Origin of the sequence: Providencia sp. PROV209, from assembly GCF_028479485.1 — a bacterium.
Lineage (GTDB): Bacteria > Pseudomonadota > Gammaproteobacteria > Enterobacterales > Enterobacteriaceae > Providencia > Providencia alcalifaciens.
In genome coordinates, this window is sequence record NZ_JAMPNR010000023.1 from 1 (window position 1) to 57,671 (window position 57,671).

A 57,671-nucleotide genomic window follows, 5' to 3' on the forward strand; every position below is an offset into this window, starting at 1 on the left:
CGAACCTGCGACCAATTGATTAAAAGTCAACTGCTCTACCAACTGAGCTAACGACCCATCTGATTTTTGATTTTCTGAACTAATATAACATCGAGAACGTACAGGATTCTTCGACCTTCGGTCTCACCCTACGGGTTGAACCTGCAACCATCTTATTAACAGTTAACAATTCTAGCAACTGAGCTAACAACCCATCTGAAATACTTGAATTATTTACTATTTTTAGATGGTGGGTCGTGCAGGATTCGAACCTGCGACCAATTGATTAAAAGTCAACTGCTCTACCAACTGAGCTAACGACCCATCTGATTTTTGATTTTCTGTACTAACATAATGTCGAGAACATACAGGATTCTTCGACCTTCGGTCTCACCCTACGGGTTGAACCTGCAACCATCTTATTAACAGTTAACAATTCTACCAACTGAGCTAACGCCCTATCTGAACTACTTGAACTGTTTACTATTTTTAGATGGTGGGTCGTGCAGGATTCGAACCTGCGACCAATTGATTAAAAGTCAACTGCTCTACCAACTGAGCTAACGACCCATCTTAAAGCATTATTTTTGGTTCTTTACCCTTCGGGTCGAACCTGCAACCATCTTATTAACAGTTAACGATTCTACCTACTGAGCTAACGATCCATCTAAATGTTTTTAGAATCAATGTGTAATTGATTCTTGCTGATATAACTAGGATTTTTCAATCCGCGCTTTCTCGTATCAACGGCGGCTTATATTACTGATTTCTGACGAGGGTGCAACGATTTTTTTTAAAAAAAAGATTAAGTGCACACTAAACATACGGATAACCCCGAAATATTCGGCTACATCGCTTCGGGGTTATCAATTACAGTGTACTGAGCTTCTTCTCTGCAAGTTTCGCACCAGCACTATTTGGGTATTGTTGTAATACCTGTTGGTAAACAGCTTTCGCTTTATCTTTCTGTCCCTTATCTTGCATGATCAGACCCACTTTAAATAGGGCTTCACTGCTTTTTTGAGACTTAGGATATTGCTTAACTACAGTCGCAAAGTAGAATGCGGCGTCATCCTTGCTACCTTTGTTGTAGTTTAACTGCCCCAACCAATAGTTGGCGTTAGATTGATATCCTGACTTCGGATATGTTTTGATAAACCCTTGCAATGCACCGATCGCTTCGTCAATCTGTGCTTTGGATTTACTTTCCATCGCCAGCTTAACCGCTGCGTTATAATCATCTTTTTCATTACCGCCAGAACTTGCTGCGGGTGTATCTGAAGAAGATGATTGCGCATTTGATGCACTGGTATCAGTTGCATCTGAAGAGTTTGAAGAATCACCACCACTCGCTTTGTCTAACTGCATATACAAATCTTTTTGGCGCTCAACAACTTGATTCAATTTGTATTCACTTTCTTGAATCTGCCCGCGTAACATATCGATATCACGCTGGTTATCGGCTAATTGCTGCTGGATTTGATAAATAATTTGACCTTGAGAGCTAACAGCGGTCTCAAGTTGAGTGAGGCGGTCTGCGGAAGAACCCGATCCGACATTGTTGATTGGCGCTTGGGCAATAGCGGCCCAAGGGACCGCTACGCCAACCAATAACGACAGACCAACTAGTAATTGTCTGAAGTTACTGTTCATAATAGATAATTTCGCTTATCTATTAGTATGCAATGACTGCACGACGGTTTTTCGCGTAGTCTGCTTCAGTGTGACCTAACACAGCTGGTTTTTCTTTACCGTAAGAAACCAGTGAAACTTGGTCACCTGAAACACCTTTGCTTTGCAGATACATTTTAACTGCATTAGCACGACGCTCGCCCAGTGCGATGTTGTATTCTGGAGTACCACGCTCATCCGCATGACCTTCAACAACAACACGTACAGATGGGTTGCTACGCAGGAATGCTGCGTGTGCATCTAACATTTCAGCGTACTCTGGGGATACATTGTATTTATCGAAACCAAAGTAAACTGTGTTGTTTTGTTGCAGTTGTTCCATTTGCTGACGTGCCAGCTCTTCCGCAGACAGACCAGTGTTAGTTTGATTCATAGAAGAATCGTCACCAGTTTGGTCGTTGTTTTTGTTAGAGCTACAAGCTGCGACTGCCATGATTGGTAATGCGATCATCAGCCCTTTAAGCACTTTGTTCAGTTGCATCGTTTTGATCCTTAATATTTTTTTGCCACACATTATTATTATGCATCACAGATACGGCGACCAGGCAGGGAATTTTACCTGTCCATCGGTTGCCGGAAGACGCGCTTTGAAACGCCCGTCGGTCGAAACTAGCTGCAATATAGTCCCCAAGCCTTGAGAGGAGCTATAAATTACCATAGTGCCGTTAGGTGCGATACTCGGCGTTTCATCTAGAAACGTTGACGTTAAATATTCAACGTTACCCGTTGCCAGATCCTGTTTGGCGATATGTTGCTGACCGCCCCCGGAGCTGACCATCGCTAAGAAAGTTCCATCCGGGCTTACATCAGCATCCTGATTTTGTGATCCTTCATAGGACACTCGAACAGGACTACCACCATTAATATTCATTTTATAAATTTGCGGACGTCCTGCCTGATCCGAGGTATAAACTAAAGTTTGGCTATCCGGCATCCAGCTTGGCTCAGTATTATTACTGCGACCATCTGTTACTTGACGAATCTGACCACTACCTAAGTCCATCACATATAAATTCAGGCTGCCTGTCTTCGACAGAGCAAATGCCAGTTTAGTCCCATCTGGTGAGAAAGCAGGTGCCCCATTATGACGTGGGAAAGATGCCACCTGACGAACCGCTCCACTAGATAAAGTCTGAATAACTAGCGCAGAACTACCACTTTCAAACGTTACGTACGCAATCTTTTGGCCATCTGGTGACCAAGCTGGCGACATCAAAGGTTCTGGCGAACGGTGAACCGTAAATTGGTTAAAACCGTCATAGTCAGAAACTCGTAATTCATATGGATATTGACCACCGTTGGTTTTCACAACGTAAGCTATACGCGTACGGAAAGCGCCGCGGATACCTGTCAATTTCTCAAAAACTTCATCACTTGCAGTATGTGCTGCATAGCGTAACCAATCTTTAGTTACTTTAAATTGGTTTTGAGCTAAAACCGCACCAGGGTTAGCGGCAACATCCACTAACTGATAGCTAACAACATAGCTACCATCTGCTGCTGGCTGAACTTGTCCAACAACCACTGCGTTAATACCTAGCGCAGTCCAAGCATCAGGAGTAACTTCTGAAGCCGTACCCGGTTGCTGAGGCATGCGGTTTGGATCAATAGGGTTAAATTTACCACTATTGCGTAAATCAGCACCAACAATTCCCCCCACTTCTTGTGGAGGAGCACCTGCGCCAGCCCATTTAAATGGGACAACACCGATTGGCTGAGCTGAGTTAACACCTTCAGTAATCTCAATACGGATCTCTGCCTGAGCAACAGTAGCCCATAGCATTAAGAACCCGAGAACTATTTTAAACGCCTGCTTCATCCTGATCTCCCTTACTGCGATATTCACCACCGCAATAATTCGCTGAATTTTAACAAAGGTATACTAACAAAACTAGATAGCACACAAACTATTTATTACATTGCCTAAAGATTTACAATACAGACTGCTCTGAGTTATTGAAAATCAAGGCTTAAATACCAATGTGCTACCCGATTTATTAAACGTATCATAGACCTCTCTGCTAGGTGGTTTCGGCATAGTTGCAAGCTTCGCTGCTCTTATTGCCGCTTCACATAGCGCGGGATCATTTGCTGAACCACTTTTCGGTGTAATGCTAACCAATAATCCATCTGGTGCCAGTTTCAATTGCAGCTCACAAGTGCGTCCACGATAACTTTCTGAATCATAGAACTTACTTTGGATTGCAGCTTTAATTTTCCCCGCATAGCTATCAACATCAGCATTTGATGCGCCTGACTTTTTACCGCCACCGCTACCCGCTGCTGTTTGTCCACCCTGCTTACTCGGACCCGAAGCAGTCAAATCACCCAGTAAATCATCAACGGATGATGCACTCTTCGCAGCCTCAGCTTTAGCTTTAGCCGCTTTTGCTTTTGCTTCTTTATCTGCTTTTTCTTTGGCTTCTTTATCAGCCTTAGCTTTAGCTTCTTTTTCAGCTTTAGCTTTAGCATCTGCATCCGCTTTGGCTTTCGCTTTCGCTTCTTTATCTGCTTTAGCTTTAGCGTCAGCTTCTGCTTTTTCTTTAGCTTCTTTTTCAGCTTTAGCTTTAGCAGCCTCAGCTTCTTTTTTAGCTTGAGCCTCAGCTTCTTTTTTAGCTTGAGCCTCTGCTTTCTCTTTCGCTACAGCTTGCTCTTTGATTAATTTCTCTTTCTCAGCTTTGGCTTGTGCCGCGGCTTCTTCCGCTATTTTTTGCTCTTCCTTCGCTTTTTTCGCGGCGTCTAAGGCTTGTTTCTGCTGTTCCTCAGCCTGTTTTTTCTGCTGTTCAGTTTCTCTCTGAGTCTGAATACGCTCTTCTTCAAGCTTTTGTAGGCGCTTTTGTTCCTGCTCTTGCTTTTCTCTTAGCTCAGCATCTTGTTTTTGTTGCTGTTCTTTACGCTCTTTAGCCACCTGCTGGGAACTTTTTTGCTGCTGTTGAGCTTGATTATATTGCTCCACGACTGCACCAGGATCGACCATTACTGCATCAATGACCGTTCCCTCTTCCCCGCCGCCGCCAAGTTGGACGACAGTCACTAAAGAACCTATAACAATTAAAGCGACCAATAAGATGTGCAATCCAATCGACATCATTAATGAGCGCTTTAAGTCATCTTGTTTCTCTTTTGTCTTTCCCACTCTGGTTTCCAAAAAAAGAATCGATTCTTTTCAACTATACCTGCGCCACTTTCAACATGGCGTCAGCACATTAAATTGGTTGAGTCATCAAACCAACAGATTTGATTCCTGCACTATGCAACATGTTCAGCGCCTTAATGACTTCATCATAAGGAACTTCTTTCGCACCACCAATTAGGAAAATGGTTTTAGGATTTTTCTCTAACTGTTCTTTTGCGACGGCTGAAATTTGTTCAGGAGGCAGTAACTCCATACGCTCACCATCGACCAATAAATTATACTGATCAACACCTGCCACTTCTAAAATGACGGGTGGATTATCATTGGATGAGACCGTTTGAGTATCTGTTGCATCCGGTAAGTCAACTTCCACACTTTGAGAAATAATGGGAGCCGTTGCCATAAAGATCAGCAAAAGCACCAACAGTACGTCCAGTAATGGAACAATATTGATTTCGGATTTTAGCTCACGTTTGCGACTATTGCGCGCCATTCGCTGTTCTCCCCGTCTTATTTCTTATCAGCAGAGAATGCTTGGCGATGCAAGATAGCTAGGAATTCTTCCATAAAGTTATCATAGCTTTGCTCAAGTTTATTCACACGCAAGTTTAAGCGGTTGTACGCCATAACAGCTGGAATTGCAGCAAATAGACCGATTGCCGTTGCAATCAGCGCCTCTGCGATACCCGGAGCAACCATCTGCAATGTTGCTTGTTTTACCGCACCTAACGCGATAAAGGCATGCATAATCCCCCAAACGGTACCAAATAAACCAATATAAGGGCTAATTGACCCTACTGTACCTAAAAATGGGATATGTGATTCAACCGATTCCAACTCACGGTTCATGGAAATACGCATAGCACGTGATGCGCCTGTAACCACGGCATCAGGTGCATGAATATTAGCTTGATGTAAGCGGACAAATTCTTTGAAGCCAGAGTAAAAAATTTGCTCTGCGCCACCTAATGCATCACGGCGAGCTTGGCTCTCTTTATATAAGCGGGACAGCTCGATACCTGACCAGAATTTATCTTCAAATGCTTCAGCTTCACGCGTTGCGGCATTTAAAATTTTGGTTCTCTGAATAATAATCGCCCAAGATGCAATAGAAAAACCGATCAAAACGAACATAATGATCTGAACCAATAGGCTCGCTTTTAGGAATAAATCCAAGATATTCATGTCAGTCACTGTTTAAACTCCGCGACAATAGACTTAGGAAGCGCTTTCGGCTTCATTTTAGATGTGTCCACACAAGCAATTAGGGCCGTTGCCCCACAAAGCAAGTTACCTTGCGAATCAACTAACCTTTGCTGAAAGAGTAAAGAAGCACGTTTTATTTCAACGATTTCTGTTTCAACTTCCAGCAGGTCGTCTAACCGAGCCCCTTTAACAAAATCGATTGTCATATTACGGACAACAAATCCAAGGTTCTCAGCGAGTAAACTTTGTTGGTTGATACCTTTATTCCGCAACATTTCCGTTCTTGCGCGCTCAAAAAAAGCCAGATAACGTGCATGATATACAACTCCGCCCGCATCAGTATCTTCATAATACACACGAACGGGCCAGCGAAATAACATAAAAAACCACTCCGTCTTAGGTTAAATTAATTAACGGTGCCACTATACGCAAGACAGTGCCGCTTTGGAATCACTTTGCAGGTAAAGATATCAAAAATAATTGCGGGTCGCATGACCCACAATCTGAATTTAGATTAACTAAAGACTTTTACAAGTCCCCAGATAAGAATGATGGCTGCAGGTAATGGGTGGAACAGGAGTCGCCACGTCAATTTATTTGGGAGGAAACCCACCCCAAAAATGATGGCGCTGCAAGTTGCCCATATCATGAGAAGACCTTGCCAGATTGGAAATGTACTGGTATTTGCTGCAAACAGGGAAGGATCCCACATCACTGCGCCAGCGGTTACTAAAGCTAATATAAGGATAAGGGCCCTTATCGGGCCCTTTCCTAATAGCTGATAGGATTTATCCATCAGCATGTTATTTACTCACCATCTTTAGCTGTTTTAGCTTCTTTTGCGCTCTCAGAGTGCTCAAGTGCTAATGCTGCAATCACTGCAAAACTACAAGCTAACAGAGTGCCGAGGATCCAGGCGAAATACCACATATGTTATGCTCCTTAATACAGTGAATGCTTGTTGCTTTCGATGAAATTTTTGTCCAAACGACCAAACATTTTGTAGTAACACCAGATGGTGTAAGCCAGAACGATTGGAACAAAAATGATAGCAACAACAGTCATAACTTGCAGAGTGAACAGGCTAGATGTTGCATCCCACATGGTCAAGCTTGCATTTGGCATAATGCTTGATGGCATGATGAATGGGAACATCGCAACCCCACATGTCAGAATGATACATGCGATAGTCAATGATGAGAACAAGAATGCCCAACCATTTTTATCCGCTTTTGTTGCAATCATCGTTAACAGTGGTAACCCAACACCCAGAGCAGGAAGAGCCCACAGGATTGGATACGTGTTAAAGTTAGTTAACCATGCACCTGAAACAACTTCGACAGTTTTGTTCAGTGGGTTAGACGGGCTTAATGTATCAATAGTTGAAGTCACTACATAACCATCAATACCCATCACTAACCATACACCAGCGCCAGCAAAAGCAGCTAGAGTGAGGAATGCACAGATATACGTTGCTTTACGAACACGTAAGTGCAGTTCACCCGTTGTACGCATTTGCAGATAAGTTGCACCTTGGGTAACAATCATCATCAAACCGACAACACCCGCTAACAAACCATATGGGTTCAGCAGACCAAACAGATTACCTGTGTAAGTCAGATACTGTTGGTTATCAATTTGCAGAGGGACACCCAGTAACAGGTTACCAAACGCAACACCGATTACTAATGGTGGAACGAAACCACCAATGAACAGACCCCAATCCCACATGCTACGCCATTTTGGGTTCTCCAGTTTAGAACGGTAGTCGAAACCAACCGGACGGAAGAACAATGCAGCTAATACCAAAATCATAGCAACATAGAAACCAGAGAATGCAGCAGCATAAACTTGTGGCCATGCAGCGAACATTGCACCACCCGCAGTGATTAACCAAACTTGGTTACCATCCCAGTGCGGTGCAACAGCATTAATCATAACTCGGCGTTCAGTATCCGTTTTACCTAAGATAGGTAATAAGAAGCCTACGCCCATGTCAAAGCCATCCGTGACGGCAAACCCGATCAGCAGTACGCCGATAAGGATCCACCACACAAATCGAAGAACTTCATAATCAAACATAAGTGGACTCCTGTTTACTGAACGTCGTGTGCTGAACTGTTTTTCTGTTCAAAATGGTAACGACCGGTTTTCAGGCTGCTAGGCCCTTTACGAGCGAATTTGAACATTAAGAACATTTCGGCAATCAAGAACAGTGTGTACAGACCACAGATCAGAGCCATAGAGAAGATCAAGTCTTGTGGGGTTAAGTTAGAGTGTGCAACCGAAACCGGTAACACTTCACCAATTGCCCACGGTTGACGACCATACTCAGCCACAAACCAGCCTGATTCAATTGCAATCCACGGTAATGGAATACCAAACAGTGCCAGACGAAGCAGCAGTTTGTTTTTACCAATACGGTTACGAACGACTGACAGGAATGACCAACCGATGATTAACAGTAACGCAAAGCCAACTGCAACCATGATACGGAATGCCCAGAACAGAGGCGCAACATTAGGAATGCTGTCTTTAACCGCTTTCTGAATCTGTTCTTCTGTCGCATCAACAACATTTGGTGTGTATTGTTTTAGCAGAAGACCATAACCGAGGTCTTTTTTACTTGCTTCGAATGCAGCACGTAATTCTGGACTCTTATCACCAGCTAACAGCTGTTGTAATTGACCATATGAAACCATACCGTTACGGATACGGACTTCGTGTTGCTTCATCAGATCTTTCAGACCTAACACTGGAGTGTCGATCGAACGTGTTGCAATGATACCCATCGCCCATGGAATAGAGATTGAGAACGTGTTCTCTTGTTTCTCATTACTTGGGAATGCGATTAGGTTAAATGCAGCTGGAGGCGCATGGGTTTCCCACTCTGCTTCAACTGCGGCCAGCTTCGTTTTCTGTACGTCGCCCATTTCGTAGCCTGATTCATCACCAAGAACGATAACAGATAGAACAGAAGCCATACCAAAGCTTGCAGCAATTGCAAAAGAACGCTTAGCAAATGCCAAGTCACGACCTTTAAGCATATAGTAAGCGCTGATACCCAGAACGAACATGGCACCAGTACAATAGCCAGCAGCAACTGTATGAACGAATTTAACTTGCGCAACAGGGTTCAGGACTAGCTCAGAGAAGCTAACCATTTCCATACGCATTGTTTCGTAGTTGAAGTCAGCAGCGATAGGGTTTTGCATCCAACCGTTCGCAACCAGAATCCACAGTGCAGAGAAGTTTGAACCTAAAGCAACTAACCAAGTCACCGCAAGGTGCTGAGTTTTGCTTAAACGATCCCAACCGAAGAAGAATAAACCAACAAAGGTAGATTCTAAGAAGAATGCCATCAAACCTTCGATTGCCAGAGGCGCACCGAAGATATCTCCAACATAGTGGGCGTAGTATGACCAGTTAGTCCCGAATTGGAACTCCATAGTCAAACCAGTCGCAACACCTAGGGCGAAGTTAATACCAAATAACTTACCCCAGAACTTAGTCATATCTTTATAAATTTGTTTACCAGACAGCACATATACCGTCTCCATAATCGCAAGCAAAAACGCCATACCAAGCGTTAATGGAACGAATAGGAAGTGATACATCGCAGTTAAGGCAAACTGTAATCGTGACAGTTCGACAATATCAAACATCTTGACTCCTTGCTCCTAGCAGGAAGACACCGACTTGCGGCAACCCGGCTTCCAGTATTAAATGAAAAAGCCTCTTAACTACCAGCAAAAAATGCCTCAAAACAACAAATAATTAACAAAAGTAAAAGAAAAAACCTACCATAATAATAGTACGCCTATCTTCACATACAATAAACTTCTTTTACGTGATTCAGATTTGAATTCTGAAGTTATATCAATAATTATACCCTTTAATAGAAAAATGAGTATTTGATCGAGAACCAATTTAAGCAATTTGAACAAATAAAGCTAGTGGTAATAAATTGATTTATGTCAATTTTTTCCGGTTTGTTAATTGATTGAGTCCCTATTCCAATAATAGTTACCCAGTTGTTAACTACCTGTTATTTTCATTGATAAAGACTTTTTTACTTTTTTAATAAGATTAAAACAATATGGTAACTTTTGTTTTTTCAATCTAAAAAAGAATATACATTTATAATAGTAGACTATTTCTAAATTATTCCTTCATTTATTAATAAAGATAATTACCGTAGAAAATCCCTTATATTCCATTAATCAAAATAATTTAAAAATAAAAAAATTGATCTAATATCAAATTATCGAAATGTTCATTTTGTGCTATTTCTTTCACAATAGGACACTTATCTAAAACTTACTATTTATGCTAATTTATTCCTCTTTTACTTACCAAAAACCCTAGGTCATACGTTTTTTCCAGTATTAAATTAAGTACAGGTATCAATAAGCATAAAAAAACCCGTGCTTCCTAGAAAGCACGGGCTTCGTCTCTTACGTTATACGAGCTATAAACTCATATTGCGCTTACTTGTTTAGCAGGGACTTCACGGCATCGCCGATATCAGCCAAGCTACGAACCGTCTTCACGCCTGCCGCTTCTAAAGCAGCGAATTTCTCGTCAGCAGTCCCTTTACCGCCAGCGATAATGGCACCAGCATGACCCATACGCTTACCTTTAGGTGCAGTTACACCCGCGATATAGCCAACAACAGGCTTAGTAACGTGCTCTTTGATGTATGCAGCCGCTTCTTCTTCCGCGTTACCACCGATTTCACCGATCATCACGATCGCTTCAGTTTGTGGGTCTTCTTGGAATAATTTCAGGATATCGATAAAGTTTGAACCAGGGATTGGGTCCCCACCGATACCAACGCAAGTTGACTGACCTAAACCTGCATCCGTGGTTTGTTTTACCGCTTCATAAGTCAGTGTACCTGAACGTGAAACGATACCAACTTTACCTGGCATATGAATGTGACCAGGTTGGATACCGATTTTGCATTCACCCGGTGTGATAACACCCGGGCAGTTAGGACCAATCATACGAACGCCAGCTTCGTCTAATTTCACTTTAACAGTCAGCATATCCAGCGTTGGAATACCTTCTGTGATAGTGATGATCAGTTTGATACCTGCATCAATTGCTTCAAGGATTGAATCCTTACAAAATGGTGCTGGAACATAAATAACAGAGGCAGTCGCACCGGTTGCTTCAACCGCTTCACGCACAGTGTTAAATACTGGCAAACCAAGGTGGATTGTTCCCCCTTTACCTGGCGTTACACCGCCAACCATTTTTGTACCGTAAGCAATAGCTTGTTCGGAGTGGAAAGTACCTTGACCGCCAGTGAATCCTTGGCAAATTACTTTGGTGTTTTTATCGATTAAAATAGACATTATTTAGCCTCCGCCGCTGCTACTGCTTTCTTAGCTGCATCTGTCAGGCTGTTTGCAGCGATAATATTCAAGCCGCTGTCTGCCAGTTTTTTCGCACCTAACTCTGCATTGTTACCTTCTAAACGTACAACTACTGGTACATTCACACCAACTTCTTCTACTGCACCAATGATGCCGTCTGCAATCAGGTCACAGCGAACGATACCACCAAAAATGTTTACAAATACGGCTTTAACGCTCTTATCAGAAAGAATGATTTTAAACGCTTCAGTCACGCGCTCTTTGGTCGCACCACCACCAACATCGAGGAAGTTAGCTGGAGCACCGCCGTGCAGTTTAACGATATCCATGGTGCCCATTGCAAGACCCGCACCATTAACCATACAGCCGATGTTACCATCCAGAGCAACGTAGTTAAGTTCCCACTTAGCCGCTTGAGCTTCACGCGCATCTTCTTGAGATGGGTCGTGCATTTCACGCATTTCAGCTTGGCGATACAGAGCGTTGCTATCAACGCCTAATTTACCGTCTAAGCAAACTAAATCACCTTCAGTATTGATAACTAATGGGTTAACTTCGATCAGCGCTAAATCGCGCTCTAAGAACATGGTCGCTAATCCCATGAAGATTTTAGCGAATTGGCTAACTTGTTTGCCAGTTAAGCCTAATTTGAATGCCAATTCACGACCTTGATATGGCATTGGACCAGTCAGTGGATCGATAACAGCTTTGTGGATCAGTTCTGGTGTTTCTTCAGCAACTTTTTCAATTTCAACGCCGCCTTCAGTTGAAGCCATGAATACAACACGACGTGTACCACGGTCAACGACTGCACCTAAATACAGTTCTTTAGCGATGTCTGTCGCGCTTTCAACTAAAATTTGGTTAACCGGCTGACCATTTGCATCAGTTTGGTAAGTAACCAGATTCTTACCTAACCATTTTTCAGCAAATTCACGGATATCATTGATATCTTTTGTAACTTTTACGCCGCCAGCTTTACCACGTCCACCTGCGTGAACTTGGCATTTGATAACCCATGGACCATTACCGATTTTTTTCGCCGCAGCTACTGCTTCTTCTACTGATGAACAGGCATAACCAGTTGGTGCTGGTAAACCATAGCGTGTAAAAAGCTGTTTTGCCTGATACTCGTGTAAATTCATGATGTTCTATCCATAATTGAGTCTGGAGGAGCGTTTATCGCCCCTTGCAATTGTTACAGATTTAGCAGCCAGCGAACTGGCTGCATCGGTTACCTCAGACCGGACAGGTTGTCCCCCTGCCCTGTTATGTTTCTATACGTCTAGCAGTAAACGAGTTGGATCTTCCAACATATCTTTGATAGCCACTAAGAAGCCAACTGATTCACGACCATCGATTAAACGGTGGTCATAAGACAGCGCTAAATACATCATTGGAAGAATTTCTACCTTACCATTAACTGCCATTGGGCGGTCTTTGATGGCATGCATACCTAAGATTGCGCTTTGTGGTGGGTTAATGATTGGAGTAGACATCAGAGAACCGAATACACCACCGTTAGTGATAGTGAAGTTACCGCCACTTAAATCTTCAACAGTTAATTTACCGTCGCGACCTTTGACAGCCAGCTCTTTAATATTTTTCTCAATATCAGCCATGCTCATTGCATCCACATCACGCAGAACTGGCGTTACCAGACCACGCGGTGTTGATACCGCAATACTGATGTCAAAATAGTTATGGTAAACCACATCAGAACCATCGATAGAAGCGTTCACTTCTGGATAGCGTTTCAGTGCCTCAACCGCCGCCTTGATGTAGAAAGACATAAAGCCTAAACGTACACCATGACGTTTTTCGAATGCTTCACCGTACTGTGCACGCAGATCTTTGATAGGCTGCATGTTAATTTCGTTGAAGGTCGTTAACATCGCAGTACTGTTTTTCGCTTCCAACAGACGCTCTGCGATACGTTTACGCAAACGAGTCATAGGAACACGTTTTTCACTACGGTGAGCTAATGGTGCTGGAGCTGCTGCAGGAGCTTGAGCTGCTGGCGCTGCTGCTGGTTTAGCTGCTAAGTGTTTTTCAACATCTTCACGAGTCAGACGACCACCAACACCTGTGCCTTTGATGTCTGCTGGATTCAAGTTGTGTTCAGCAACCAGACGACGAATCGCTGGGCTCAGCGCATCGTTGCTTTCATCTTCTAAACTTGCGGTTTGGCGTGCTGCTGGCGCTGGCTCTGCTTCTTTAACTTCAGCAGGGATGCCTGTGCTATCGCCTAAACGAATGCGACCCAGTAACTGTTTAGATAAAACAGTTGCGCCTTCTTCTTCAATAATGGCTTCCAGAACACCTGCTTCACTTGCAGGAACTTCAAGAACAACTTTGTCTGTTTCGATCTCAACCAGAACTTCGTCACGCTGAACACTGTCACCTGGTTTTTTATGCCATGTGGCAACCGCTGCGTCAGCGACGGATTCAGGAAGATCGGGAACAAGAATTTCTACGCTACTCATTTTCTATCCTTTAATTATGCAATGTTCAAAGCGTCATTAACCAGGGCCGCTTGTTGTTCCTGGTGAACGGAGGTATAACCAACTGCTGGAGAAGAAGAAGCTGCTCGACCCGCATAGCGTAAAGTTGCGCCTGCTGGGATGGCTTCATGGAAATTGTGCTGGCTGCAATACCAAGCACCTTGGTTCAGTGGCTCTTCTTGGCACCAAACAAAATCTTTCACATGAGCGTACTGAGCCAATACTTTTTGGATATCTTCGCGTGGGAACGGATACAACTGTTCAATACGTACGATAGCCACATCTTTTTGTTCTTTCTTACGACGTTGTTCTAATAAATCGTAATAAACTTTACCGGAACACATAACGACGCGTTTCACATCTTTCGGATTAATTTCGTCAATTTCACCGATAACTGGTTGGAATGAACCATTCGCCAGCTCATCCATGCTAGAAACTGCTAATGGATGACGTAACAGTGACTTAGGTGACATCACAATCAGAGGACGACGCATATCGCGCAGTGCTTGGCGGCGTAACATGTGATAAACCTGAGCGGGTGTTGATGGCACACACACTTGCATGTTTTGATCAGCACACAGTTGCAGGTAACGTTCTAAACGTGCAGATGAGTGTTCTGGACCCTGACCTTCATAACCATGAGGCAGTAACATCACCAAACCACACATACGACCCCATTTTTGCTCACCAGAGCTAATGAATTGGTCGATAACAACTTGCGCACAGTTAGCAAAGTCACCGAACTGCGCTTCCCAAATTGTTAATGCGCGAGGTTCTGTTGTGGCATAGCCATATTCAAATGCCAATACTGCGTTTTCAGTCAGAACAGAGTCCCAAACGTTGAACACGCCTTGACCGCTATGAACATTTTGTAATGGGACATAAACTGAACCATTCGTTTGGTTATGTACCACTGCGTGACGGTGGAAGAACGTACCACGACCCGCATCTTCACCAGATAAACGGATAGGGACACCTTCATCAACTAACGTACCGTAAGCCAGAGTCTCTGCCGCACCCCAGTCGAGTAATTTTGTCCCTTTCGCCATTTCTGCGCGGTCAGCATAAATTTTCTCAACACGAGACTGTGCAACGATACCTTCAGGGATCGTGCTCAGCTTGGTTGCCAGCTCAGTTAAACGCTTAATATCGTAGCCAGATTTGTATTGCTCATTCCATTCATGGTTTAAGTACGGTTCCCATGTATAAGAATGCAGACCCATTTCACGATATTCTTCAACAACACAGTCACCACGGTCTAACGCGTCACGATACAGGTTAACCATTTCAGTAACTTCATTCGCAGAAACCACGCCAGCTTCGATTAAACGATCTGCGTAGATTTTACGTGGCGTTGGGTGCTGTTTAATTTTTTGGTACATGATTGGCTGAGTTGCACTTGGCTCATCAGCTTCGTTATGACCATGACGGCGGTAACACACTAAGTCGATCATAACATCGCGCTTAAAGGTGTTACGGAAATCTAAGGCTAAGCGAGTCACAAATGCGACAGCTTCAGGATCATCTGCGTTAACGTGGAAAATTGGTGCCTGAACCATTTTCACGATATCAGTACAGTATTCTGTTGAACGCGTGTCTTTCGGGTTGGAGGTTGTGAAACCAACTTGGTTGTTGATAACGATACGCATGGTACCGCCGACTTCATAACCACGAGCCTGAGACATGTTCAGGGTTTCTTGTACCACACCTTGACCGGTTACTGCTGAATCACCGTGAATGGTGATTGGCAGAACCATGTTGCTACGACCTTCGTCCAAACGGTCACGGCGAGCACGTACAGAACCAATAACTACTGGGCTTACAATTTCTAAGTGTGATGGGTTAAATGCCAGCGCTAAGTGAACACGAGAACCCGCAGTTTCAAAATCAGAAGAGAAACCTTGGTGATATTTAACGTCACCTGCACTTGAATGGTCTTTATGCTTGCCCGCAAATTCATCAAATAGTTCAGCAGGTTTTTTACCCAGAATGTTGATCAGAACGTTTAAGCGCCCACGGTGCGCCATACCAAGAACCACTTCACGGGTATCTTGTTTGCCTGCATGATGGATAAGATCCTTCAGCATTGGGATCAGTGCATCACCACCTTCCAAAGAGAAACGTTTTGCACCTGGGAATTTAGCACCAAGATAACGCTCAAGACCTTCCGCAGCCGTTAATTCGGCTAAGAAGCGACGTTTTTCTTCTTTAGAAAATTGTTCAGCAACATTGACTGATTCAAGACGTTGTTGAATCCAGCGTTTTTCTTCAGTGTTAGTGATATGCATATATTCTGCACCAATTGAACCGCAATAAATACGCTTCAGATGCTCATATAACTCACTGAGTTTCATGGTCTCTTTGCCGATTGCAAAAGAACCCACATTGAAAGTTTCGTCGAAATCTTCTTTCGTTAGATTATGGAATGTAGGGTCCAGATCTGGAACGGCTTCGCGTTTCCAAAGTCCTAACGGGTCGAGATTTGCATTTTGGTGTCCGCGGAAGCGGAAGGCATTGATGAGCTGCAAAACTTTGACTTGTTTTGCGTCGATCGTAGGATCGCTAACAGAGGTGTGGTAACGGGTGGACTCCTTTGCTAAGCGACGGAAGTAGTCTCGTGCTTGCGAATGTAATTGTTCACCGTTATTACCTGCTCCAGGTAGTTGCTGGAAGATTTCTCTCCACTCGGCATCTACGGAATTAGGGTCAGTCAGATAATCTTCATAGAGCTGTTCTATATAAGACTGGTTCGCGCCTGCCAGAAAGCTTGAATCCAGCCAGTCCTTCATTACGCCGTTCTGCATTGTGATCCCTTAAGCTTTATAAGCTTTAGTTTTCGCCGTGGTTAACTAATCGCCGCATTTAAGCGACCTCGATAAAGGTTCTCTTGGACGTGCTTTTTGCATGTTCTCACTTTGGGAGTCCCTCTTATCAATTAAGGGTTTCCCTTTTAAGGAACCTTTAAAAACTGTCTGCGGTTTTTAAAGGTTCCTTGCTTTCGCAAGTGTCTTCATCTTGTTTTGCAGTTGGCTTTTTACTTTCACTTTTATACTTTTTACTTTACGTTTCGGTGATTCAATTTAAGACTTTATACTTACTTTACGCTTATTTTTTACTTTAAGTACGTATTTTGTGCTATCCAAATTTAGCCTACGGCACCTAAGCACCGCAGGCTGTATCGATTTAGGCGCTATGTTTCAACAACATAGACTTAATGTGACCGATAGCTTTCGTTGGATTTAGTCCTTTAGGGCATACATTGACACAATTCATGATGCTATGACAGCGGAAAACACTAAAAGCGTCGTTCAGATCATCTAATCGTGAATCCGTTTCAGTATCGCGACTGTCAATTAAGAATCTGTACGCAGCTAACAGACCTGCTGGACCGATAAACTTGTCCGGATTCCACCAGAATGACGGACATGAAGTTGAACAGCACGCACACAGGATACACTCATAAAGACCATCGAGTTTTTCACGTTGTACCGGTGACTGTAAGTTTTCACGCGCAGGTGGATTCTTATTATCATTAATAAGATACGGACGAATTTTTTCATATTGGGTATAAAATTGTGTCATATCGATAATCAGGTCACGAATAACTGGCAGACCTGGTAATGGGCGGATCACAATTTTTTTACCACTACGGGTTAAAGCGGACAGTGGAGTAATACAAGCCAGCCCGTTTTTACCGTTCATGTTCAGACCATCAGAACCACACACACCTTCACGGCAAGAACGACGGAATGAGAGTGTTGGATCTTGTTCTTTTAACTGAATTAATGCATCCAGCAACATCATGTCACGCCCTTCTTTTACTTCAAGGGTGTAATCTTGCATGCGTGGCGCATTGTCTACATCAGGATTGTAGCGATAAATCGAAAATTCTAGTTTCATAGTTTATTTCTCCGCAACTGGATTAACACCACGCATTAATAAGTACGAATCTTCGGTGGGAAGGCTTCACGCAACTTAGGCTGCATGTTCACTTCACGACGAGTCATCGTTTCAGATTGCGGTAGATATAATGAGTGACATAACCAATTTGCATCATCACGATCTGGGAAGTCAAAGCGGCTGTGAGCACCACGGCTCTCTGTACGGAAGTTTGCAGCTTGTGCTGTTGCATAAGCGGTTTCCATCAGGTTATCCAGCTCTAAACATTCAATACGTTGGGTGTTGAACTCAGTTGAAGTGTCATCCAGACGTGCATTTTTCAGACGCTCACGGATTTCCTTCAGCTCTTCTAAGCCCTTAGCCATCGCATCCCCTTCACGGAATACGGAGAAGTTATTCTGCATGCAAGATTGCAGTGCTTTGCGAATTTCAGTTGGATCTTCGCCTGTACGCGCATTTTCCCAACGATTGAAACGCGCCATTGCCGCATCGATGTCCGATTCAGACGCATCGCGCATTGGACCCTGTTCCATGATGGATTCATTCAGGTGTAAACCAGCCGAACGACCAAATACCACAAGGTCAAGTAGGGAGTTACCGCCTAAACGGTTAGCGCCATGTACAGATACACAAGCAATCTCACCCACAGCAAACAGACCCGGAATGACTTCGTCTTCGCCTTTTTCGTTATAGCGAATCGCTTGACCCGTCACTTTAGTTGGAATACCCCCCATCATATAGTGACAAGTTGGGATAACTGGGATTGGCTCTTTAACTGGGTCAACGTGGGCAAAAGTACGAGATAATTCAAGGATACCCGGTAAGCGAGATTCCAGAACATCTTTTCCTAAGTGGTCCAGTTTCAGTTTCGCGTGTGGACCCCATGGGCCATCACAACCACGACCTTCACGGATCTCAATCATGATAGAGCGTGCAACAACGTCACGACCCGCAAGGTCTTTCGCGTTTGGTGCATAACGTTCCATGAAACGCTCGCCGTCTTTGTTCAGCAGATAACCACCTTCACCACGGCAACCTTCTGTAACCAGAACACCGGCACCCGCAATACCCGTTGGGTGGAATTGCCACATTTCCATATCTTGCAGTGGAACGCCAGCGCGTACCGCCATACCAACACCATCACCCGTATTGATGTGAGCGTTAGTTGTAGATTGGTAAATTCGACCTGCACCGCCAGTCGCTAAGATGGTCGCTTTCGCTTTAAAATAAACCAGCTCGCCTGTTTCCATGCAGATTGCAGTACAACCCACGATGTCTCCATCTTGGTTTTTTACTAAATCCAGCGCATACCATTCGGAAAAGATCGTCGTGTGATTTTTTAAGTTTTGCTGATACAGAGTATGTAACAGTGCGTGACCAGTACGGTCAGCTGCCGCAGCAGTACGTGCTGCTTGCTCGCCACCGAAGTTCTTAGACTGACCACCGAATGGACGTTGATAAATACTACCATCATCAAGACGTGAGAAAGGCAATCCCATATGTTCTAATTCTAGGATAGCTTCCGGTCCTGTTTTACACATGTATTCGATAGCGTCTTGGTCGCCGATATAATCGGAGCCTTTAACGGTGTCATACATATGCCATTCCCAGTTATCAGGGTGTGTGTTACCCAGTGCAACAGTGATACCACCTTGCGCTGACACAGTATGAGAACGGGTTGGAAATACTTTAGATAACAAAGCACAAGATAGGCCTTGTTGAGAAATTTGTAGTGCTGCGCGCATACCTGCACCGCCCGCACCGATAACGATAGCGTCAAACTCTCTGATTGGCAGATTCATTTTATGCACCCCACACAACAATTGTTCCGTAAATTAAGTAAGCCAGTAAACCGACAATAATTGCCAGTTGTAGTACTAAGCGAATCGCTAACGGCTTAACATAGTCAGTCAGCACTTGCCACATACCAATCCAGGCATGCACAAGAATTGAGAACAATGTGAGGATAGTGAATACTTTGGTCACAGAGGAGGCAAAGAAGCCACGCCATACTTCATAGGTAATATCATTGATTGCGACAAAGCCAACAATGTAGAGTACGTAGAGGACGATAACGATCGCCGAGCCACGAATTAGCAGCCAGTCCTGGATACCAGTACGGCCTAAAGCTGAAGCATTACTTACCATACTAAGATCCCCGCCAGAATTGCCAGAATTACAGTAATTACAAATGTAATTTTTGCGGATGAGTTGCCCGCAGCAAGGGTTTCATCAACACAGCCGAAATCCATCAGCATATGACGAATACCACCACAAATGTGGTAAGCCAGTGCTGTTAAGATTCCCCAAAGAATGAACTTAGCAAAAAAGCCAGTCATTATTTCAGACGCGTATTGAAAACCTTCTGGAGAGGAGAGAGAAGTCCCTAGCAACCAAAGCAGAATACCAACTGCGATGAGAGTAATGACGCCAGAGACACGGTGCAAGATCGAAGATATTGCAGTAATCGGAAAGTGAATCGTCTGCAAATCAAGGTTGACAGGTCTTTGTTTTTTCACAATTTTGCCCACACAGCTCTTTATTATTTTCCATCCTCCGGACCTGGGGTGGAAATCAGACAGCGACAGGGGTACAAAATGCAACTTAACACAAACTTTAATCCATCATGTTTGAATAAAGTTGCATACTGATCACGCTGGGAACTCCTACTCAGGGTAATCCGGAGACCTGCCGCCAGTATAAAGTCTTCACATTGCTATTACAATTCCCACACAAAAGGTTTGGAGACATTTAGCCCGAACAGTGAGAAGGATCACGATTTAAACATTTTATATAAATGTGCTTATCTTATTTGACAATGATTCAACATTTATCTTACATATATGCCTGACAGATTTATCTGAATACGTTACGGATGACCCAGAGTCGTGTAGTAATGTGAATGAGTATGCAAGTATAAACAAAAGTTATGAAAGTTGTTTCCCTTACCACAAATAATGATATTGTAGAGAAAACAACAAAAAAAGAACATAACGCCCTATACACTCGTAAACAACCTAACCCCATTGTTATCGGTTGCCGGATTTCAAGGTTTTATGTGATATCCAGCTGATTTTCTCAACACACCGATAGAACAATGCTCAAAGACGCAGTATAACGCTGAGTTCTGGGTTGTTGAGTGTGGATTATCAAGCGCTAAGGAGACCGTAAATGGCTGATAACAAAGCTAAGATAATGACTGGAAGTAAAGGTGAATTCGAGCTAGACATCCTAAGCCCTACAATTGGTCAAGATGTTATCGATGTACGAGCTTTAGGTTCAAAAGGGTTTTATACATACGACCCAGGTTTTACTTCAACGGCATCATGTGAGTCTAAAATCACTTACATCGATGGCGATCAAGGCGTTCTACTCCACCGTGGTTACCCAATCGACCAACTCGCTACCCAAGCCTCCTATCTTGAAGTCTGCTACATCCTGCTATACGGCGAAGCACCTACTCAAGAGCAATATGACACCTTCAAACAAACAGTGACTCGTCACACCATGATCCATGAGCAAATCACTCGTATGCTTAATGGTTTCCGTCGTGACTCTCATCCAATGGCTGTACTGTGTGGTGTCACAGGGGCGTTAGCGGCATTCTATCACGATGCACTAGACGTCAATAATCCACGTCACCGTGAAATTACCGCTTACCGTTTGCTGTCTAAAATGCCAACTGTGGCAGCAATGTGTTACAAATATTCTATTGGTCAACCTTTTGTTTACCCTCGTAATAATCTATCTTACGCGGGTAACTTCTTGCACATGATGTTCTCTACACCATGTGAAGAATATGTGGTTAACCCAGTTCTTGAGCGCGCGATGGATAGAATCCTGATCCTGCACGCTGACCATGAGCAAAACGCATCAACCTCAACAGTTCGTACCGCAGGTTCTTCCGGTGCAAACCCATTTGCCTGTATCGCAGCAGGTATCGCGTCCCTGTGGGGACCGGCTCACGGTGGTGCTAACGAAGCTTGCTTACGCATGCTGGAAGAAATCCAAACTGTCGAACACATTCCTGCATTTATCGAGCGTGCGAAAGATAAAAATGACTCTTTCCGCCTGATGGGCTTTGGTCACCGCGTTTATAAAAACCATGATCCACGTGCTACCGTCATGCGTGAAACTTGCCATGAAGTACTGAACGAGCTGGGTCTAAATGACAGCCTGCTTGAAGTGGCTATGGAATTAGAGCGTATCGCCCTGAACGACCCGTACTTCATTGAGAAGAAACTGTATCCGAACGTGGACTTCTACTCAGGTATCATCCTGAAAGCGATGGGAATTCCATCATCAATGTTTACTGTTATCTTCGCTATTGCCCGTACTATTGGCTGGATTGCACATTGGAACGAAATGCATGATGAAGGTCTGAAAATTGCACGTCCGCGTCAGCTGTATACCGGCTATGACAAACGTGAATTCAGTTCAGATTTAAAGAAAAAATAATTTGACTGATTAAGACTTAAAGCCTCGAAAACTCGGGGCTTTTTGGTTTTTAACTCACTGTCTATTCACTATTTCTTGGCTTAACCCATCACGATATTCCCGCGGCGTCATTCCACTCATTTTACGAAAAAAACTGATAAATGCACTGTCGCTGGTCAACCCTAACTCTTGGGTAATAAATCCGTACGATTTTCCTAGCGTTAACAGTTCTATCCCTTTGATAAACCGCCATTGTTGTCGCCAAACTTGGTAATTCATCCCTGTTTCTTTTAAAAATATCCGAGTAATGGTTTTTTCACTCGCACCGACGGTTCTAGCGAGTTGATTGAGCGGTGGAGGCAACAACTCAATATTCAAGTGCTTAAAGCGCCGGTCTTGAGGTAATGATAGTAACATTGGCTCTGCTGTTGCACTTTGTAATTCATCAATAAAAACAGGCAGTAACCTTGCTAGCCGTCCCCTTTTCCAGTCACTCTCTAAGGGAGCAATTGCAATGCGTTCTAATAACTCTCGGAGTAAAGGAGAAATACTTAAAATACAAACCTGTTCAGAAATTTGCTGAGCATATTCTTGGCTTAAGTAAACCGAGCGATAACCCACTGAAGCTCGCATTTGAGCTCGATGCTTTGTAAATGGCGGGATCCACGCCACTCTTCCTGGTGGTAACAACGAAATTTTATTTTCCAAACTAATACGAATGCATCCTTGTTGAGTGAACAACAATTGTCCCATTTCATGGGAATGAGCGCCTGAATCGTGCTGCCCCATCTGTGCGGCAATCCCCAAAATAGGGGCATCATACCAGTGAGTTTGAAACTCATCCGACTGTAATAACCACGCCATAAACGTCTCTTTTTTGATATTTATTGTCTTTATTATTGTAATAAGACAACCAAAAAGCCACTAAACTTTGCGCCATTCCATCAAATTTGAAAATAAATAGGTAAATCAATATGGAGCGTGCACTTTCATTATCATTGGCAATTGCATTAATGATGTTTCCACAGATTGTCGAAACCATATATAGCCCAGCATTAACGGATATCGCTAGCGCATTCAATGTCGATGCAGAGCAAGCATCTCAAACGCTTTCTCTTTACTTTTTTGCATTCGCCTTAGGCGTTGTTTTTTGGGGAAGAATGTGTGATGTCATCGGGCGCCGTCCCACCATTTTATTGGGCTTAACCCTATATGGAATTGCATCGGTTAGTGTGCTTTTTGTATCTCAATTCTATTGGCTGTTGCTGCTACGAATGCTATCCGCTTTTGGTGCAGCAGTTGGCTCTATTGGTACACAAACCATGATGCGTGACAGTTTTCAAGGTCATACGTTAGCCAAAGTTTTCTCGGTGATGGGCATCGCCTTAGCAATAAGTCCCGCTCTTGGCATGATTTTCGGTGCCAGCTTAGTTTGGCTAGGTAGTTACCGAGCCGTTTTTATGGGTTTAGCGTTGTTAGCGACCATACTTTTGTTATGGTCATGTTATAAGCTTCCAGAGACCAAACCACAAAACGTGATCAAAACCCCATTTTTGACTACGTTTTTACACATGTTAGGGGATAAACGAATTTTCCAAAATGTGATGTTGATTGCATTTTTCAACATTAATTTATTCAGTTATTACCAACTTGGACCCTTTATTTTTGAACAATTAATGCTCAATCAGCAACAATTTGGGCTAACCGGTATTTTATTAGCGTTTGGTGTGGGAATGGGGTCACTGATTAACCACTATTTATTGGCGAAAAAACAGCCACCAGAAAAATTAGTTAAGTTAGCAAGTGGGCTATCTTTGGTCAGTGGCTGTTTAGTTTATCTACTACACGACAGTGTCTGGTTTGTGTTTCCTGTGATGGGGGTTGTCATTGGCTATGGAATTGCCATCCCAAATATTCTGGCGCATGCATTAAATCATTATCAAGATAGAAAAGGCACTGCAGGCGCAATTTTAGGGCTATTTTACTATATGGGATTAGCACTTGGATTAATGGTCGCCGGCGAGGTTCAAAACCTAGGATTAGTGCTCATCACTTCAAGCCTAATACTGCTCCTTACTGCACTAAAATACCGAACTTGACCTATTTCTTTCATCAAGCACAACGAGAATATTTTCTATCGAGAAATTATTTTCGATTACGTAGCTATTTTCTAAGGATTTCGAGCCACAACTAGGCGGCAAAAGAGTGAAGCCCTAGGAGCATACATAAGTATGTGACTAAGGTTCACGAATGCAGCCAACAACGTTGTGGTTTGAAAGACAAAGAAAATATGTATTTTCTAAATAGTTCAGGCTGTGGCAAGGCGGTGAGCAAAGACAGCTTGGGGAGCATACACAAGTATGTGACCCAAGTGGCTGCGTGAAACCAACACAGCCACAGCGTGAAATATGACGAAAATTTAGGCTGGGTTATCTATATCGATAAAAACTGCATCCATCCCATGCTGATCCACCAGCCACTTAGTCAACGCTTTAATCCCATAACGCTCTGTTGCGTGATGCCCTGCGCTGTAGAAATGAATACCCATTTCTCTTGCTATATGGATGGTTTGTTCTGAGACCTCCCCTGTCACAAAGGCATCAACACCAAATTCCGCGGCTTGCATGATGAAGCTTTGACCACCACCTGTACACCATGCGATTTGGCGAATCTCGTCCTTGGCATTATCACCACAATGTAATACTTTGCGTCCTAAGCGAGTTTCTAAACGCTGAGTTAACTCTACTGGCGAAATTGGTTGATCAAAGAAACCAAATGGCATTAGTGGCTCAATGTTGCCATTTACTTGCACGCCCATAATGTGCGCGAGTTGTGCATTGTTGCCTAGGTCTGGGTGAGCATCTAACGGAAGGTGGTAACCATAAAGGTTGATATCATTTGCCAGTAATGTTTTTAGGCGATTTCTTTTCATGCCTTTGATAATGGCAGGTTCGTTTTTCCAGAAATAACCATGATGTACAATCACTGCATCTGCATTTAATCTTACCGCTTCATCCAATAATGCTTGGCAAGCTGTCACACCTGTAACAATTTTTTTCACATGTGGACGACCTTCCACTTGTAATCCATTTGGTGCGAAGTCTTGGATTTCACTGACTTTTAACTCATCGTTAATCAGCTCTTCTAACTTAAAATTATGCATAATCGTATCCTTTACCTACTGAATTCCTAACTTATTGGTATTTGATTAGCATAAACGTAAATCACATTTTTTTCTGCTGTATTTATTGGCAAACTCACACAAGCTAAGAATTAAGCTGAATTTGAAAAAGAAAGGGAATTAAACAAGAAGGCTCCCCACGGAGAGTCTTCTTGAGTTTACAGAATTACGGCTATTTTTAGTCTTTCTTCGATTTGTTCGCAAAGAAAATATCAGATTGAATATCTTCAGTTCGAATAGTGAAAAGTTGGTTAGTTAAATCTTCAGTTAACTTCTCGGCGCTTGCCATGACATCCAGATTAAACTTATTAAGCATTTTATTGGCAGCGGCTTTATCTGTTTTGGCCATTTTTAAGTAATTCACTTCCATAGCTTTTTGCTCTAACGCCGTTTTCGCTTCCCACTCTTGGTAGGCTTTTTTAACAATAGGCGCAAGTTTAGGGTAGTCAGTCATCACCAATGTTTGTAATTTACGGTATTTCCAATAAATAGAATCGCTATCCGCCTTGTCAGTTCCAACACCGTAATGTTTTGGATAAGCTTCTAGCCCACTATAGTAAGGAACAAATGCGGTCAAATCCGCCATCCCTAGACCAACATATGTCACTTCACCAATTTCTTGCGGTAACTCTGGACGTACTTGCATCACATGAGCTTCATAAGTTCTAAACACGCTAATTGGTCGCCATGGCTCTTTTCCGTTTAAGCCATTGGTATACGGATCATGTTCCGTGCCTTCAAAGTGATTACGTAGCATGGCTTTCGCTTCTTCTACAGAGACTTTTTTCTCTGGTGTTAAGAATGGAGCAAAATTTCTACCATCTGCAATATCTTGTTTTAACGACGGATTAAACTGCTGCTGAATGATCCAAACTCGTGGGTCGTTATAATCACGATCACGTTCATCATCACGCGTATAGGCTTTAGAAAAATTGAATGCGCCATCTTTTTCTGGGTTGTATAAACCTTTTTCTATTGCAAATTCAACGAGATTTTTAGAGCCAAGCATATCGGGACTATTCGCCTCAAACGCTTGTAAACGCCCCTGATTTCCCGTTGCAAAATATTTATCTTTTGCAATTTTTTGAGCCATCCATTGATGCCCCGTTCCAGTTTCTAAATACCACAGTTCATTTTTATCGACGACAGCAACACCAAAACCTTCACCAGCACCTTGGGTTTCAATAATATTACCTAAAAGCTCCACCGCTTCACGGGCTGTTTTTGCACGGGAAAGAAGTATATCTGGAATATCATCTTCTGTAATTCCAGTTTCTTCAACATAGGGATCAAACGCTAATGCTTTAGGAGAAGCAAATATAGATTCAGTACCACTGACTCCTACACCTAATTCATTAAATCCAGTTGCACCATGTAATTGTGTTTTCCAATTTGGCACAGTTGTATATCGTAATGAATTTTTTGGTAATGGGTAGGTGAAATTATTAGCACCATTATGTTCTTTTGTACTATATATTCCTGATTGATTTTTTTTGGCTGGATGTATTACAAAATGCTGAGCTTTTAATGCACTGCTATCAGCGCTTCTCGCGATAATTAACGAGCCATCATTCGTAGCTTCACTACCTGCAAGTAGTGTGGTACAAGCCAATCCAGATGATATTAATGCGATATTAATTGACAATGCGATAACACATTTTTTAAATAGAATCATGATATTCCTCATTGGCTATTTATAATTAAATATCTTTTGAATTTTAATAAAATATAATCTAATTTTATTGGGAATGGATATTAGCAATGAGATAAAGACAATTACCGTGATTCACTTCTCAGTGTCAAATAAGTTAATGAATTTAAATTTCAAATTAAATAACATGACTGTAATTTAAATAACATTGAAGTATAGGAATTAATTATTATGATTTTTATATAAAAAAATCCCCACAATTAAATTATTGCAGGGATATCTTTTTAGTGAATTGAATCACTGATTAACGATGGCTTTCCATCGTCACTTCTGAGCTAGCCAACCACACAGGTTTATCGCTCGTTTTCGCCCAGACTTTATGCAGGTAGCTATAAAATCGTGCTCTTTGTGGGTAAAAAACCATAACCGGAAACGCAATAATGCCAGCTGTTACAGCAGCAGTGCGGCGTAAAAGTACCTGATTACGGGAATATTCTTGATATGTGGACATCGATATCCTCCTTCAGTAGCCACTCAATTTTTGCCGATTCCAGTATTGCTCTTTACTCCCATCAACCTAAGTCACAAAAGAGGCACCAAAATCGAACACCAACGTTAATCTTCATTAACTGAACCTATAATAACGTAATTTGTGTAATTAAACTACTCATCTGACTACTTTAGATTAAAATAAATTCATTTTTTTTAGCTAATTCTGTTGTTTTATTACGAAATGTAGCAAAAGGCAGTAATAAACCAACAAACAAATCACATTTCATTAACAGACTATACTTTGGTTAGTGCTTTCATCATGAATAATGAATGAGCAAATTTAATTGGGCATTTTTATACTATTTTTACACCCTACCTTCTTTTTTTATCAGCTTATTTACAAGTAAATGCCTAACCTAACGCAATGGAAATAATAAGGAGATAACAATGTCACTACTTTCCATTTCTGGGGCAGTTCTTGTTGTTGTACTGCTGGTTTATCTGATTTATGCCCTGCTCAACGCGGAGAATTTCTGATATGGCCACCAATGCGTTTTTACTCATTGCCAGTTTTTTACTGGTATTAATGCTGCTAGCCAAACCACTTGGTCACTTTATTGCCTATCTTATCGATGGTGATATGCCTCGTGCTATTTCAAAGAGTGAATCGGTATTCTGGCGGTTAAGCGGAATCAAACAAATAGGGCGAGATCTCCCTGAGATGAATTATAGGCAATATGCCATCGCCATCTTTATGTTTAATTTGCTGGGATTTGGATTACTGTTTGTTATTTTGCTGTGCCAAGGCTCGTTACCTTTAAACCCACAACACTACCCAGGCATGAGCTGGGACTTAGCGTTTAATACTGCCATTAGCTTTGTGGCAAATACCAACTGGCAATCTTATAGCGGAGAAAACACCTTAAGCTATTTGAGCCAGATGGTCGGGTTAACAGTGCAAAATTTTCTCTCGGCTGCAACAGGGATAGCCGTCGTGTTTGCACTGATCCGTGCATTCTCACGACACGGCAGCAAAACCATTGGTAATGCTTGGGTCGATTTAGCACGTATCACGCTATATCTCCTTTTGCCATTATCCATTGTGTTTGCTTTATTCTTTGTTAGCCAAGGGGTTATTCAGAATTTCTCCCCTTATATTCTAAGTAGTAACCTTGATAGCAGCTCACAATTATTGCCGATGGGACCCGTTGCTTCGCAAGAAGCCATTAAGCTGTTAGGAACCAATGGAGGGGGATTTTTTGGGGCTAACTCATCACACCCATTTGAAAACCCTACAGCCTTAAGCAATTTTGTCCAAATGTTGGCTATCTTCTTAATTCCAACTGCACTCTGCTTTGCTTTTGGTCGTACCGTCAGTGATAGCAAACAAGGTCATGCTCTGCTATGGGCAATGGCGATTATTTTTGTGATCGCCGCAGCGGTCGTGATCCACGAAGAATACGTTGGCAACCCATTTTTAGGGGAATTGCATGCAACAAGCACCGCTAATCTTGAAGGAAAAGAAAATCGCTTCGGTACATTAGGCTCTGCCTTGTATGCCGTCGTGACTACCGCAGCATCTTGTGGTGCAGTGAACTCAATGCATGATTCCTACACGGCATTAGGCGGCATGGTGCCTATGTGGCTAATGCAAATCGGAGAAGTTGTCTTTGGCGGCGTGGGATCAGGCCTCTACGGTACGCTGTTATTTGTTTTACTCGCAGTTTTCTTAGCTGGGTTGATGATTGGGCGCACACCTGAATACCTTGGTAAAAAAATTGAAGTGCGTGAAATGAAAATGGTGGCATTGGCAATTTTAGTCACGCCAACCTTAGTACTACTCGGCACAACAATTTCACTCATGACTGAAGCGGGACGTGCTGGCATTCTTAACCCAGGCGCACATGGATTCAGTGAAGTGCTATACGCTTTCTCATCCGCAGCCAACAACAACGGCAGTGCATTTGCAGGATTAAGCTCGAATACGCCGTATTATAATGTGATGCTGGCGTTAGCCATGTTCTTTGGTCGTTTTGGTGTCATTTTCCCAGTATTAGCCATCGCGGGTTCTATGGCAGTGAAAAAACCTCAAGCGGCAAGCCTTGCTGCATTACCAACACACGGTCCGCTGTTTATCGGTTTATTAATCATGACAGTTCTTCTCATTGGTGCGCTGACCTTTGTACCTGCCCTTGCGTTAGGTCCGATCGCAGAACATCTGCAAATTTGGTTAGCGGCATAATGAGGGTGAAAAAATGAAAAATCAAAAAACACAATTATTTGATAGCAAACTGGTTCGCCAATCAACCCTTGATGCCATTAAAAAACTGACACCACAAGCACAATGGCGTAACCCAGTGATGTTTGTTGTCTACATCGGCAGCATCATGACGACATTATTATGGATAGCGATGATCGCTGGCTATAGCGAAGGCAACGCTTGGTTTAGTGGCATGGTGACATTATGGTTATGGTTTACCGTACTGTTTGCTAACTTTGCAGAAGCGTTAGCGGAAGGACGCAGTAAAGCCCAAGCACAAAGCTTAAAAGGGGTCAAACAACAAAGTCGTGCGACCAAACTGGCAACAGCCGCTCTCGATGCACCGCAAGAAATGGTCAGTTCAGACCAGCTACGCAAAGGTGATATCGTGCTGATCCGAGCTGGGGAAACGATCCCTTGTGATGGTGAAGTGATTGAAGGCGGTGCATCGGTAGATGAAAGTGCTATTACAGGGGAATCAGCACCCGTCATCCGCGAATCCGGTGGTGACTTCTCATCGGTCACAGGGGGAACTCGAGTCCTTTCCGACTGGCTGATCGTCGAATGTACGGTTAACCCGGGCGAAACCTTCTTAGACCGTATGATATCGATGGTGGAAGGCGCACAGCGCCGTAAAACGCCAAATGAAATCGCCTTAACTATTTTGTTAACCGCGCTAACAATTATCTTTGTGTTAGTCTGCGCAACCTTATACCCATTCACCCTGTTTGCCACTGAGTATGCAGGTGCAGGTGGTGCAGTTTCGATTATTGTTTTAATTGCCCTTCTGATCTGTTTGATTCCAACCACGATTGGTGGATTGCTTTCGTCCATCGGTGTTGCTGGTATGAGTCGTATGCTAGGCGCAAATGTGATTGCCACCAGCGGTCGTGCTGTTGAAGCCGCTGGGGATGTGGACGTACTGTTGTTGGATAAAACGGGCACCATCACCCTCGGTAATCGTCAAGCCTCTGACTTTTTACCGCTAAGCGGCGTCACAGAGCAGCAATTAGCCGATGCGGCTCAGCTCTCTTCACTGGCGGATGAAACCCCAGAAGGACGCAGCATTGTGGTGCTCGCAAAACAGAAATTCAATTTACGCGAACGTGATATCCACGCAATGAATGCGACTTTTGTTCCCTTCTCCGCGATGACAAGAATGAGCGGTGTTAACGTGGGTGAGCGCATGATCCGTAAAGGTTCTGCGGATGCTATCCGTCGCTATGTAGAAGCCAATCATGGAAAATTCCCTGTTGAAGCAGACAAGCTTGTCGAACAAGTTGCCCATGCAGGGGGAACACCATTAGTCGTTGTTGATAGCCAAACCGTTCTCGGCGTCGTTGCACTCAAAGACATCGTGAAAGGTGGGATGAAAGAGCGTTTTGCACAAATGCGCGCCATGGGGATCAAAACCGTTATGATTACGGGGGATAACCACCTGACGGCGGCGGCAATCGCTGCGGAAGCAGGCGTGGATGATTTCTTAGCGGAAGCCACTCCAGAGGCAAAACTCGCTTTAATACGCCAGTACCAATCCGAAGGTCGACTCGTTGCGATGACGGGTGACGGGACTAACGATGCCCCTGCACTGGCACAAGCTGACGTTGCTGTCGCGATGAACTCAGGTACTCAAGCCGCTAAAGAAGCGGGGAACATGGTGGATTTGGATTCGAACCCAACCAAGTTAATTGAAGTCGTTCATATTGGTAAACAAATGCTGATGACCCGAGGTTCATTAACCACATTCAGTATTGCCAACGATATCGCCAAATACTTCGCGATTATTCCGGCATGCTTTGCCGTCACATGGCCACAGCTCAATGCATTAAATATTATGCACTTACATTCACCGGCATCGGCGTTGCTGTCCGCGGTTATTTTTAATGCCCTGATTATTGTGTTCTTAATTCCACTGGCATTAAAAGGGGTAAATTATCGCCCCATGAGCTCTCAGTCACTTTTACAACGCAATTTAAGCTTGTACGGTTTAGGCGGATTGATTGTCCCATTCGTGGGGATCAAGCTTATCGATATGTTCATCAGCTTATTTGGTATTTAAGGAGCCTATTATGAACATGTTTCGTTCTTCATTTATGATCTTAGTTTTACTGACATTGGTCACGGGGATTGCTTACCCGCTACTCGTCACAGGGATCGCCAATGTAATTTTTCCAGCTCAATCGATGGGCTCGCTGATCCTGCAAGATAATCGCGTTATTGGTTCATCATTAATTGGGCAGTCTTACCAAAATGACCATTATTTCTACGGTCGCCCCTCAGTGACGGCAGATGTACCGTATAATGCACTGGCATCTGGTGGTAGCAATTTAGCGATCAGCAATCCTTTGTTAACAAAAGAATTAACTGAGCGCGCTGTGGCATTGAAACAGCATGAACCTGATGGCGGAGACTCTCTACCCGTGGATTTACTCACCGCATCATCAAGTGGGTTAGATCCACATATTTCAGTAGCTGCCGCCTTATATCAAGCGCCACGGATTGCCAAAAACAGACAGTTATCGATAGACACAGTAAAATCGATTATCGCTGATAACACTCAATCTCCGCTGTTTAGATTCTTAGGGGAGCCAGTTGTCAACGTGCTAGAATTGAACCTTGCCCTTGATGCCTATCAGCGGGAAGCTAACAGTCAAAATCACTGAGGTCAGTTATGAATAATCAGGAGCCTATCCGCCCAAACCCAGATGACCTGTTGGTAAAGGCAAATGAAACTGGACGCGGCAAACTTAAGATTTTCTTCGGTGCTTGTGCGGGTGTTGGGAAAACTTATGCCATGTTGCAAGAAGCGCAACGCCTTCGAGCACAAGGGTTAGATGTGCTGATTGGCGTGGTCGAAACTCATGAACGAGAAGAAACTGCCGCGTTACTGGATGGGCTCCCGCAACTTCCTCCGTTAAAAATCAACCATCGAGGGCGTCGCCTGCACGCCTTCGATATTGATGCAGCATTAGCAAGGCATCCTGCCATTATCTTGATGGATGAACTTGCCTTCAGTAATCCAAATGGCAGCCGTCATCCTAAACGCTGGCAAGATGTCGAAGAACTGCTGGATGCGGGGATCGATGTTCTTACGACAGTGAATGTGCAACATATTGAAAGTTTGAATGATATCGTGGGAAGCATCACGGGCATTCGCGTACGAGAAACCGTTCCCGACCATATTTTTGATGCCGCCAATGAAGTGGTATTAGTTGATTTGCCGCCAGATGACCTTCGCCAGCGCCTAAAAGAAGGCAAAGTGTATATACCGGGGCAAGCAGAACGCGCTATCGAGCATTTTTTCCGTAAAGGTAATCTCATTGCCTTACGTGAATTGGCGTTACGACGCACAGCCGACCGTGTTGATGATCAAATGCGAGAGTTTCGCGATGGCAAAGGAGAAGCCCCCGTTTGGCATACTCGGGATGGGTTATTGTTATGCATTGGGCATAATACTGGCAATGAAAAACTGGTACGCGCAGCAGCCCGACTCGCCGCTAAATTTGGCAGTGTTTGGCATGCGGTATATGTCGAAACCCCCACATTGCACCAACTTCCTGAAAATCAGCGCCGCGCCATTTTAAAAGCACTTCGGCTCGCACAAGACTTGGGTGCCGAAACCGCCACACTGTCTGATCCCAACGAGGAAAAAGCGATTTTACGTTACGCTCGTGAACATAACCTGGGTAAGATTTTAATTGGCCGGCGTGATAAACATCGCAAATGGTATAAATTTAAATTACACCAAGGCTTTGCCGATAGACTGGGTAAGCTAGGTCCTGATTTAGACTTAATCATCGTTGCTCTCGAAGAAAAAAGTGATTGGGATAAAGAGCCGGAAAGAAAGCCATTCACCGAAAAATGGCGTTCAGACATGAATGGTTATTTAATGGCGATAGCCATGTGTGCTGCCATCACTTTATTCTCACGTACATTTTTACTGGCACTGGACAAAGCTAACCTCGTGACACTCTATTTGCTTGGGGTGGTGCTAGTCGCGCTCTTTTATGGTCGGCGCCCTTCCGTCTTTGCCGCGTTAATCAACGTAGTCAGCTTTGACCTATTCTTTGTGCAACCTCACTTTTCATTAGCCATTATGGATATGCAGTATTTAGTGACTTTTACTGTGATGCTAATTGTGGGGGTTGTCGTCGGGAATCTCACCGCCGGCATGCGCTATCAAGCGCGCATTGCTCGCTACCGTGAGCAACGTACACGCCATTTATATGAAATGACCAAAGAGCTAGGTCAAGCACTTAGCACTGAAGATATCGGGAAAACAGGCTATCATTTTTTGAATAATGCTTTCCAAGCAAAAACCTGTTTACTTCTGCCTGATGAGAATAACCAACTCACACCATTACAGTGTGAAGGTTATAGTCAATTACAGATAGACAAAGCCATTGCTAAATGGAGCTTTGATAAGCGCCAACCGGCTGGCGCAGGAACCGATACGTTGCCCAGCGTGCCATACCAATTACAACCTATCACGACCGCCGATGAAACCCTTGCTGTGCTCGCCATTGAGCCGCGTAATATTCGCCAATTATTGATCCCTGAGCAGCAACGTATGCTGCAAACCTTTACAGGGCTCATCGCGAGTAGCCTGTCACGCTTACAACTCACCAAACAGGCAGAAACAGCTAAATTGGATGTTGAACGGGAGCAATTGCGAAATTCACTGCTGGCTGCCCTATCTCATGATCTCAAAACACCACTGACGGTCTTATTTGGGCAGAGTGAAATTTTAATGTTAGAGCTATCTGCGGAAAACTCCCCTCTCACGGAGCAAGTTAACCAGATGCGCCAGCAAGTTTTGAGCACATCACGACTGGTCAATAATTTACTGGATATGGCTCGCTTACAATCAGGTGGGATCCACCCAAATCTAGAGTGGGAATCGCTGCAAGAAATTACCAGTAGCGCAGTTAGGATCTTAGATTACACTTTAGATAGTCATCCTCTTGATATTGATATTCCAGCAGATTTACTATTGTATTGCGACGGAAACTTGATTGAACGCGTGTTAATTAACTTACTCGAAAATGCCATCAAATATAGCGATAATGACACCCCTATCGGCATTCGAGCCTCGATTGAGGCACAAAAGGTCCATATCGAAGTGTGGGATGCCAGTAATGCAATCCCTGACGGGCAAGAAAAAACCATTTTCGATAAATTTTCTCGCGCACAAAAAGAGTCAGCAATTCCAGGCGTTGGCTTAGGTTTAGCTATCTGTCGTGCTATTATCCATCTCCATGACGGTGAAATTTGGGCACAAAACAATGATAAAGGCGGCGCCAGCTTCCATTTTGTTTTGCCATTAAAGCCGTTACCCGAGATTGAAAACGAAAGCGAAAACGAAATTTAGGAGCATCTAGCGTACTGTGAGTTCCCATCAAATCCTGATCATTGAAGATGAAAAAGAGATCCGCCGCTTTGTTCGATTAGCGCTGGAGGGTGAAGGCTGGAAAATTTTTGAAGCCGAAAATTACCAACGAGGACTCATTGAAGCGGGAACTCGTCAGCCCGATTTGGTGATTTTGGATCTTGGATTACCGGATGGCGATGGATTAGATTTGATCCGTGATTTGCGCCAATGGAGCAGTATCCCGCTGATTGTGCTTTCCGCTCGAGAAGAAGAATCACAAAAAGTCGCCGCCCTGGATGCCGGTGCCGATGATTATCTCACAAAACCTTTTGGTATTAGCGAGTTGCTCGCCCGTGTTCGTGTAGCCTTACGACGTTTTGGTAAAGCAGGACAAGAAAGCCCTACGTTTCAATTTGGCGATGTCACCGTGGATTTTATCAACCGTATCGTGACTAAAGGTAGCGAAGAGCTACACCTCACCCCCATTGAGTTTCGGTTACTGAGCGAACTTGTCGCCAATAGTGGAAAAGTACTCACTCAGCGCCATTTGTTGCTGCAAGTTTGGGGACCGAGTTACGTCGAACATAATCACTATCTACGCATTTATATGGGGCATTTACGCCAGAAGTTGGAAAATGACCCTGCTCGCCCCGAACATCTTTTAACTGAAACCGGTATTGGCTACCGTTTTATGCCTTAATTTATGCCTTAAAACCTAAGTTTGTCTTAACGCATGATTCTCAGACTATTACTGATAGTTTATTCATCGCGGCTGCCTATAATCTCTCCAATCTTAATTTATCGGAGCGTTTCCTGTGCAATCGTTACTGACTCAAGCTTCTCGCCGTTTTGCTTCAATCTTAGTGATTTTTTTAACTATTTTCGTCACCACCAAAGCCCTTGCGCTAAGCCCAGAAGAGAAAACGCGGACTGAAGCGTTGTTAACGGAATTAGGCAAACAGCAGAATTTAACGTTCACGCGTAATGGTTCCGGTCATTCCGCACCAGAAGCTGAATCCCATTTGCGTTTAAAGCTGGGTAAAACCGAAAAGCGCTTACAGACAACAGAGCAGTTTATTGACAATGTGGCATCCAAATCCTCTATCACCGGAGAAGAGTATCAAGTCACCGATGCCCAAGGTAAAGTCACCAGCGCCAATCAATATCTGCATGATTTATTGAAAAATAACGTTGATAAACAAACCAAATAACCCGTTTTATCCCCTCCCGATTAATGAAGCGCCCCAATAGCTTGCGGGCACTTCATTATGTCGCTGTCTTTCGTGAACCGCCTTACTCCTCGCATAATGAAAAGACCTTTTTCATGATCGAGAATCCCCATTTCCCTGACCCTATATATCCGCCAATCAGAATCACAATCCGAATCTTATAACCCTATACAGACCAAAGCATTAGATGCGCTGATGAAATTCGTTGATAGTTGCCTTGTTGTTCAAAAAGCAATTTGATTGAAATGCTGACTTTCTAAAACATAAAAAACTGATTAATTATCATAAGTTATTCTTAATAATTATTATTATCATACAATATTTAAATGATTATTATTATCATATAGAATGCGAAGTTAAAGTTTGAAAACAATAGAACGCTAATGTATTAGCTTGCGCATCTATATGTTTTTCATCTAAAAACTTTACATTTTCACATTGAGAGCACATTGATTTAATTCAGATATATTTACGCCAGAGATGTCAAAGAATACATCGGTGTAAGTATGAACGGTAAAAGAAAAACTCACTTTTATCCCTCCTGACCAAATCAAAAAATATCCATCGTGTGAAAACTTGCACTACTAGGTTTCCATACCGTCTTAAATTTCACGTTGAAAATAGGGATGAACAGGTATTGCTATGTTAAATAAAAATAAGCTATCAGTGCTATCACTGTTAGTAGTTTCTCCATTCGCTTCAGCAACTGATGTTTTGGTTGTGACTACACCAAGCTCAAATGATTCATATACCGCAACAACGACTTCTTCTGCAACGAAGAATGAGACTGAGATAATGAAAATACCACAGACGGTAAATGTGGTGACCAAAACCCAAATAGAAAACAGAGCAGCAGAAACTGTTGTGGATGCATTGAGATATACACCAGGTGTGGTTACAGAATACCGTGGTGATTCAAATCGCAATGATGAAGTATTCAGTCGCGGTTTTGATTATGCGAACAAAATTCTAGATGGCATTCCTTTTGGCGGAAATGCGTCCTCGTCAATGGGCACAACCGAACCTTGGTTTCTGGACAGAGTTGAGATGATTAAAGGACCGGCATCTGTGCAGTATGGGCAAATAAGTCCTGGTGGGGTTATTGCCATGACAAGCAAAAAACCAACCGCGCAGAGCATCAATAAAATTCAGTTACGACTAGGTAATCGAAATAAAACAGAAGGATTTTTTGATCTGGGTGGCAAGCTAACGGATGATGGAAATATCCTCTACCGTTTAAATGGCTTGGCAAAAAAGAAAGACACTCAGGTTCGAGACTATGAAGAAGAAAAATATGCCATCGCTCCCGCAATATCATTCCTAAATGAAGACACAACGTTCACTCTTTTGGCTTATCTACAGAACTCACCGAAAAATGGTTATCGAAATTTTCTTCCTAAAGTTGGCACTCTAGAATCAACCCCAGAAGGAAAAATTCCACAAGATTTCAACATAAGCAATCCTGACTATAATATTTCCAAACAAAAACAACATAGTATTGGATATGAATTTGAACATAATTTTAGTGATCAAATTTCATTGGTACAAAAAGCACGCTACGCAGAAATTGATGAAAAATATAATTATTTAGTATTTAACACCTTAGCAAGTGAAGCTAAAAACTATCCTTATGTACTCAAACGAATGGCTCAGCACGAAAAAACGAAACTCAATACATTTGGTGTTGATACCCATTTAAATTTCGACATTGATAATGGGGGGCTTTATCAAACACTATTAGTCGGCGTCGATTACAAATGGACTAAAGAGGATAAACAGTTTTGGCGTGACAGAAGCGGTAACTATGATATTGATTGGCGTAACCCCCAATACCAGAAAATTGATGAATCCAAGCAGACGCTATTCACCGACCAGTTACAAAAAAGCGATCAAATCGGTATTTATATTCAAGACCAAATTGAATGGAATAGCTGGAACTTATTAGCTAGCACCCGATATGACTGGATTGAAGTAAAAACGCTAGACAGAACGAACAGTGACAAATCACAACAAAATGATGGCAAACTAACCGGCTTAGTTGGGGTGTTATACTCATTTGATAATGGTATTTCCCCTTATATTAGCTACAGCACCTCTTTTGAGCCGAATCTTACTACCAACAGAAAGCCAGAAAGTCAGCCGTTTGATCCTAAAACAGCAAAACAAACAGAAATCGGTATCAAGTATCTCACCCCTGACCAAAAAACGCTGGCGACCTTATCTCTCTATCATATCGAGCAAAAAAACATTCCTAAATACGACTCTGAATTAGGTTATATGACGCTAATCGGCAAAGGTGAAAGTAAAGGTGTGGAAGCCCAGATAAACAGTAAGCTTACCGACAAATTTGCTGTTACAGGGGCATATTCATATACCAGAACCAAAGTGCTTGAAACGTCAAACAGTGCTGAAAAAGGAAAAGAATTTCCTCGAATCCCTAAAAATATGGCCTCCGTATGGGGACAATATGAAGAAAACTCAGGGATGCTAAATGGACTGAAAGCAGGAGCAGGAGTGCGCTATATCGGTTCCAGTCAGGCAGGGGCAGATAATAGCTTTTCTGTGCCTGGGGTAACACTTTACGATGCTATGGTTGGCTATGAACTTGCCAATATTTCGCCATCTTTGAAAGGCGCAACGATACAGTTAAACGTTAATAACTTAATGGATAAACATTATGTTTCATCCTGTGGCATGAGTGATGCCTGCTTTTATGGCATCGGTCGTACTGGTACTGTCACGTTTGATTACGCCTGGTAAAACAAAGAGTAAGAACAAAGGCTACGACAAATTAAGATGTAGCCTTTGTTATCTCATTAATAATAACGATTAATTTGAAAGTGAGGGCTCATGAAGTCTGTTTTGCTTTACGTCATGGTTGCTTTTAGTGCAGTACCCGCAATAGCCGCTCCTTGCAACGAACTGCCTCTCCAAGGGGTTCAGGAAGGTGTATTCGATACCGAGGGCAAGGTTTGCTTTAGGCTTCCAGCGCTTAATGAAAACTATGTTGTTGCCACACTAAAAGGGGCTACAGGGGCACAATTGCTCGACCAGCAAAACCATCATTTACGCACGTTATTGGAAGCAGGACCTGCTGATGGAGAAAAATCGCTACTTTTTTCATCCCCGATAGGGCAAGTTTCATCATTAATGTTATATGGAAATAGCGGTAGTGAATGGAAATTTAACTGGCAAATGACAGAAACTCAGCCACTCAACCGCGTGCGAAAACTTGACCCAGTCAGTCCTACTTTACAGCAACTCGCAAAGGAGCTGGCAGCAGGAGGAACGACAGATGCATTTTGGGAAAAACAGCAACTCATCGGTACGCCTTTAGTTGAACCCGTAGATACATCCCATAAACGAGTCACTTTTTTGTGGCGCGCAGCGCGCGGTAACGTGTTTATTTTAGGGTCTCCGGCAGGCGATCATGATCCCATGTTTAAACTTGGTGACTCCGATGTTTGGTTTCGCAGCTACGTGGTCCCTGCAGATACGCGTATGCAATATCAATTGGCACCTGACGTTCCTAAAGTAGATGGCAGTGCGCGTGAACAACGCCGTGCAATTTTAGTCACTGCACAAGCAGACCCTTTAAATCGCGCGACTATGAGTATAGAAAATGATGATAAGTGGAACACCTCATCTTTACTTGATTTAAAACCCTCACGGTATTTTACCCGCGATACAATGAAACAGCCTATACGTTATGGTTCTTTGACTCGACATACATTAAAAAGTAGTTTCCTTAGAAATAGTCGAGAAATCATTCTTTATCGCCCAAAAGCAACGCCCCCCGTTAGTTGGACATTATTTTTGTTTGATGGCCAAATTTGGCAGGATAAATATCACACCGCCAATGTAATTGATGGTTTGATTGCTAATCATCAATTACCCCCTATTAATATTGTCTTTATAGATAGTCTGGATAGTAAACGTCGCTCCAAGGAACTCCCCCCAAACCAAGCCTTTGCTGACTTTATGGCGCTGGAACTGCTACCTTGGGTGAGCAAAAATGGTATTGAAATAAATAATGAAAAGACGATTGTGGCTGGCGCAAGTTATGGAGGATTGGCATCATCCTGGGTCGCATTGCGATATCCAAACCAATTTAGTCATGTGCTGAGCCTATCTGGCTCGTACTGGTGGGCACCTGAAGGTGAAAAGCCAGGATGGTTAACTCGTCAATATCAGCAATCACCGCATTATCCGATCAGTTTCTGGATACAAGCAGGGTTATTTGAAAACCAAGGTGCTGATGGCGGCATTTGGCTTAATAGCCAAGAACTTGAACATGTTTTGCGAGATAAAAACTACAAAACCAGCTTCCATTCATGGTCAAGTGGTCATGATTATGCTGCTTGGATAGAAGCATTGGTTTATGGGTTGAAAGACTTCACGAGCCAACGCTGAATCTTCTGAGGGTGACCAGCTGCGCCCACAACGGTATGTTGATATAAAAAGACCCCCAACTATTGGGGGTCTTTTTTTAGACCGTTCTCAACAATCCTCTAAATAATTCGTATTATAGCAAGGCGGCAAGTGAGCCAATCCCTCGACACAAGTATGTGACTAGGGTTAGCAAGCGCAGCCAACGCCGCTACAGCGCGAAGTATGACAAGGATTTAGTTAGACTCAATCTTAGCCCACGTATCTCGCAATCCAACCGTACGGTTAAACACCAGTTTATCCGCGCTGCTCAGTTTATTATCTGCGCAGAAATACCCTTCACGCTCAAACTGATACGCTTTTTCTGCTGGCGCATCACGTAGGCTTGGTTCTACAAAACCTTGGCGGATAACCAGAGATTCTGGGTTTAAGGTTGATAAGAAATCATCTTCTGCCGCTGGGTTTGGTACCGTGAATAAGCGGTCATATAGACGAATTTCCGCTGGCAATGCATGTGCTGCACTTACCCAGTGGATAACGCCTTTCACTTTACGACCATCGGCTGGATCTTTGTTAAGCGTGTCCGCATCGTAAGTACAGAAGATAGTGGTGATGTTGCCTTCTGCATCTTTTTCTACGCGTTCTGCTTTGATGATATACGCATTACGCAGGCGTACTTCTTTACCTAATACCAAGCGCTTATATTGGCGGTTAGCTTCTTCACGGAAGTCTGCACGGTCAATATACAGTTCATTGCTAAATGGCACTTCACGCGTTCCCATGTCTGGGTTGTTCGGATGATTTGGCGCCTTCAGAATTTCTTCCCCTGCTGGCATGTTTTCAATCACTAAACGTACAGGGTCGATAACTGCCATTGCGCGTGGAGCGGAGTCATTTAGGTCATCACGGATGCAAGATTCTAATGCTGCCATTTCAACATTATTATCTTGTTTTGTAACACCGATGCGACGACAGAATTCACGGATTGAAGCCGCTGTGTAACCACGGCGACGTAAACCTGAAATTGTCAGCATGCGTGGATCATCCCAACCAGCAACATGTTTTTCAGTCACAAGTTGGTTTAACTTACGCTTAGACATCACTGTGTATTCAAGATTCAGACGAGAAAATTCGTACTGACGTGGATGACAATCAATAGTGATGTTGTCCAATACCCAATCATACAGACGGCGGTTGTCTTGGAATTCTAATGTACACAGTGAGTGTGTAATACCTTCCAGCGCATCAGAAATACAGTGGGTGAAGTCATACATCGGGTAGATGCACCACTTGTTGCCAGACTGGTGATGCTCTGCAAATTTAATACGATACAAAACTGGATCGCGCATAACCATAAATGGTGATGCCATGTCGATTTTTGCACGTAAACATGCTTTACCTTCTTCGAATCCACCTGCGCGCATTTTTTCAAACAGCGCCAAGTTATCTTCGATCAAGCGTTCACGGTATGGGCTATTTTTACCTGGCTCTTTTAATGTGCCACGGTATTCACGAATTTCGTCAGCACTGAGCTCATCAACATAAGCCAGACCTTTTTTGATTAGCTCAATCGCGTATTGATATAAAATATCAAAATAATCCGATGAATAGCGAATGTTGCCGCTCCACTGGAAACCTAACCATTGGACGTCGTTTTGAATCGAGTTCACATACTCAACATCTTCTTTGACCGGGTTAGTATCATCAAAGCGTAAGTTACACTGACCTTGATAATCCTTCGCGATACCAAAGTTCAAGCAAATTGATTTCGCATGACCAATGTGTAAGTAGCCATTCGGTTCAGGCGGAAAACGCGTGTGTACTGACGTGTGTTTTCCCGTCGCCAGATCTTCATCTATGATCTGACGGATAAAGTTAGTTGGGCGAGCATCTGCCTCATTCATTGTCATCGTTCCTCAGTGCCAAAAGCGCGCTAGATTCGTATAGTAACCGAGTATATTCTACCATAATACGTCCAGAAACAACCGTTTGATTAAGCTTAGTCAGGAAAAGCGATGGCAAAGATGCGTTTTTGTCAAAAAATAGGCTATTTATACAAACAACATCACCCCAAGAACGATCATTAATAAGATTGGATAACTTTGGGCATGGCGTTTATCACTTAAATATGGCATTAAAAACGAAGCAAAACGGATACCAATCCAAGAAGTGGCGATTAAAATTAATGCTCCTTTAATGTAAATCATGCCTAAAAAGCCCGTTCCTAATTCAAAATGCTTTTCCATGGCAAAATAGAAATAAATAATCGAGCCTGTGATGGCCATTGGCAATGTAAGCGGGTTAGCAAATGCCGCTGCTTGCAACATGCTCGCCCCACGACGGCGCATAAGCGGTACCGTCATCACACTCCCCCCAACCCCTAAAAAAGCTGCTACGGTCCCAATCACCGTGCCGATAACAGTATCAGTAATACATTTTCCTCTGATTAGGGTGTTGCCTTCAGCTTGAGTTTGTAGAAATCCAGGACGAATAAAACAGTCAAGAATGGTGATAATTAAATAACCGATAAAAATCCACCGAATCCATTCACTGTCTACTGAGAGTGCGATTAATGCTCCTAAAATGCCACCAATTGAGATAGGGATCATAAAGGGCTGAATAATTTGCCAATTAAAGTTTCCTTTTAAGTAATGTGCTCGGCTAGATAGGCTTGATGAAAAAATCATCACAAATGTGGACGTCGCTACCGCAATTTGCATGACGACCTCGCTAGTATCGTGCCGAGGCCCCCATACAAGGGTAATCAGGGCATACAGTAATGGCACGGTGATAAATCCACCACCAAAGCCAAATAGCGCGGTAGTGATCCCCGAAATAAAACCGAATAAACAGAGTAGTAAATCCACAGGACGATCCTCAGATGTGCGTGAGGTTTTATCTTATCTTTGTGCATTTCCCTATGCTTATGCCATTTTGCCAACTCACTTTGAGATTTCGCCAATTTAATTAACAGATATAACTTTTTCACTACACTTCTTAAGTGAGTTACTGGCTGGTATCTGCTTACCCATAGGTCTCGTCTATCCGCTTTCCTGCCGCCTCGCCTTTCGGGGCATTAGGCATTTGCTTAATCGCCTGAGCCACGCTGATCAATAATCGCATAAATTCATCGGCATTCTGTTCATAGCTTCCGTTTGATATTTGTGCCATTGTGCTATTGGATTTTGATCGCCATGGTTGCCTTAAGGAATTAAAAACCTCAAACAATTGCTGTTTAGTGCTATATAACAAACTGCCATCTTTAAAGACATCCTGAAAGCCGAATTCACCAACATAATAGTCCAGCAAGTCTTCATTCACTGGATTGTTAATATAAATCCCATCCCCCTCCACTTTAATCAGGAAAAATAAAATGCTGACTAATGAATAGGTCATCATTTTCCCATCTAAAACTTTATTTTTTTTCTCAAAATTTTGGAGTAGTTCAATGGTTGCTCTGCGGCTGTGGGGGTCATAACTACACACACAGCCTCCCGCGGGTTTATCGGGGATTCGTACTAAAATTCGATTACGGCTAATGAGCTTAAAACAGAAACTGAAGCTCTCTTTCGTTAAAACAATTTCGCTATAATCAAGCCAAGCTAAAGGATCTACCGTAGATAATGAATTGATATGACAATACTTTAAGTTTTCTTTGTTCATTCTTCGAATGCGAATTGCATTACCTGAACATTGAAAAAAATCATTCATCTTTTGTAAAACAAATTCGCTAGCTTCATTCACTAACGTGACTTTCGACATCATATTATTTTATTCCTTTAAAAAAAACCATCTCCTCGTCAATGGGGAAAATAAAATAGTCATAAGAGTCAAAAAGTTAAATTCGTTTATACCGAATGCATGATTGATTAATTTATCAATTAATATTTCGAATATTAATCATTGCTTAATTTGAATAAAAAAATGCCAGCTTGTTAGGCTGGCATTTTGTATACGAACGAATCGTTGCTATTTATGGTCGTACTATTTTAATACGTTGTAAATAACGGTTTCACCCGCAGTCACTTGACCTTTGGCTAAAATCTCAACACCCGCAAAATCATCGATATTGCTGATAATAACAGGGCTGATCATTGATTTAGCATTGGCTTCAAGGAAAGATAAGTCGAGTTTCAGAATCGGAGTACCTGCTTCAACTTCAGCACCTTCTTCCACTAAACGCTCACAACCTTCACCATTTAATGCAACGGTATCAATCCCCATATGCACAATCAGCTCAACACCATTTGCTGTTTCAAGGCAGAATGCATGGTTGGTTGGGAAAATTTTAACAATGGTACCTGCCGCTGGCGCAACCACTTCACTGCTGGTTGGTTTGATAGCAATACCATCACCCACAATACGGCTAGAGAATGCTTCGTCTGGCACTTGGTCCAGTGAATAAACTTCACCGCTAACAGGCGCGATTAACGATAATACCGCATTACCTTTTGCTTTTTCTGTCGTTGCCGCTTGCTGACTTTTTTCTGGTGCAGACACTGGAGCCGAAGCCGCAACAGGACCTTTAGCAATAACTTCTGTCATTGCTTTAGCGATTAATTCAGCACGTGTACCAACAATCACTTGTACGTTTTGTTTATTCAGGCGAATAACACCAGATGCGCCAATACGTTTTGCAAGAGAATCGTTGACCACTGCAGAGTCTTTCACACCTAAACGTAAACGAGTAATACACGCGTCGATGTTAACAATGTTGTCACTGCCACCTACTGCCGCAATATACTGACGAGCTTCTTTTTGAATCTCGCTTTCATCACTGTGTGCATCACTGATGTTTTCGTCATAACCATCTACGGTTTCATCGCCTGCGCTCTCTTCACGACCTGGGGTTAACAGGTTGAATTTACGGATCATGAATCTGAAGATCACATAATAGATGCAGAAGAATACTAAACCTTGAACAATCAGCATGTACCAGTGTGTAGCGAGTGGGTTACGTGTCTGTAAGAACATGTCCACCAGACCCGCACTGAATCCGAAACCTGAAATCCACTCCATCGTTGCAGCAATATAGACAGAGATACCGGTCAGCAATGCGTGGATCACGTACAGGACAGGCGCAACAAACATGAATGAGAATTCAAGTGGTTCAGTGATACCCGTAAAGAATGCCGCAAATGCACCGGCAATCATGATACCAGCAACTTTCGCTTTATTTTCTGGGCGTGCACAGTGATAGATAGCCAAAGCTGCACCCGGCAGACCGAACATCATGATAGGGAAGAAGCCCGCTTGATAGCGTCCAGTTATCCCAACCGTTGCCAAACCAGCTTCGATGGACTTCGCACCACCTAAGAAGTTAGGAATATCGTTAATTCCTGCAACGTCGAACCAGAATACCGAGTTCAACGCATGGTGTAACCCAACAGGAATCAGTAAACGGTTAAAGAAGGCATAAATACCCGCACCTACAGAGCCTAAATCTTTGATACTTTCACCGAAAGCCACCAATCCGTTATACACCACAGGCCAAACATACATCAGAATGAATGCCAAGATGATCATGAGGAATGAGGTTAGAATCGGGACGAGGCGACGACCGCTGAAGAATGACAGCGCTTTTGGTAGCTCTACACCACTGTAGCGGTTGTATAATTCAGCAGAGAGAACCCCAACAAGGATACCGACGAACTGGTTATTGATTTTATTGAATGCCGCAGGGACTGATTCCACTGGTACACTCATAATCATTGAGTACGATGCAGGTGAACACAGTGTTGTCACAACTAAGAATCCGACAAAACCGGTTAGTGCAGCCGCACCATCTTTATCTTTAGACATTCCGTAAGCAACACCAATCGCAAACAACACAGACATGTTGTCAATGATGGCAGCACCGGATTTGATCAGTAACGCAGCGATTGCACTATTGGCACCCCAACCATCTGGGTCTATCCAATAACCAATCCCCATTAGGATTGCGGCGGCTGGCAATACGGCGACAGGCACCATAAGCGCCCTACCAATCCGCTGTAAGTAGCTAAGAATATTCACAAACTCCCCCTTTGTATCGCTCTATTTTTGTCCCATTTCAGGATCTTATTTTCACGCATCAGGAATATAACTGATGTCGCTTAATTATAGCAATTCATAGTCTAGATGAATTTTTTCGCGATACAAAATAAATAGCTGGAAACTGTGATAAATGTCAACGAAAGGATCCTGATATTGACTAAATTAGTAGCTATTCTTGAAAACTTATTTTATGATTAAAAATAAGTTTTTTATATGATTTGCTGTATATACTCCAAGTACCTCAGTCATAAGAATATGTTGAAAATGATCAACATAATTGGAGATGGGGTCATACAAGTATAAATTGAAAGAAACACTCGAGGTAAAAGTACATGAGGCTTATCCCGTTAAATAATGCTCATGATGTTGGCGTATGGTCCGCACAGTACATCGCTGATAAAATCAACGCATTTAATCCGACAGCTGAACGCCCTTTCGTTCTAGGCTTACCAACTGGCGGTACACCGCTGGCAACCTACAAAGAATTAATCGCCTTATATAAAGCTGGTAAAGTCAGCTTTAAGCATGTAGTCACATTCAATATGGATGAATACATTGGTATTCCCAAAGATCATCCTCAAAGTTACTACACATTTATGCATCAAAACTTTTTTAATCACATTGATATCCAAGCTGACAACATCAATTTACTGAACGGTAATGCCCCTGATGTCGACGCCGAATGTCAACGTTATGAAGATAAAATCAAATCCTACGGTCAAATCAACCTATTTATGGGTGGTGTAGGTAATGATGGCCATATCGCCTTTAATGAACCGGGTTCTTCTTTAAATTCCAGAACTCGAATTAAAACATTGACGCCAGAAACTCGCCAAGCGAACTCTCGTTTCTTTGATAACGATATCAATCAAGTACCTAAATATGCGCTGACTGTTGGTGTTGCTACACTATTAGATGCAAAAGAGCTAATGGTATTAGCAACAGGCGCAAACAAAGCAGATGCCGTCCATGCTGCAGTTGAAGGTTCCGTAAACCATTTATGGACTGTCAGTTGTGTACAACTTCATCCGAAAGCATTGATTGTCTGCGATGAGCCAGCAACATTAGAATTGAAAGTCAAAACGCTTAAATATTTCAAGCAATTAGAATGCGAAAATATTGAATCGTTTAATTAATTTATACGCAATCTTATTTAAGTGGCACTGCCATTTAAAATAGAGAGAGTATCGAACACCCGACCGGCTACCACTCATGCTGGTCGGTGACCCTTTTACTCGCGGTCAGGAGTTTTACGCTATGTATGCACTAACTAATTGCATTATTTTTACAGGTCACGAAAGACTGGATAACCACGCGGTCATTATTGATGGCGAAATCATCAAAGCCGTATGCCCAGAATCTGAACTCACTCACGATATCGAACGTAAAGACTTACAGGGCGCCATTCTGTCGGCTGGCTTTATCGATCTACAAGTGAATGGCTGTGGCGGCGTGCAATTCAATGATAACGAAGAAAACGTGACATTGAAAAACCTCGAAATCATGCAAAAAGCCAATGAGCGTGCTGGTTGTACTAGCTTTCTGCCAACATTAATTACCTGTTCAGATGCGCTGATGAAACATGGCGTAAAAGTCATGACTGACTATCTGAAAAAAAATAAAAACCAAGCGCTTGGTCTACATATTGAAGGTCCGTACATTAATTTAATTAAGAAAGGGACCCACAACCCAGAGTTTATCCGTAAGCCATCGGTTGAAATGATGGATTACTTATCGGCCCATGCTGATGCGATTAGCATGATCACGCTTGCACCTGAAATTGTTGAGCAACGCTTTATCCACCAGCTAACCGAAGCGGGTATTGTGGTCTCAGCGGGTCACTCCAATGCAACCTATGAAGAAGCGCGTCAAGGCTTCCGCTCTGGTATTCGCGCATCAACCCACCTATTCAACGCAATGCCATATATTTCTGGTCGCGGTCCTGGTCTGGTTGGTGCAATTTACGATACCCCTGAAGTCTATGCTGGCATTATCGCGGATGGTTTACATGTCCAATGGGCCAATATTCGCAATAGTAAACAACTCAAAGGGGATAAACTGGTTTTAGTCACCGATGCGACAGCACCCGCCGGAATTGATCCCCAAACAGGTGAAATGGATCATTTTATCTTCGCAGGTAAAACCATATACTACCGAAATGGATTATGTGTCGATGAAAATGGCACACTGAGCGGCTCTTCCCTGACCATGATTAATGCGTTGAAAAACAGTGTTGAACATGTTGGCATTCCTCTTGATGAAACATTAAGAATGGCCACCCTTTACCCAGCAAGAGCCATTGGGGTAGAGGCAACATTAGGTTCCATCGAAGCCGGCAAAACGGCTAACTTGACTGCCTTTAACCAAGACTTCCAAGTCCTTTCAACTTATGTAAACGGAGAGGAAGTCTATAAAAATGAGTAACTAGCTGATGAATCAAAGCCACTCGCTAAAGCAAATTGGTAATATTGATCTCGTAAAACAACTCAACAGTGCTGTCGTTTACAGCCTGATTGATCAACAAGGACCGATATCTAGAATTCAGATAGCGGAGCAGAGCCAACTTGCGCCAGCGAGTGTCACAAAAATCACTCGTCAGTTACTCGAACGCGGTTTAATTAAAGAAGTAGACCAGCAGGCCTCCACCGGAGGCCGTCGCGCTATCTCCATTGTTTCTGAGTATAAACATTTCCATACCATTGGTGTGCGCTTAGGGCGTTATGATGCCACCATCGCCCTGTATGACCTTAGCGGAAAAATGCTGGCAGATGGTCACTACCCTATCACTGAACCCACCCAGCAAGTTGTAGAACAAAAACTGATTGCCGCTCTTGAAGACTTTATTGCGCTACACCAACGTCGCATTAGAGAATTGATCGCTATCTCCGTGATTTTGCCCGGTCTGGTAAATCCGCATTCAGGTATCGTCCACTATATGCCGCATATTAAGGTTGATAACTGGCGATTGATTGATAACTTACAAGCACATTTTAATCTCACCTGTTATGTTGGGCACGATATTCGCAGCCTAGCGCTGGCTGAGAGCTATTTTGGCGCAACCCAAGATTGTAAGGACTCACTCCTTGTTCGCATTCACAGGGGGGCTGGAGCCGGTATAGTTGTCAATAAAGAGATACTACTAAATCATAGAGGCAATCTAGGTGAGATTGGTCATATTCAGGTTGACCCACTTGGTGAGCTTTGCCATTGCGGTAATTTTGGTTGCTTAGAAACTATTGCTTCCAACCAAGCGATTGAAGCGCGAGTCAAACAGCGTTTAGAGCAAGGCTATAGCAGCCAATTAACCCCTGAAACCTGTTCAATCTCTCATATTTGCCAAGCCGCTAATAAAGGCGATCCGTTAGCAACGGAAGTTATCCAGCACGTTGGGCGACAAATAGGTAAGGCAATCGCTATCACAATTAACTTGTTCAATCCTGAAAAAGTAGTCATTGCAGGAGACATTACTGAAGCTGAGCAAGTTTTATTACCTGCGATTCAAAGTTGCATCGACACACAAGCCTTAAAAGGTTTTCGTGAGAATTTACCCATCGTCACTTCACAATTGGTGCATAATTCAGCAATTGGCGCATTTGCGCTCACAAAACGGGCGATGCTAAACGGAGAATTGCTCCAGACATTATTAGAAAGTTAACTTTGCTTTCTTTTTTATCCACTAACGTGGAAATAACGTTATAAATGACAGTGTGATTTTTAACCATCTTAATAATAACAAATCACATTTTTTCAAATTCGGGGTTGTTTTTTGCTGCCTTTATCGACAAAATGATTATTCATCAAACAAACAAACGCATTTTCTAAAAAATAGTGCAAAAAGCTGTTGACTGTCTTGCCTGTAATTAGCATAATGCGCCCCGCAACGCCGATGAAGGTTAAGCAAAAAAAGATGGCTATGTAGCTCAGCTGGTTAGAGCACAACACTCATAATGTTGGGGTCACAGGTTCGAATCCCGTCATAGCCACCATTTATTTGCGGGAGTGGCGAAATTGGTAGACGCACCAGATTTAGGTTCTGGCGCCGCAAGGTGTGCAAGTTCAAGTCTTGTCTCCCGCACCATTTTCCTTCTCGGTAAAAATTGAATTTAAGATTGGGGTATCGCCAAGCGGTAAGGCACCAGGTTTTGATCCTGGCATTCCCAGGTTCGAATCCTGGTACCCCAGCCATCTTAAAAACAATTTATTTTCTTAGTGAAAATAAATAATAGATATTCTCGGATGGGGTATCGCCAAGCGGTAAGGCACCAGGTTTTGATCCTGGCATCCCCAGGTTCGAATCCTGGTACCCCAGCCATTCTCTTCTCAATTCCCTCTCTAAAACATGACGTAAATACATTTATTACGGTATTTATTTAATGCTTTTAAAAATTACTTTTTGCCTTTAAATTTCCTTTTAACTTTTTCAAAAACATTTAATACATCCCATTTACCTTTACGCAACTTTTATGTCGGAATTGTGATATGAGTCATTTTCACGTAACCAAGTAAAGTGGTAATCTTGCGGCGAATTGCAGTTAGATTAGATTAGATTAGTAATACGTAAGCCCCCTTTCGTCTGAAATAATTAGTCCAACTTTCCAATCCATCTCAACTCAGTTGTAAAAAAACCAATAATTATAATTGCTATAACACAATATTTTTACAGAGAAAACTTATGCGAAACATAATAAAACAACCACTATATAAAATTTTATATGTGCAGGTCATTGTCGCCATCACTCTTGGTATTGCCCTTGGGCATTTTTTCCCAGACATCGGAGAGTCGTTAAAACCGTTGGGTGATGCGTTTATCAAAATCGTGAAAATGATCATTGCCCCAGTCATCTTCTTAACCGTTGTGACGGGTATTTCTGGCATGACAAACATGAGAGCGGTCGGAAGCGTGGCAGGTAAAGCTATGCTGTATTTCATCACGTTCTCAACCGTTGCTCTGATCATTGGTTTGATCGTCGCAAATATCATCCAGCCAGGCGCTGGACTGAATATCGACCCAGCAACATTGGATAATGCTAAGGTTGCAGGTTATGTAGAAAAAGCTCACGAATCTTCCATCGTTGGCTTCTTCATGAATATCATCCCTGACACAGTCATTAGCCCCCTCGTTAACGGGAATATTCTGCAAGTTCTATTTATTTCTGTAATTTTTGGTTTAGCGCTGGCAGCAACGGGTAAACACGGTGAGCCAATTGTTAAACTGCTACAGAATTTCTCTGAGCCAGTCTTCAAGATGGTTGCTATGTTGATGAAACTGGCACCTATCGGGGCATTCGGTGCGATGGCATTTACCATTGGTAAATACGGGATTTCATCTATCGGTAACTTAATGATGCTGATTATGACGTTCTACATCACCTCGCTGCTGTTTGTTCTAGTCGTACTGGGTGCAGTGGCTAAATATAACGGCTTCTCGATTATCGAGCTTATCAAATACATCAAAGATGAATTATGGTTAGTGCTGGGGACCTCTTCCTCTGAAGCGGCATTACCAAGCTTAATGAGAAAAATGGAGCACGCTGGTTGCGAAAAATCCGTCGTTGGATTAGTGATCCCTACCGGTTATTCATTTAACCTCGACGGCACCAACATCTATATGACGATGGCGGCGCTGTTTATTGCTCAAGCAACCAATATTGAACTGACGCTCTGGCAGCAAATTTCCCTGCTGTTAGTTGCAATGATCAGCTCTAAAGGCGCAGCGGGTGTAACGGGGGCTGGTTTTATTACCTTAGCAGCAACGCTGATGGTAGTACCAAGTATTCCAGTTGCGGGTATGGCACTGATTCTAGGTATTGACCGCTTTATGTCTGAATGTCGTGCTCTGACCAACTTAGTCGGTAACGCTTGTGCCTGTATCGTGGTTGCTCGTTGGGAAAAAGAGTTAGACACTGAAAAACTGGCTCATGCATTCGCAACCAAAAACGAATCATTAGATTCAATGATCACTGAAGATGAAGCGGCTCAAGCTACAACTTCTGTTGATATTGCTAATAATAAATAATTTACTTATACCCTACGAAAATAAGCCGCAAATGCGGCTTATTTTTTATGGCGTGAATTAAAGTTCAGTCACAATCTCATCCAATGGAAGCCTAGCCTTAGGTAATGACGAATTAAAATCGTCATCTGTTTTATACCCAAGAGCTACAACCGTCACCGCATTCAGTCCTTTCTCATCTAAACCAAACTCATCATTCAGTATTGAGAAGTCAATACCTTCCATCGGTAATGCATCAACTCCCAATACCGCGGCACCCAATAATAAAGCCCCCATATTTAAATAGACTTGTTTTTCTATCCAATGAGGTAAATCCTGAAACTCATTCTTATGCAAATTCACGAAAAATGTTCGAGCCATATGGTTCTGCTCTTTAAATTCACTTTTCAGATACCGCCCCTCTTGCTCTTCAATATCTAAAAGATGAAGTAAGTAATCTTCAGGCAGCTCTCTTTTTCCACACATCACAATCACATGAGACGCATTGCGGATTTTTTCTTCATTAAAAGAATATCCCCCAGCCGTAGCATTAATAATTTTTTGTTTTGCTTCGGGGCTACTCGCTAACAAAAAATGCCAAGGTTGTACGTTAACACTAGAAGGGCTTAACTGGAGCAGCTCTTTTATTTGAACCAATATTTCATCGGGGATAATTTTATTAGGGTCAAAGCTTTTTGTCGCATAACGAGAGTTCAAAATATTTGTTAAGTTCATGGTGTCCTCTAAGTAAAAACAAACTTTATTGAATTTTGGTCATCCTAATGTTAAAAGTACAAACTAACAAGTACGCACAATAATGGCACATACTATACAAATGGATACTGTCAAAAAAAGACGATATAGCGACTACACCTACGATGGATGCCCTGTTGAAGCCTCATTAGAGCTAATGGGAGGAAAAGGCAAAGGCGTGATTCTGTATCATTTACAGGGAAAAACGCTTCGATTTAATGAGTTAAAAAGAAAATTAATTTCTATTACACCGCGTATGCTGACAAAACAGTTACGGGAACTCGAAAGTGATGGGTTAATTATTCGACATGTCTACCCTGAAGTTCCCCCTAAAGTCGAGTATTCAATGACCCCAGAAGGGGAATCTTTGAGTGCCGTGCTTCATGCCCTACAAGCGTGGGGGGAAAAATATGGGATCCCGCTATTAGATAAAAGAGAACAAGATCTAAGTACTAGAGAACAATAACGGGAAAGTTACCCAGAACAATAATCTGGGTAACTGATTGCAATAGGCGGGTTCAATACTGTGACTAGCAAGTGAAACTACAACCCCAACGCATATTTTAGCGCTAATTTTTTCGCCTCACCCGCACGTTGTGCAGCCATCAAACCAAAATTTCTAAGCATTTTTAAACCAGGCAAGTTTTCACTAAATGCCATATAGAAAACATCCATTCCCGCTTGCATCATGAGATTATCAGGTAAACGACGACGCTGGTAACGCTTAAGCACATCCAAAGACTCCCATGCTTCAACACACTCACGCGCTTGATAAATTACCTTCAATAACACGTCCACATCACGATAGCCAAGGTTTACCCCTTGTCCCGCTAATGGGTTAATCGTATGAGCTGCATCACCGATCAGAACCAAACCATCCAGAACATAACGGCTAGCATGATGGCGTGTCAGAGGGAATGCGCCTGACGCTATCGCTTTTACTTCGCCAAGTCGCTCAGGGAACGCTTCAGTAATCGCACCGGTGAGCTGCTCCATAGACATACTTTGCAAACGGCGGATTTTCGCAGGGCTGTCATACCAAACAAGCGAAGCCCAATTGTCATACAGAGGTAAAAAGGCTCTTGGACCCGAAGGGAAAAACTGCTGCCATGTCCGGTCTTGTTGTGGTTGATTCGTTTGAATCGTGATCAACATACAAGATTGGCGATATTGCCAGCCTCGGCTACCAATACCCGCCATTTTACGCACTTGAGAATTTGCCCCATCAGCGCCTACCACGAGTTTAGTGTCCAGAACGCGACCATCTTCAAGCTCAACCATCCAATGCTTTTGCCCATGCGGTTGGTATAAATTGACCAACGTGGCTGGGCACACCAATTCTAGATTGCTGTACTGTTCACATTCACGCCATAATGCCAGCTGTAACACGCGATTTTCTACCATAAAGCCAAGTTCAGGCAACCCCAAACTTTTAGCATCAAAAATGACATTACTTCCCGGCTCTTCCCATGTTTCTAACTCACGATAAGGCACACTGCGCATTGCTTCCACGTGCTTCCATGCACCTAATTGTTTTAGCAATTCAATGGAAGCGCTGCTAATTGCAGAAATGCGGACATCCGGCGTACTGTTTGCGTCAAACTCCACAGGCTTGGCTTTCTCAAGTAAAGCCACTTTCATCCCTTCTTGGGCAAAGCCGAGCGCTGCCGCTGCGCCAGTCATTCCTGCGCCAACAACGACAACATCATAAAATTCAGTTAGTTTATTCATCATGATAGCTACTATTAACTGTTTGATTTCGTTAGTATACCGAAAAATTCTTACCCCCGCAGGCAATATCTGCGCTTGGGCTCTGGTCACTGATGCCTCAAATGAATACAATACTCGTTAATCTTTAAAACAATAGGCAAATAGCCTGCCCTTAAGCATTTGGTGATGATATTATTTTAGCATGTTATTACTGGGTAATTTTTGCATTTAATCCAATCAAGAACGCTGTTCTTAATCAAAATGCGGTGAATTCCCTCATCATCAAAGGGTAGGACTTTGGATTTACAACGCGTTTCGAAGTCCACATTTTAGGATTCGAAAACACCGGATATACGACATGTCGACAAATAAAAAGTTATATATGAAAACTTGGGGCTGCCAGATGAACGAATACGATTCATCTAAAATGGTCTCTTTATTAGAAAGCACCCACGGCTATCAACTGACTGACATTGCTGAAGAAGCAGATCTGTTGTTATTAAACACTTGTTCTATCCGTGAAAAAGCCCAAGAGAAGGTCTTCCACCAGCTTGGTCGTTGGAAATTCTTCAAAGATAAAAAACCTGACATCATTATTGGTGTGGGTGGCTGTGTAGCCTCTCAAGAAGGTGACTTTATTCGCCAACGTGCACCTTGTGTTGATATTGTTTTCGGACCGCAAACACTGCATCGTTTACCGGAAATGATTAACCAAATTCAGGGTAACCGTAGCCCAATTATTGATATCAGCTTCCCTGAAATTGAGAAATTTGACCGCCTACCAGAGCCGCGTGCTGAAGGTCCGACCGCGTTTGTCTCTATTATGGAAGGCTGTAACAAATACTGCACATTCTGTGTAGTCCCATACACTCGTGGGGAAGAAGTTAGCCGTCCATGTGACGATATTCTGTTTGAAATCGCTCAGTTAGCCGCTCAAGGTGTACGTGAAGTTAACTTATTAGGTCAGAACGTTAACGCATATCGCGGCGAAACCTTTGACGGCGAAATCTGTTCTTTCGCAGAATTATTACGCTTAGTCGCGTCTATCGATGGTATTGACCGTGTACGCTTCACCACCAGTCATCCAATTGAATTTACCGATGACATTATCGAGGTTTATCGCGATACACCAGAGCTAGTCAGCTTCTTACATTTGCCTGTGCAAAGTGGTTCCGACCGCATACTGACCATGATGAAACGCGCACATACTGCATTAGAATATAAAGCGATTATCCGTAAATTACGTGAAGCACGCCCAGGTATTCTGATCAGTTCCGACTTTATCGTTGGCTTCCCAGGGGAAACTACCGATGATTTCGAAAAAACCATGAAGCTGATCGCGGATGTGAATTTCGATATGAGCTATAGCTTTGTCTATTCAGCTCGCCCGGGTACACCAGCGGCAGATTTACCGGATGATGTCAGCGAAGATGAGAAAAAAGAGCGCCTGTACTTACTGCAACAGCGCATTAATCAGCAAGCAATGAGCTTCAGCCGTGCCATGCTGGGAACAGTGCAACGTATTTTAGTGGAAGGCACTTCACGCAAAAATGTGATGGAGCTTTCAGGTCGTACCGAAAATAACCGCGTAGTGAACTTTGAAGGCACACCGGACATGATCGGTAAATTTGTGGATGTCGAAATCGTCGATGTTTATACAAACTCTTTACGCGGCAAAGTGATTCGTACCGAAGATCAAATGGATCTGCGTGTTCACGAAACACCAGCATCCGTGATTGCACGTACTCGTAAAGAAGATGAACTTGGCGTTGGCAACTTCCAACCCTAAAGATAGGATACTCAGTGACCGATAACAAACCTTTGCAAATCGCAACACAAGAGATTTTTTTAGAGCCCGCAGATAATCAGCGTTTAATGAGCCTTTGCGGGCCATTTGACGACAATATTAAGCAATTAGAGCGTCGTCTTGGCATTGAAATCAATCGCCGAGACAACCGTTTTAAGCTTTCGGGTAAAGCGCTTAATATCCAAGCTGCCAGTAAAATTTTACGCCAGCTATACGTTGATACCGCGCCAATCCGTGGTGTGATCCCCGACATTGATCCTGAAAATATTCACCTTACGATTATTGATAGCCGAGTGCTTGAGCAATCCGCAGAAAGCGTACCAGACTACGGCAAAGCGGTGAATATCAAGACCAAGCGCGGAGTGATCAAACCACGTACCCCAAATCAGGCACAGTACATTGCCAATATCTTAGACCATGATATTACGTTTGGGATCGGTCCTGCGGGAACCGGTAAAACTTATCTTGCTGTTGCCGCTGCTGTCGATGCATTAGAGCGCCAAGAAGTACGCCGCATTTTACTCACCCGCCCTGCGGTTGAAGCGGGAGAAAAATTGGGGTT

Annotated in this window: 48 protein-coding genes and 6 tRNA genes (1 of these 54 running past the window's edge); 23 read left to right on the forward strand and 31 right to left on the reverse strand. The window is 43.0% G+C overall.

The window, feature by feature from the left end:
• Positions 1-227 precede the first annotated feature (227 nt).
• The 21 genes from PR795_RS16015 to sdhC all read right to left on the reverse strand — a co-directional run bounded on the left by PR795_RS16015 (position 228) and on the right by sdhC (position 20,332).
• A tRNA-Lys gene (locus PR795_RS16015) sits at positions 228-303 on the reverse strand.
• A gap of 170 nt (positions 304-473) precedes the next feature.
• Positions 474-549: transfer RNA gene (locus PR795_RS16020), tRNA-Lys, on the reverse strand.
• A gap of 300 nt (positions 550-849) precedes the next feature.
• Positions 850-1,632 carry a cell division protein CpoB gene (gene cpoB, locus PR795_RS16025; RefSeq protein WP_006660437.1) on the reverse strand — a complete coding sequence of 261 codons (783 nt, stop codon included), beginning with the start codon at positions 1,630-1,632 and terminating at the stop codon, positions 850-852.
• 22 nt (positions 1,633-1,654) lie between these two features.
• Positions 1,655-2,152, reverse strand: a complete 498-nt coding sequence (pal, locus tag PR795_RS16030) for a peptidoglycan-associated lipoprotein Pal (RefSeq protein ID WP_006660438.1) — start codon at positions 2,150-2,152, stop codon at positions 1,655-1,657.
• Positions 2,153-2,197: 45 nt separating this feature from the next.
• Complete coding sequence (tolB, locus tag PR795_RS16035; protein ID WP_006660439.1) at positions 2,198-3,490, reverse strand: Tol-Pal system beta propeller repeat protein TolB; 1,293 nt, start codon at positions 3,488-3,490, stop codon at positions 2,198-2,200.
• A gap of 144 nt (positions 3,491-3,634) precedes the next feature.
• Positions 3,635-4,807, reverse strand: coding sequence for a cell envelope integrity protein TolA (gene tolA / locus PR795_RS16040; protein WP_272516944.1), 1,173 nt, complete (start codon positions 4,805-4,807; stop codon positions 3,635-3,637).
• Positions 4,808-4,877: 70 nt separating this feature from the next.
• Positions 4,878-5,300, reverse strand: a complete 423-nt coding sequence (gene tolR / locus PR795_RS16045; RefSeq protein ID WP_006662303.1) for a colicin uptake protein TolR — start codon at positions 5,298-5,300, stop codon at positions 4,878-4,880.
• A gap of 17 nt (positions 5,301-5,317) precedes the next feature.
• Positions 5,318-6,001, reverse strand: coding sequence for a Tol-Pal system protein TolQ (tolQ, locus tag PR795_RS16050; protein WP_006660442.1), 684 nt, complete (start codon positions 5,999-6,001; stop codon positions 5,318-5,320).
• Positions 5,998-6,393 carry a tol-pal system-associated acyl-CoA thioesterase gene (gene ybgC / locus PR795_RS16055; protein ID WP_006660443.1) on the reverse strand — a complete coding sequence of 132 codons (396 nt, stop codon included), beginning with the start codon at positions 6,391-6,393 and terminating at the stop codon, positions 5,998-6,000. Before ybgC ends, tolQ begins: the two co-directional genes overlap by 4 nt.
• Before the next feature lie 134 nt (positions 6,394-6,527).
• The gene (gene ybgE / locus PR795_RS16060) at positions 6,528-6,815 is read right to left on the reverse strand and encodes a cyd operon protein YbgE (RefSeq protein WP_006660444.1); all 288 of its coding nucleotides are present in this window, start codon (positions 6,813-6,815) and stop codon (positions 6,528-6,530) included.
• Positions 6,816-6,820: 5 nt separating this feature from the next.
• Positions 6,821-6,943: a cytochrome bd-I oxidase subunit CydX gene (gene cydX / locus PR795_RS16065; RefSeq protein WP_006660445.1), complete on the reverse strand. Its 123-nt coding sequence runs from the start codon at positions 6,941-6,943 to the stop codon at positions 6,821-6,823.
• A 12-nt stretch (positions 6,944-6,955) separates the two neighbouring features.
• Entirely contained in the window at positions 6,956-8,095 is a 1,140-nt protein-coding gene (cydB, locus tag PR795_RS16070; protein WP_006660446.1) for a cytochrome d ubiquinol oxidase subunit II, read from the reverse strand.
• Positions 8,096-8,109: 14 nt separating this feature from the next.
• Positions 8,110-9,678, reverse strand: coding sequence for a cytochrome ubiquinol oxidase subunit I (cydA, locus tag PR795_RS16075; RefSeq protein ID WP_006660447.1), 1,569 nt, complete (start codon positions 9,676-9,678; stop codon positions 8,110-8,112).
• A gap of 825 nt (positions 9,679-10,503) precedes the next feature.
• Positions 10,504-11,376, reverse strand: coding sequence for a succinate--CoA ligase subunit alpha (gene sucD, locus PR795_RS16080; protein WP_006660448.1), 873 nt, complete (start codon positions 11,374-11,376; stop codon positions 10,504-10,506).
• Entirely contained in the window at positions 11,376-12,542 is a 1,167-nt protein-coding gene (sucC, locus tag PR795_RS16085; protein ID WP_006660449.1) for an ADP-forming succinate--CoA ligase subunit beta, read from the reverse strand. The genes sucD and sucC overlap by 1 nt, the downstream gene beginning before the upstream one ends.
• Positions 12,543-12,674: 132 nt before the next feature.
• Positions 12,675-13,883: a 2-oxoglutarate dehydrogenase complex dihydrolipoyllysine-residue succinyltransferase gene (gene odhB, locus PR795_RS16090; protein WP_036960232.1), complete on the reverse strand. Its 1,209-nt coding sequence runs from the start codon at positions 13,881-13,883 to the stop codon at positions 12,675-12,677.
• 14 nt (positions 13,884-13,897) lie between these two features.
• The gene (gene sucA / locus PR795_RS16095) at positions 13,898-16,705 is read right to left on the reverse strand and encodes a 2-oxoglutarate dehydrogenase E1 component (protein ID WP_006660451.1); all 2,808 of its coding nucleotides are present in this window, start codon (positions 16,703-16,705) and stop codon (positions 13,898-13,900) included.
• A 379-nt stretch (positions 16,706-17,084) separates the two neighbouring features.
• Positions 17,085-17,801, reverse strand: a complete 717-nt coding sequence (locus PR795_RS16100) for a succinate dehydrogenase iron-sulfur subunit (protein ID WP_006660452.1) — start codon at positions 17,799-17,801, stop codon at positions 17,085-17,087.
• Positions 17,802-17,836: 35 nt separating this feature from the next.
• Positions 17,837-19,603 carry a succinate dehydrogenase flavoprotein subunit gene (gene sdhA, locus PR795_RS16105; protein ID WP_006660453.1) on the reverse strand — a complete coding sequence of 589 codons (1,767 nt, stop codon included), beginning with the start codon at positions 19,601-19,603 and terminating at the stop codon, positions 17,837-17,839.
• Position 19,604: 1 nt separating this feature from the next.
• On the reverse strand, positions 19,605-19,949 hold the full coding sequence (gene sdhD, locus PR795_RS16110) for a succinate dehydrogenase membrane anchor subunit (RefSeq protein WP_006660454.1): 345 nt from the start codon (positions 19,947-19,949) through the stop codon (positions 19,605-19,607).
• The gene (gene sdhC / locus PR795_RS16115) at positions 19,943-20,332 is read right to left on the reverse strand and encodes a succinate dehydrogenase cytochrome b556 subunit (RefSeq protein ID WP_004909059.1); all 390 of its coding nucleotides are present in this window, start codon (positions 20,330-20,332) and stop codon (positions 19,943-19,945) included. Before sdhC ends, sdhD begins: the two co-directional genes overlap by 7 nt.
• 640 nt (positions 20,333-20,972) lie before the next feature.
• Here sdhC and PR795_RS16120 point away from each other — a divergent pair.
• Complete coding sequence (locus PR795_RS16120) at positions 20,973-22,259, forward strand: citrate synthase (RefSeq protein ID WP_006660455.1); 1,287 nt, start codon at positions 20,973-20,975, stop codon at positions 22,257-22,259.
• A 54-nt stretch (positions 22,260-22,313) separates the two neighbouring features.
• Here the strand turns inward: PR795_RS16120 and PR795_RS16125 are convergent, their stop codons facing one another.
• On the reverse strand, positions 22,314-23,102 hold the full coding sequence (locus PR795_RS16125; protein ID WP_181480675.1) for an AraC family transcriptional regulator: 789 nt from the start codon (positions 23,100-23,102) through the stop codon (positions 22,314-22,316).
• A gap of 110 nt (positions 23,103-23,212) precedes the next feature.
• Here PR795_RS16125 and PR795_RS16130 point away from each other — a divergent pair, with 110 nt between their 5' ends.
• Together PR795_RS16130 and PR795_RS16135 are read left to right on the forward strand one after the other, a co-directional pair.
• Positions 23,213-24,337 (forward strand): multidrug effflux MFS transporter, encoded by a 1,125-nt coding sequence (locus PR795_RS16130; RefSeq protein WP_181480674.1) that lies wholly within the window; start codon positions 23,213-23,215, stop codon positions 24,335-24,337.
• Positions 24,338-24,471: 134 nt separating this feature from the next.
• A complete protein-coding gene (locus PR795_RS16135; RefSeq protein WP_006660459.1) occupies positions 24,472-24,621 on the forward strand; it encodes a hypothetical protein in 150 nt (49 codons plus the stop codon).
• Positions 24,622-24,657: 36 nt separating this feature from the next.
• Here PR795_RS16135 and PR795_RS16140 read toward each other — a convergent pair whose 3' ends face one another.
• The 3 genes from PR795_RS16140 to PR795_RS16150 all read right to left on the reverse strand — a co-directional run bounded on the left by PR795_RS16140 (position 24,658) and on the right by PR795_RS16150 (position 27,581).
• Positions 24,658-25,401, reverse strand: coding sequence for a type 2 GTP cyclohydrolase I (locus PR795_RS16140; RefSeq protein ID WP_181480673.1), 744 nt, complete (start codon positions 25,399-25,401; stop codon positions 24,658-24,660).
• A gap of 196 nt (positions 25,402-25,597) precedes the next feature.
• Entirely contained in the window at positions 25,598-27,094 is a 1,497-nt protein-coding gene (locus tag PR795_RS16145) for a C69 family dipeptidase (RefSeq protein ID WP_181480672.1), read from the reverse strand.
• Between the two features lie 280 nt (positions 27,095-27,374).
• Positions 27,375-27,581 carry a YbfA family protein gene (locus PR795_RS16150; RefSeq protein ID WP_154600771.1) on the reverse strand — a complete coding sequence of 69 codons (207 nt, stop codon included), beginning with the start codon at positions 27,579-27,581 and terminating at the stop codon, positions 27,375-27,377.
• 428 nt (positions 27,582-28,009) lie between these two features.
• Here PR795_RS16150 and kdpF point away from each other — a divergent pair, with 428 nt between their 5' ends.
• From kdpF to PR795_RS16195, 9 genes are all read left to right on the forward strand, one after another.
• A complete protein-coding gene (kdpF, locus tag PR795_RS16155; protein WP_071524944.1) occupies positions 28,010-28,099 on the forward strand; it encodes a K(+)-transporting ATPase subunit F in 90 nt (29 codons plus the stop codon).
• Position 28,100: 1 nt separating this feature from the next.
• The gene (kdpA, locus tag PR795_RS16160; protein WP_272516945.1) at positions 28,101-29,804 is read left to right on the forward strand and encodes a potassium-transporting ATPase subunit KdpA; all 1,704 of its coding nucleotides are present in this window, start codon (positions 28,101-28,103) and stop codon (positions 29,802-29,804) included.
• A 13-nt stretch (positions 29,805-29,817) separates the two neighbouring features.
• Complete coding sequence (kdpB, locus tag PR795_RS16165; protein ID WP_006660464.1) at positions 29,818-31,881, forward strand: potassium-transporting ATPase subunit KdpB; 2,064 nt, start codon at positions 29,818-29,820, stop codon at positions 31,879-31,881.
• A 10-nt stretch (positions 31,882-31,891) separates the two neighbouring features.
• The gene (gene kdpC / locus PR795_RS16170; protein WP_006662310.1) at positions 31,892-32,485 is read left to right on the forward strand and encodes a potassium-transporting ATPase subunit KdpC; all 594 of its coding nucleotides are present in this window, start codon (positions 31,892-31,894) and stop codon (positions 32,483-32,485) included.
• 8 nt (positions 32,486-32,493) lie between these two features.
• Positions 32,494-35,193: a two-component system sensor histidine kinase KdpD gene (gene kdpD / locus PR795_RS16175; protein ID WP_272516946.1), complete on the forward strand. Its 2,700-nt coding sequence runs from the start codon at positions 32,494-32,496 to the stop codon at positions 35,191-35,193.
• A 16-nt stretch (positions 35,194-35,209) separates the two neighbouring features.
• Positions 35,210-35,893: a two-component system response regulator KdpE gene (kdpE, locus tag PR795_RS16180; protein ID WP_006660467.1), complete on the forward strand. Its 684-nt coding sequence runs from the start codon at positions 35,210-35,212 to the stop codon at positions 35,891-35,893.
• 115 nt (positions 35,894-36,008) lie between these two features.
• The gene (locus PR795_RS16185) at positions 36,009-36,404 is read left to right on the forward strand and encodes a DUF5329 family protein (RefSeq protein ID WP_006662312.1); all 396 of its coding nucleotides are present in this window, start codon (positions 36,009-36,011) and stop codon (positions 36,402-36,404) included.
• A 660-nt stretch (positions 36,405-37,064) separates the two neighbouring features.
• Positions 37,065-39,182, forward strand: coding sequence for a TonB-dependent siderophore receptor (locus tag PR795_RS16190; protein ID WP_272516947.1), 2,118 nt, complete (start codon positions 37,065-37,067; stop codon positions 39,180-39,182).
• Between the two features lie 90 nt (positions 39,183-39,272).
• Complete coding sequence (locus PR795_RS16195; protein ID WP_272516948.1) at positions 39,273-40,835, forward strand: esterase family protein; 1,563 nt, start codon at positions 39,273-39,275, stop codon at positions 40,833-40,835.
• A 212-nt stretch (positions 40,836-41,047) separates the two neighbouring features.
• Here PR795_RS16195 and glnS read toward each other — a convergent pair whose 3' ends face one another.
• From glnS to nagE, 4 genes are all read right to left on the reverse strand, one after another.
• On the reverse strand, positions 41,048-42,715 hold the full coding sequence (gene glnS / locus PR795_RS16200) for a glutamine--tRNA ligase (protein WP_006662315.1): 1,668 nt from the start codon (positions 42,713-42,715) through the stop codon (positions 41,048-41,050).
• Positions 42,716-42,862: 147 nt separating this feature from the next.
• Positions 42,863-43,678, reverse strand: a complete 816-nt coding sequence (locus PR795_RS16205) for a sulfite exporter TauE/SafE family protein (RefSeq protein WP_036982807.1) — start codon at positions 43,676-43,678, stop codon at positions 42,863-42,865.
• 157 nt (positions 43,679-43,835) lie between these two features.
• Positions 43,836-44,576, reverse strand: coding sequence for a hypothetical protein (locus tag PR795_RS16210; protein ID WP_272516949.1), 741 nt, complete (start codon positions 44,574-44,576; stop codon positions 43,836-43,838).
• Positions 44,577-44,795: 219 nt separating this feature from the next.
• Entirely contained in the window at positions 44,796-46,826 is a 2,031-nt protein-coding gene (gene nagE, locus PR795_RS16215) for an N-acetylglucosamine-specific PTS transporter subunit IIBC (protein WP_006662318.1), read from the reverse strand.
• 353 nt (positions 46,827-47,179) lie between these two features.
• Between nagE and nagB the strand changes: the two genes are divergently transcribed.
• The 8 genes from nagB (at position 47,180) to PR795_RS16255 (ending at position 52,863) form a co-directional block, all read left to right on the forward strand.
• Positions 47,180-47,983, forward strand: coding sequence for a glucosamine-6-phosphate deaminase (gene nagB, locus PR795_RS16220; protein WP_006660476.1), 804 nt, complete (start codon positions 47,180-47,182; stop codon positions 47,981-47,983).
• Between the two features lie 121 nt (positions 47,984-48,104).
• On the forward strand, positions 48,105-49,271 hold the full coding sequence (nagA, locus tag PR795_RS16225) for an N-acetylglucosamine-6-phosphate deacetylase (protein ID WP_272516950.1): 1,167 nt from the start codon (positions 48,105-48,107) through the stop codon (positions 49,269-49,271).
• A gap of 7 nt (positions 49,272-49,278) precedes the next feature.
• Complete coding sequence (gene nagC / locus PR795_RS16230) at positions 49,279-50,502, forward strand: DNA-binding transcriptional regulator NagC (RefSeq protein ID WP_006660478.1); 1,224 nt, start codon at positions 49,279-49,281, stop codon at positions 50,500-50,502.
• Positions 50,503-50,756: 254 nt separating this feature from the next.
• Positions 50,757-50,833 (forward strand) — tRNA-Met (locus PR795_RS16235).
• A gap of 7 nt (positions 50,834-50,840) precedes the next feature.
• Positions 50,841-50,925, forward strand: a tRNA-Leu gene (locus tag PR795_RS16240).
• A 32-nt stretch (positions 50,926-50,957) separates the two neighbouring features.
• Positions 50,958-51,032: transfer RNA gene (locus tag PR795_RS16245), tRNA-Gln, on the forward strand.
• Between the two features lie 52 nt (positions 51,033-51,084).
• Positions 51,085-51,159, forward strand: a tRNA-Gln gene (locus PR795_RS16250).
• 360 nt (positions 51,160-51,519) lie between these two features.
• Complete coding sequence (locus PR795_RS16255; protein WP_006660967.1) at positions 51,520-52,863, forward strand: dicarboxylate/amino acid:cation symporter; 1,344 nt, start codon at positions 51,520-51,522, stop codon at positions 52,861-52,863.
• Between the two features lie 57 nt (positions 52,864-52,920).
• Here the strand turns inward: PR795_RS16255 and PR795_RS16260 are convergent, their stop codons facing one another.
• Complete coding sequence (locus PR795_RS16260) at positions 52,921-53,574, reverse strand: oxygen-insensitive NAD(P)H-dependent nitroreductase NfsB (RefSeq protein WP_006660966.1); 654 nt, start codon at positions 53,572-53,574, stop codon at positions 52,921-52,923.
• A 100-nt stretch (positions 53,575-53,674) separates the two neighbouring features.
• Between PR795_RS16260 and PR795_RS16265 the strand changes: the two genes are divergently transcribed.
• Positions 53,675-54,058, forward strand: coding sequence for a winged helix-turn-helix transcriptional regulator (locus PR795_RS16265; protein WP_181480664.1), 384 nt, complete (start codon positions 53,675-53,677; stop codon positions 54,056-54,058).
• 77 nt (positions 54,059-54,135) lie between these two features.
• On the opposite strand, the gene ubiF is transcribed toward PR795_RS16265, so the two are convergent.
• Entirely contained in the window at positions 54,136-55,323 is a 1,188-nt protein-coding gene (ubiF, locus tag PR795_RS16270; RefSeq protein ID WP_181480900.1) for a 3-demethoxyubiquinol 3-hydroxylase, read from the reverse strand.
• Between the two features lie 337 nt (positions 55,324-55,660).
• Between ubiF and miaB the strand changes: the two genes are divergently transcribed.
• Both miaB and PR795_RS16280 read left to right on the forward strand, forming a co-directional pair.
• Entirely contained in the window at positions 55,661-57,091 is a 1,431-nt protein-coding gene (gene miaB / locus PR795_RS16275) for a tRNA (N6-isopentenyl adenosine(37)-C2)-methylthiotransferase MiaB (protein ID WP_006660963.1), read from the forward strand.
• Positions 57,092-57,123: 32 nt separating this feature from the next.
• Positions 57,124-57,671: the 5' portion of a PhoH family protein gene (locus tag PR795_RS16280; RefSeq protein WP_181480899.1), read on the forward strand. The gene runs 505 nt beyond the window's last position; the window shows 548 of its 1,053 coding nt (coding positions 1-548); the start codon lies at positions 57,124-57,126; its stop codon lies off the right edge, out of view.

What these genes read in the sequence shown, in the direction of transcription:
- tolR (WP_006662303.1), bottom strand. Translation starts at nt 5,300, where the DNA reads ATGGCGCGCAATAGTCGCAAACGTGAGCTAAAATCCGAAATCAATATT.
- ubiF (WP_181480900.1), bottom strand. Translation starts at nt 55,323, where the DNA reads ATGAATAAACTAACTGAATTTTATGATGTTGTCGTTGTTGGCGCAGGA.
- sdhD (WP_006660454.1), bottom strand. Translation starts at nt 19,949, where the DNA reads ATGGTAAGTAATGCTTCAGCTTTAGGCCGTACTGGTATCCAGGACTGG.
- PR795_RS16130 (WP_181480674.1), top strand. Translation starts at nt 23,213, where the DNA reads ATGGAGCGTGCACTTTCATTATCATTGGCAATTGCATTAATGATGTTT.
- kdpC (WP_006662310.1), top strand. Translation starts at nt 31,892, where the DNA reads ATGAACATGTTTCGTTCTTCATTTATGATCTTAGTTTTACTGACATTG.
- PR795_RS16260 (WP_006660966.1), bottom strand. Translation starts at nt 53,574, where the DNA reads ATGAACTTAACAAATATTTTGAACTCTCGTTATGCGACAAAAAGCTTT.
- cydX (WP_006660445.1), bottom strand. Translation starts at nt 6,943, where the DNA reads ATGTGGTATTTCGCCTGGATCCTCGGCACTCTGTTAGCTTGTAGTTTT.
- ybgE (WP_006660444.1), bottom strand. Translation starts at nt 6,815, where the DNA reads ATGCTGATGGATAAATCCTATCAGCTATTAGGAAAGGGCCCGATAAGG.
- nagB (WP_006660476.1), top strand. Translation starts at nt 47,180, where the DNA reads ATGAGGCTTATCCCGTTAAATAATGCTCATGATGTTGGCGTATGGTCC.
- nagA (WP_272516950.1), top strand. Translation starts at nt 48,105, where the DNA reads ATGTATGCACTAACTAATTGCATTATTTTTACAGGTCACGAAAGACTG.
- cydB (WP_006660446.1), bottom strand. Translation starts at nt 8,095, where the DNA reads ATGTTTGATTATGAAGTTCTTCGATTTGTGTGGTGGATCCTTATCGGC.
- ybgC (WP_006660443.1), bottom strand. Translation starts at nt 6,393, where the DNA reads ATGTTATTTCGCTGGCCCGTTCGTGTGTATTATGAAGATACTGATGCG.
- odhB (WP_036960232.1), bottom strand. Translation starts at nt 13,883, where the DNA reads ATGAGTAGCGTAGAAATTCTTGTTCCCGATCTTCCTGAATCCGTCGCT.
- PR795_RS16255 (WP_006660967.1), top strand. Translation starts at nt 51,520, where the DNA reads ATGCGAAACATAATAAAACAACCACTATATAAAATTTTATATGTGCAG.
- PR795_RS16210 (WP_272516949.1), bottom strand. Translation starts at nt 44,576, where the DNA reads ATGATGTCGAAAGTCACGTTAGTGAATGAAGCTAGCGAATTTGTTTTA.
- miaB (WP_006660963.1), top strand. Translation starts at nt 55,661, where the DNA reads ATGTCGACAAATAAAAAGTTATATATGAAAACTTGGGGCTGCCAGATG.
- sucC (WP_006660449.1), bottom strand. Translation starts at nt 12,542, where the DNA reads ATGAATTTACACGAGTATCAGGCAAAACAGCTTTTTACACGCTATGGT.
- PR795_RS16190 (WP_272516947.1), top strand. Translation starts at nt 37,065, where the DNA reads ATGTTAAATAAAAATAAGCTATCAGTGCTATCACTGTTAGTAGTTTCT.
- PR795_RS16150 (WP_154600771.1), bottom strand. Translation starts at nt 27,581, where the DNA reads ATGTCCACATATCAAGAATATTCCCGTAATCAGGTACTTTTACGCCGC.
- sucA (WP_006660451.1), bottom strand. Translation starts at nt 16,705, where the DNA reads ATGCAGAACGGCGTAATGAAGGACTGGCTGGATTCAAGCTTTCTGGCA.
- PR795_RS16145 (WP_181480672.1), bottom strand. Translation starts at nt 27,094, where the DNA reads ATGATTCTATTTAAAAAATGTGTTATCGCATTGTCAATTAATATCGCA.
- PR795_RS16140 (WP_181480673.1), bottom strand. Translation starts at nt 25,401, where the DNA reads ATGCATAATTTTAAGTTAGAAGAGCTGATTAACGATGAGTTAAAAGTC.
- sucD (WP_006660448.1), bottom strand. Translation starts at nt 11,376, where the DNA reads ATGTCTATTTTAATCGATAAAAACACCAAAGTAATTTGCCAAGGATTC.
- PR795_RS16265 (WP_181480664.1), top strand. Translation starts at nt 53,675, where the DNA reads ATGGATACTGTCAAAAAAAGACGATATAGCGACTACACCTACGATGGA.
- cpoB (WP_006660437.1), bottom strand. Translation starts at nt 1,632, where the DNA reads ATGAACAGTAACTTCAGACAATTACTAGTTGGTCTGTCGTTATTGGTT.
- PR795_RS16100 (WP_006660452.1), bottom strand. Translation starts at nt 17,801, where the DNA reads ATGAAACTAGAATTTTCGATTTATCGCTACAATCCTGATGTAGACAAT.
- pal (WP_006660438.1), bottom strand. Translation starts at nt 2,152, where the DNA reads ATGCAACTGAACAAAGTGCTTAAAGGGCTGATGATCGCATTACCAATC.
- glnS (WP_006662315.1), bottom strand. Translation starts at nt 42,715, where the DNA reads ATGAATGAGGCAGATGCTCGCCCAACTAACTTTATCCGTCAGATCATA.
- nagC (WP_006660478.1), top strand. Translation starts at nt 49,279, where the DNA reads ATGAATCAAAGCCACTCGCTAAAGCAAATTGGTAATATTGATCTCGTA.
- sdhA (WP_006660453.1), bottom strand. Translation starts at nt 19,603, where the DNA reads ATGAATCTGCCAATCAGAGAGTTTGACGCTATCGTTATCGGTGCGGGC.
- kdpD (WP_272516946.1), top strand. Translation starts at nt 32,494, where the DNA reads ATGAATAATCAGGAGCCTATCCGCCCAAACCCAGATGACCTGTTGGTA.
- cydA (WP_006660447.1), bottom strand. Translation starts at nt 9,678, where the DNA reads ATGTTTGATATTGTCGAACTGTCACGATTACAGTTTGCCTTAACTGCG.
- kdpB (WP_006660464.1), top strand. Translation starts at nt 29,818, where the DNA reads ATGAAAAATCAAAAAACACAATTATTTGATAGCAAACTGGTTCGCCAA.
- kdpF (WP_071524944.1), top strand. Translation starts at nt 28,010, where the DNA reads ATGTCACTACTTTCCATTTCTGGGGCAGTTCTTGTTGTTGTACTGCTG.
- PR795_RS16125 (WP_181480675.1), bottom strand. Translation starts at nt 23,102, where the DNA reads ATGGCGTGGTTATTACAGTCGGATGAGTTTCAAACTCACTGGTATGAT.
- PR795_RS16195 (WP_272516948.1), top strand. Translation starts at nt 39,273, where the DNA reads ATGAAGTCTGTTTTGCTTTACGTCATGGTTGCTTTTAGTGCAGTACCC.
- PR795_RS16120 (WP_006660455.1), top strand. Translation starts at nt 20,973, where the DNA reads ATGGCTGATAACAAAGCTAAGATAATGACTGGAAGTAAAGGTGAATTC.
- tolB (WP_006660439.1), bottom strand. Translation starts at nt 3,490, where the DNA reads ATGAAGCAGGCGTTTAAAATAGTTCTCGGGTTCTTAATGCTATGGGCT.
- kdpA (WP_272516945.1), top strand. Translation starts at nt 28,101, where the DNA reads ATGGCCACCAATGCGTTTTTACTCATTGCCAGTTTTTTACTGGTATTA.